This is a genomic window from Nostoc sp. (assembly GCF_036917455.1).
In the GTDB taxonomy this organism is placed as follows: Bacteria; Cyanobacteriota; Cyanobacteriia; order Cyanobacteriales; family Nostocaceae; genus Nostoc.
The window spans coordinates 1-50,984 of record NZ_JBALDK010000148.1; the positions used below are offsets into that span (position 1 = coordinate 1).

The window sequence follows — 50,984 nt, forward strand, 5'->3', positions numbered from 1 at the left end:
TCTTCAATGTGCTTCAGTATGTCACTCATATTTTTGTGTCAAAAACTTATCGCAATCTTCTTTTACCACAGAATATTACTATTTTGGAGATGTCTCTTGGGGAGGTGCCGCAGGCGGTGGGGTTCTTTCTATGCGTCTTCATATAGAAATGGTATAAGGGATTTCCAAGGACAAAAAACGAACCACAGAGACGCAGAGAACACAGAGAGAGGAGAGATTAAGAGGATTTTTGTGTCAGTTTTGGAATATTTTTTTATTTGGAAGTCCTTAAGATTAGCGATCGCACTTACAGTCGCCATTGCATAAAATTTATTCTTTGGAAGTCTCTAACAAGTCTATTCCTGAGAGGATGGCTAAATTGCTGCCGATGTAACCCATTGCCAAAGGAGATTGATCCTTTAACAACAACAGAATCTGATTAAGCATTTGTGGAAGAGTTGCACCATATAACTGCCAGAGCTTTTTCCAAAGTTGAGTTAAAATGCGATCGCCTGCAATATCGTCAGTACCCGGTCGTAGCAACCAATGGGTTCGCAATATCTGAAAATGACGAATATCATGACTCTGCACAACTTGATAAATTTCTTGAGCAGTATGTTCCACTAATTCATCTGTCACCACTTTCATTATTAGGGGTTGCAATGTAAATGAGGGTTCATAATCGCCGATCCATTTTTCTAAAAGCGATCGCCTTTCTAACGCCACAATGCCCTCTAAAACCATCGCTGGGTCAACGGATATCAGCAAATGGGTTTGCAATCGAGAGAATGAGACAGGTTCTTGCCAAATTGCCAACCAGTAGAGAATGTCTTGCTCTAAGCCGGAAAGTTGCTCAAATTGCTGTTTGAGAATTGCACGCAAGCGATCGCCTACAATTAGAGTATGCTGACTCAGAAAAGCAGCAACATTCCCAGCAAATACAGACTGAATCAATGGTGTTACTAGTTTCAGCGCCAAGGGATTACCGCGATAAAGTTGAATTAAAACTGATAACCCCAGTTCTTTGCCTGTCAATCCCCTTGATTGTAATAATTCTACAGCCTCTATTTTTTGCAATCCTTTGAGATTTAAACAGCGAAATGTTTTGGTATTAATTTCACCAGCGTTTATCTGTTCGCGGCTGCTAATCAGAATACAACTTTGATGCCGTTCTCGACTTAATTGTTGGATAAATTGACCATAACTGAGGTCTTCTGGCTGGGAGAAAGTAGCCTTGAATCCATCCAATATCAACAGACAGCGACGTTTTTGTAACTGCTGGATGAGTTGTGCAGTACCTTGTTGAATATTTTGGGCAACGCTTTGCTCAAAGGAGTTTAGTAAGCTATTCAGCAGGGAAATGAGAGATGGGGAAGTTTGTAGAGACTTCCAAATTAAACAATCAAATTTTGACTGAATGCGGTCTACTAAAGCCAGTGCTAAGGCGGTTTTGCCAATACCAGCAATACCGTTAATGGTGACTAATTTACAGTTTTGGCTAGTTATCCATTCTTCTAACTGCACCAATTCCTGATTTCGTCCATAGAAGCTTTCGATATCAGGTGCTTCAGTGCATTCTAGGTAAGGCGTAGTGATATCTGCAAAAAATTCTAAGTCTGCATTAGATGAATCTGCGATCGCTTCCCAGTTTGCAATACCAACAGCTTGACAGATAGCGATGAAGATTTCTCGCTGGATGCGATCGCCTTGCCAAAATCGGCGTAAAGTAGCTTTAGAGGTATGGGCATCTTGCCACCAACGCGCCGTGCTAGTTTTTGTCCAACCTAGACGTTGACGGGATTTGTCTACAATTACTAGTCCTGCTGTTGATGCTTTCAGCGAGTTTGACATAACATCTATGGCTTAGATTCCAACTTCTTAGATAAGTCGGGGATCTGGGAATGATTTTCAAACAATTCTAATAAACCAATTGTACCCACAAAAAAAGTATAAATCAGATATTGGATTGGTTAATAATTTTTCGCAAGTGCATAACAAGCGGCAATTATTCCTCCAACGAAATGAGCCGAGATTTTTCTAATCCTTGAGAGACTGAAGCAAGTGACTAGGACGTGCAACTTTTACACCAATATAAAAATCAGGATAGCGAACAAATATATAATGCTCATACTCATACCAATGCATTTCACCCTTTTGTTGGTTACACATCAGACAAATTACCCAAAAATTCTTGAATTCCATTGATAACCAGGGATATTGCGATCTAGGAAGCTTATGATCTATTGTTTTACCACCCTTTTCAGAATACTTATCCCCACAAATTGGACAGTAGCAGTCTGAATTATCTCTCACCCAAGTTTTACTTTCTTGTGTTGTACCACACTCATAATCACCATTAACATATCGCCAGTAATCGAATTTTCTATAATTTTCAAAATCTTGATGAGTTAGTTTATGATAGCGCTTGCTGCCAACTTTATCTGCAATCTTAAATAGTTCATTCAGTTCTTTTTCTTCAAGGTTCATTGGGCTTTCCTCTAATACTTGACAGTTCTGTATGACTTTTAATTATTTTGCTTCCTATATGTCTTTTTTGTTTTATTGCTAAAATCAATAAATTCTATTTCTGTATCAGGAAATTGCTTATCGATCTCTTCTGCAATTTCATTCACCTCTTTAGCTAATCTGTGATTAGTTTCCTGTATTTCTTGAGCAGTAAAATATTTATTTCCAATTCGGTCTGCTTCTAAAAATAATTCTTCAAGTGTCAAATCATCGAATTGATATTTATCTAAAAAATCCTTTATTTTATGATAAAGTCTGATAACATTATTCCATCCAACATTCTTGTAACCTTCTGTTTTTAGCCAGTGTATATCTTCTTGCTTCAACTTGTTTTTACTTTTTGAGTTAACACGTTGAGTATCGCGGTAGCTCATACCATTGAAAATTGTTTTTTTATTTTTATGCTCAGTCATAGAGTTTTTTTAACCCAGTGTAGATTTGAATAAGTGAATTACTGCTTTCCGAATTTCGCTGTCTTCATACTGGAGAATTTTCTTGGTATTTATAGCTAGTTTCAATCTAATTTCGTCAATTAAATTTTTTAAGGTTTTATTGTCTTTCATTAGTTGCTCATTTACAACTATCAAATCTTTATTTTGAGAGGTTGTAGCTTTGAGCCTATCTTCTACAAGATTACTTTTGCTGTATAAACTTTGAATTTCTGCTTCGCGTTTATCCTTTTCCTCTCTTTGATAATTTATAAGCCGATCAATTTTTGCAGCATATTCCCTTTCTTTCCGCTCAAGCTCGTTTGTTTTCTTTGTTACCAAACCTTTCTGAGCAGCTTGAAGACGCTGACGATTTATTAGTTCAGAACCAGCAAAATGTGAAATAGCTCTACGAATAGTAATTTCGTCAGGATTAATATTAAAGTCAATTTTATCTAATGCACGTTTAGCATCTGCTGTTGTCCATCCTTCACCTTCAAGTAGCTTAATAGCTTGTGACTTATTCACTGTTATAAATTTGTAAGATATGGTTAATGTAATTTAGGTTACATTTTCTTAGTATAAAACACGTATACAGTAACTAGACTGGCAATTTTACCGAAAATCATTATTTACAAGTGAACCGACTACTGAGCAAATAACTGAGCATAAAACTGAGCATATCTCCCAGAAAAACCCGCCTACGCTAGAAACAGCAAACAAAAGTGCCAGGTAAAGATTATGACTCAAACATTAGAACAACAACCCAGTGGCTTATATCTGCAAAACTCCAGCCAACAGATTGCCTTTCCCCTCAAACACACTGAAGTAAAAGCCAAAATCGCTGGTAATATCTCACGGGTGGAAGTTACCCAAAGTTTTGAAAATCCCTTTACCACAACCCTAGAAGCCGTTTATATTTTCCCCTTACCCGATGAAGCCGCCGTTGATGATATGCTGATTCGCATAGGCGATCGCACAATTCAAGGCAGCATCAAAAAACGTCAAGAAGCTTTAGCCATCTACGAACAAGCCAGAAAACAAGGACAGACAGCCGGACTCCTTGAACAAGAACGAGACAATATCTTCACCCAATCTCTGGCAAACATCAAGCCAGGTGAACAAATTGATGTGATTATTCGCTACAGCGACAGCCTAAAATTTGAGGGGGGAAATTACGAATTTGTCTTCCCGATGGTTGTTGGCCCCCGTTACATTCCCGGAATCACCATAGAAGAAAATGCTGTCGGGGGTGGTTCAGCCATTGCACCCATGACTTTAAATCAAGATACCGATTTAGTTTCAGATGCTTCCCGCTTAAACGCTCCCATTTTGCCAGATGGAATGCGATCGCGTCATGATATTAATGTCACTATAGAAATTAATGCTGGCGTTGAGATTCAAGATATTAACTCACCCTCTCACCAAATCCAAATCATCCGTGAAGGACAGTTAATGAATGTCAAACTAGGTGGTGGAGACACAATACCCAACAAAGACCTAATTTTACGCTACCAAGTTAGCAGTAATAACACCCAAACAACTACGCTTACTCAAGCCGATGAACGGGGTGGACATTTCGCCTTATACATGATTCCCGCCGTTGAGTACCATCCTGATGAGATTGTCGCCAAAGATATGGTGTTTCTCATCGACTCCTCCGGTTCTCAAAGTGGCGAACCACTGATGCAATGTCAGGAATTGATGCGCCGTTTTATCAATGGACTCAATCCCGACGATACCTTTAGCATTATTGATTTTTCCGATACTACACAGCAACTCTCACCCGTTCCCCTAGCCAATACTTTCCAAAATCGTTTATTAGCAATCAACTATATCAATCGGTTAAACGCTGGTGGTGGAACGGAGATGTTAGGCGGTATTCGCACCGTCTTAAACTTAAAAGCCACAAATCCGGGACGCTTGCGAAATATTGTTTTACTAACTGATGGCTATATCGGTAACGAAAACCAAATTTTAGCAGAAGTTAAACAGCGTCTCCAACCAGGAACCCGCCTTCATAGCTTTGGTGCAGGTAGTTCGGTGAATCGTTTCTTACTCAATCGCATTGCAGAATTAGGACGGGGTATTGCTCGGATTATTCGCCATGATGAACCTGTAGATGAAGTGGTAGAAAAATTCTTCCGCCAAATCAATAATCCAGTCCTCGCCAATATTCAATTGCAATGGGATGGTGATGGTGAATCCCCAATCATGTATCCATCGACACTACCAGATTTATTTGCAGAGCAACCGTTAGTGTTATTTGGACGCAAACCAGACGCGCATTCTGGAAAGTTGCACGTTACCGGCATTGCTGCTGGTGGTAGGCGTTATCAGCACAGTTTTAATCTGAATTTTCCACAAACAGGTAATCCCGCTATTGCTCAACTTTGGGGACGTTCTCGCATCAAGGATTTAATGAATCAAATGGTGAGTGGTGACACAAAGGGAGGTGTAGAAGCGGTGACAGATACGGCTCTGACTTATCAACTGTTATCGCAATATACGGCTTTTGTTGCCGTCAGTGATGATATCAGAGTCAATCCCAACCAGAATTCTATATCTGTGCAAGTACCTGTGGAAATACCTGAAGCCATCAGCTATGAAGGTATTTTTAATAACGTTTCTTTTGATGCGGCTTCTGGGGGTGGAATGGTAAGCAGTCGCCAGAAAGCAAAGAAACAATCTGCACCATCTCCAATGTCTGTATTACCACCACCATCCCCAATGTCTGCACCAGCAAAACCGATGCAACGCTTTGAAGAGATGGAGTCATTGTCAGAAATTGAAGTTGGATATGCTGATGATTTTAGTAATCTTGACAGCCTGTTACCAGTTCCCGAAAGATCGATGTCACAATTGGAAGATTTAAAAACCTTACGGAAAGAAGAATCTTCTATCCCTCTTTTACAAGTTGTGAGTGTAACGGGATTGAATCAGCAGATGATTTCTTTGCTGACTCAATACTTGCAAGCAATTCAACTCCCTAGAGGTTTTGGTGGTGATTTGGTGTTTGAATTCCAACTGAACCAGGGACGGGTGAGACAGTTGCTGCTGGATGAACAGGCTTCATCCTTGAAGGAACAGACAGTGATTGAATTAATTAAGCGATCGCTTTTCGCTTGGCTACCCTCCCAGACTCTCACTACTACTGTGCTGTTAACACTTCGGATTCAACCGTAATTTTCTTAATATAGTGGAGAGCGATCGCCAACGAGTATACGGCAGGCGATCGCTCTTTTGGTATAGATTTTAAAACGCTTTTTCGTACCGTCTTCTCATCCAAATCATTTCCTGGTAATCAATCCCCTAGATTGTTCTACCAAGCGAATAAATTCATCTCGATAGCCCTCCTGGTCTTCCCCCTTCGCTTGAGTCGCCAATTTCATCACCAAATCATAGTTAGCATTCCCCTTATACTCAGAGTCACGCAGCACCATCCCAAAGGTCGCCACCGCAGCAGCAAATCTCAGGTTTGTGGAGGGTATCTGGTCACTTCTCAAATCATCATCTTGGATGGTTTGGGTAATGAGTTGACTGGTGCTGTCCTGGGGCAATTTATAGCGTAGTTTCACCTGCATCAACTCATTACCGGCAGCATTGGGCGCAGTTTCACCAGAACGCTGATACCGCAACGGGTCTACCTCCGGCAGTTTCACATCGCTTTTCGTGCCAGTAGGAATTATTTCATAAAGCGCTGTCACAGAATGACCAGCCCCAATATCCCCTGCATCTTTCTTATCATCATTGAAATCCTGGTTTTGCAGCAAGCGGTTTTCATAACCAATCAAGCGATATGCCTGAACTTTCGCCGGATTAAATTCCACTTGAATTTTTACATCTTTGGCAATGGTAAACAGAGTTCCCCTCAAATCGTTAACTAAAACCTTTTTGGCTTCCAATAGGGTATCGATGTAAGCATAATTGCCGTTACCCTTATCAGCCAATTGTTCCATTTTCCCGTCCTTATAATTACCAGTGCCAAATCCCAACACCGTCAGGAAAATTCCCTGTTCTCGCTTCTGTTCAATTAATCGCGTCAGTTCGCCATCACTGGAAACCCCGACATTAAAATCTCCATCGGTAGCTAAAATTACTCTATTATTACCAGACTTGAGGAAGTTTTGTTTAGCTATCTTGTAGGCTAGTTCAATGCCTTGACCGCCAGCAGTTGAGCCTCCAGCCTCCAAGCGGTCAATCGCCGCTAGAATTGTTGATTTCTGACTACCAGGAGTAGCAGGTAATACCACTCCAGCATTCCCAGCATAGACTACTAAACTTACCCGATCTTCAGGACGAAGTTTATTCACCAGCAATTTCAATGACTGTTGCACCAAGGGCAATTTGTTGGGGTCATCCATAGAACCGGAGACATCAATCAGAAATACTAGATTACTGGGTGGTAAGGTTTCACTCTCTAGGCGTTTACCTTGCAAACCCACCTGTACCAGCTTGTGCTGAGGATTCCAGGGAGCAGCAGCAACTTCAGTAGTGACAGAAAAGGGGCGATCGCCTTTTGGCTGGGGATAATTGTAGGTAAAATAGTTGATCAGTTCTTCAATTCGCACTGCATCCTTGGGTGGTAATTCCCTTTGAGTAATAAACCGTCGCACGTTACTGTAGGATGCTGTATCTACATCAATGGAAAAGGTGGAAAGAGGGTCATTACCAACGCGATGGAAGGGATTATCCTCAATTCGGTTGTAGTTCTCTGTATTGAATCTGCTATCGGTTTGTGGCTCAGGGGCAATCCTTCCCCTAGTTCCACCAGCTCGGATTTTAGGCGTATATGCACGGTTAACAACTTGATTTTGCACAGATGAACCAGACGGAATACTAAGGGATGGAACCGTAGGTAAGGGTTGAGTCTTTCGGGTAGAATCGGCTTGAGAAAGTTCTCTGGGAGCCTGAGTCGGAGCTTCCAATTCATCTGTCTGACTTGTTAGGGTTGCTAACTCCGGTGCGAATTCGGACTGCAACCGTTGCAGAGTTTTCATATCCGCTTCGGTAACTATCTTGGGGTCAGTCGCTATTAGCTCATTGCTCCGATTCATACAGGCATTCAAGACTGTGGCAAACTCAGTCCGGGTTATCGGAACAGTACCAAAGTTTTGAACGGAGACGACACAACTATACTTTTGTACCAATGCCTGGAGTGCTTTGTAGTCAGGGTGATTGGGTAAAATGGAGGTTGTTGGAGTAGAACTGAGAAGAGTCTGATTGCCTGGAACCGCAACTGTAGCAGACTGACGTAAAACAGCAATTCCTACTGACGGTATTAATAATAGCAGTGTTACAATACTGACTCGTTGCCACCTTTTGGACGGAATCGGGTAAGACATGGCTAAATCCTCACACTAAATTTGTGTATCAGTTCAAAACCTTTTGGTATGTGTGGAAGCCCTGTCTCTTCAGACGGGGTTGCTAACATTTGAAGTTTTCCACTTACTCAGAATAGTCTTGAACAGCCTGGGTTCTCATGACTGTTGCAGTTTTGGTAACTGTAGCGGATACAACACTAAAGACCAACTTAACCAGCCTCCTATAAGGGTTGAAGGAATAGTAAGAATAGTTAAGGCAGCTACATCATTTTCCTTTTCTTTAGCGGGAGTTTTAGGGCTGATAAGTTCTAGAATTATCACCGCAGACAAGGGAATACCAAATAATAGAAAACATATTGCTAAAATCTTTTTAACTAGTTTCATACAATCTTATTCAACTCTTAATAAATAATGTAAAAATAATAACTCTACTATACAGTGTATAATAACGTTCGGGATAAGGAAAGGGACAGGTAGTAAGCTTAAAATAACTTCAAATCCAGCAGATGTCCAGCGATCGCACTTACAGCCGCCATATTTTTCTCAGGCTTTCCAAACAATCCTTTTGTCGCTGCTCAATAACTGCTGGAGTCCATTCAGATTGTTGTAAAACTTGGGTTGTCAGTACAAAAGAAGAAATACCTTTTTTACTAACAAAATACTTTTCTTTCTTTTTATCAAAATCGTAGTTTTGCGCCTCAGCATTCTTGTTTCGAGAGAGTAACGCCAAATTACCTATGCGATGCACATACTGAAGACGTTCTTCATCATCTGGAAACCACTGAAGCCACTTACTTCCTGCGCTTGGGTTCTGAGGAAGTACGTGTTCAACTGTAATAACTGAATAGTCGTAACTCGCTTCCCCTTCGGAAAGTGCAGAGTCAAGGCGCAAAAGAACATATTGCCTAATTCGCTTAATTAAGATATACATCTCCATCAAGGGTTTTAATAATTCGATTTATTTCTTGAGGAGTTAGCTGTAAAGGTGACTCAAATGCATATAAATCGGCATCTTTTTCAATAGCATCAAGAACTTTTGCATACCGTCCGATCCGATCGTTAATATCCGCACGTAAAATAAATAAGCCTGCTGTTAATCGCTCAAGATCAGTAAAAAACTGTTTTAATTTACCAGAACTATGCCGATTTATAGAAAAATATAGAATCGCTGGTGGAATCCAATCAAAGTTATCTATTTGATTCAACCATCGAAGCAAAGAATTAAGCTTGTCTGCATCTTTATCACTTTGGTAATTTGCCGTATTGATAATTTCTAAAGCATCAGAATAAGGCTTTAATATTTCGTCAATAAATTTTTGTGGATCTATCTTAGGTAATATATCCTCACTAAATTCCTTGAGAGCAGTCTTACGCGGTTTAGCCTTACAATTAATCATACGGATATGGGCGAATAATTCTTGAAATTTATCTCGACCTAAATCCTCTTCTTCCGTTTCCCAGATTTTTGTGTATTTATCCTGTTGAGATGAAGGAATTGCTCCAATAACCTCTGATTTAAGAAAATCACTGAGTGAGAGGTCTAAACCACGCGCGTTTAGAATAGAAAATATCCGATAAGCTGAGTCAAGATCGGGTGTTGAAACGAGAACTAAAAAACAACGTGTCATTAAATAATGAGCAAAACTATCTCGCCGTTGTTCAGAAAATTGGCTTAATTCTTTAAGAAAATAACTTGCATTGATTTGAATATTTTTTTGGCTATCTGTTAATTGCGAAGTATCAAGTTTTAAAAGTTCGTCTAATTTAGACTCGTTTTGTATGTAATCGCGGAAGAAATCTTCATCTTTTTTCCGTAATTTAAGGCGATAGCGATTTTTTTTACCTTCGAGTTTTTTACCTTTTTGATAAATATACTCCGTAATTTCCGAAGCACTTTCAGAACTTGCCAAGCTTCTTAGAACAGATAGAAGAATTGTGAGAGTCGTCAAACGTTGCTGACCATCTACTACATCTGCTTCAGAAGCATCTTCACTTTTAATCAGAACTATACTTCCTAAAAAATAAGGATTAGCATCAGTTACAGCTTCTGAACCATCCCCTAAAAAAGACAATAAATCAGTTAATAACTCACTTGCTTGGTCTTTTTTCCACGCATAAGGACGCTGATAAGCTGGTATGGAAAATGCGAAATCGTTACTAAAAACGTTGAACAGTGCTTTTTGGGCGGCGTGAATGGCTACTGGCATAGAATTTCAAGTACTACTTAAGTATAATCTGATGCAATTTTCCCTAATCAAACGCAGTCTAACTCACTATTACTGCGATCGCCAGATTGAATCAACTCAAGTTATATACAATGAATGAACCTACGGTTTTTCGCTTGTTTTTGGGAATTCTAAATCTAATAACCAACAAAAACCGCAGATATATATGACTAAATTTAAGATATGTGACTCAAGACAATAGTAATTTTTACCATTTGTAACAGATTGCACTATTATTCTTTTTACCAGCATTTTGCTATTTTCAGAATCAAATCTGGCAACTGCTAGGCAGTATCCGGTAAATATTGCACAGATGACGCAGATCAACGATGCAACTCGCACTGCGGCTGATGTTGCATATAAACAGGGAAAGGAATTAGACCTCTTGCATAAGTCGAATAATTCAGTCCTTTATAGAGACGGCGATAAATCGCGTCTTTAGGATCGTATTATTTTCAGCTTTTCTTTATTCACTCAATGTTGCATTTTTTTAAACATCTGTTACATTACTTTACAGAGAGTTACAACTGCTACAAAATTTGAACTTTGGAGTTTTACTTATGACAGGTTTTAAGAATCCTGCGCCTATTGTTTCAGAAGATCCTAATGCTGTGCGTTTTGGCTTCACTCCTCAGAGTGAAAATTGGAACGGTCGGCTTGCAATGATTGGTTTTCTATCTGCAATTTTGATTGAAGCTTTTTCTGGTCAAGGGTTACTCCATTTCTGGGGCATCCTCTAAGTTAACGTGAAATAGGTGCTTAGAAACCGCGTCTCCACTAGAATTTACCTGCCAAGGCAGGTTTCAAACAAGGGGATTTTGCCCCTTGTTTATCTGCGTGATATACCCTTGAACGGGATTAACATAGATGTGATTTTGTTTAAAATGCTGTAAGAGGCGATTTGCTTTGTTTATAGTCGCCAGCTTAAATAATGCAATCTACAGATAAACGTCCTCTCAGTTGGTTATTGCAGCAGTTTCAACTCAAGCCAGGTAAACCCGCCATTTTCTCAGGATTGCGTAGCCTTATTATCCTGGGTGTCCCCATTGGAGTTGGCATCATGACTAATCATGCGGCTGAAAGTGCGATCGCTACAATGGCTGCTTGGTTTGTTGGAATGGTAAATGTTGACGGAGCTTATCGCCAGAGAGCGACTGCTATGATAGCAGCTACGATTGGGGTAACTTTGATGTTCCTAATCGCCAGTTTGGTTAGTAATCATCTCTGGTTAGCCATCCCGACAACTTTCTTAGTAATATTTATCTCAGGTTTAGCAAGTCTCTATGGCAATGTGGCTGCATCTGTCAGCTTGATTACATCGATCATGTTTGTCATCTCCCTTGCTAAATTTGCTTCATTTTCTAATTGGTCTACTCTTATCCTGCACTGTGCCTTATGTCTAGCTGGTGGCGCGTGGACAAGTTTGTTGTTATTAGGATTATGGGTAGTGCGTCCTGATGTGCCGGCAATGCAGATAGTTGCTAACTGTTATCTCTCGTTGAGCCAATTTGTAAACTTGGCAAGTCAGAGAGGAGTAAACCCAAATGAGCGTCAGGAGTGGACACGGCAATTTTTACAAGCTCAAGATACCGTCATCCAAGATTTGACATCGGCTCGGAGTGTCTGGACAACTATTTGGACTAGGCAAAGAGGAGCTACCCTGCGGGGAAATCAGTTACTCGTTTTAATTGAGGATGTCAATCAAATTGTCAATTCTGTTGTTGCACTGAGCGAACTGTTAGCGATCGCATCCGAACATCAACTATTTTATCGATTGCAGGAAGAAATTCAGCAAGTGATAGAACAATTAGCAATTGCTCTCCAAATGTTATCAGAAGCGATATCTAACGATAAGCCGCTCCGCGTCTACGCTAGAGGAAAAAACTCAGTTCACTTAGGGGATCTAGATCGGACAGTTGAAGCACTAGAGCATCGATGGGAAGTTCTCCGCGCTCAAGTCTTCAATCAAACAATAAATATTCAGATAGATGAATATCCCGATGTAGTCAACATTAGGAAGATTACAGCCAGTTTGACAAAGTTAGCACAGCAAATTAATACTGATGCTGATGTTGTAACAGATTTAATCCAGGGAAAAAAGAGCAGTATTACCCAGCGAGATATTTCTCCTCCAGCCCAGTCAGAGCCGACTGCAATTATTGATACACTGCGGCAGAACTTCACTTTTGAGTCAGTCCTCTTTCGTCATGCGTTGCGCCTAGCGCTGATCGTAACTTTCGCTGAATTACTTGCCTCAGTATTGCCACTACCTAGAGGTTACTGGATAACGCTAACAGCACTAGTTGCACTCAAGCCAAACTTTGGGGGAACGTCTGAGACGACAGTACAAAGAGTTATTGGGACTATTTTGGGTGGAATTATTGGTATTAGTTTGATTTTACTGCTTAAGAATTCATTAGCGATCGCAGTTTGTTTTTTGTTTCTGGTGTTTATTGCCATGTCAGTGCGATCGTTAAGCTACAGCATATTTATTATCTTGCTGACTCCTGCCATTATTTTACTCCTCAATCTTATTAAGGCAGGTGGCTGGGAAGTTGGAGTATTGCGGATCGTCGATAGCTTAATTGGCGGTGTTTTAGCATTGCTTGGCAGCTATTTGCTTTTTCCCACTTGGGAACGACAGCAACTTCCCGCACAACTAGAAAAGACAATTAGAGCGAATCTTGCATACTTTCAACAGGTTATTGCTAATTATCTGCATCCACAACCGGATGCGTCTATAAATATGCTACGCCATCAAGCGGCACTAGAGAACGTCAACGCTAACGTTTCTGCTCAACGATTGTTTAGCGAACCGCGTCACATTCAGGGAGAAATCGAACCTGTAATGACGCTTATAACATATATTCGTGGCTTTTTCAGTTCGGTTACAACTCTGGCAGAACATAAGCGGGAATTTAGCGGCGAGTACCAATTTACAGAACTTAAACTACTTACCGATAGCATTATCCAAATTTTGGAAAACTTAGCAGATGCCCTTGGGCAAGGACAGCCACCCCAAGCGTTACCAGCGCTGGATGGCTATCTCGAAGTAATTCACAACCAAATTGAACAGTTACACACTACTCGGTTATCAGAGATTGCCACAAATTCCCAGACTTTAACTTCTACATTACAAGCCGTTCGAGAACAAACTCCCTTATCCACAGAACTGGATCGAATTGTTAATGAAATTAAAGTTATGCACTGTGTAATTTCTCGCCTACAAGATTGAAGGAGGCAGGAGGTTCAATTTAGAAGGGGATTCAATACTGTACTTAATTGGGGCCACAAAACAAGAAAATTTGGTGGAGGTCTTGAACCGCAAGTTCGATGATTGTCACGGGCTCCAGAGCAGAAAACAGTGTTCCTCCTGCCTCCTGCCCTCTGCTTTCCTTGATCAAAAAGGTTGATTTAATATGCCCCATACCCAAAAACTCCACCCACTTGCGGGATGGAGTTTTTCATCGTTCTTTTATAACCTGTATCAAAGTTGGCGTTGTTTAGTAGTTTTACTTTAACTTTAGTAAACAAGTTAAGTAAATCATCTTATTTGAGAGCTGCCAAAGTCCGATGTCCAAGTATTCCGTCTGCTCTTAATCCTTTAGATTTCTGAAATTTGATCACTGCTGAACGGGTCTTGTTATCAAAGACACCATTCACATTTGCAGTATAGAATCCTTGTTGTTTTAAAGCATTCTGAGCAGTTTTAACTGCTTCTCCCCTGCTACCTACTGTCAGTACGCTACTATGGTTTGCCATACCTCTACTATGGTTTACCATACTATTAGACTTGTGCATAGCATTAGGCTTTTTCATCATATTGCCTTGCTGAGGATTTTGTGCCACTTGAGTCGCAGCAATCCGATTGTGGGTTTTATTATTGGTTAAAGAGTAAGCAGGTACAGCAGTAGCTAAAGTCAAAACAGGGATCAAAGCAAGTAGTTTCCAATTCATCTTCTTATTCCTTCTAAACTATGATAGATTTTGCAATTTTGATTTGAAGATTCATGCTATGAGGACTTGTACCTAATAGCGATTCTCTTGGCTCGATTCTGGTGTGTGGATTTGCTATGGGGCTAGTCTATTTTTTAACCCAGAGCTTTACTATCACACGGCATATTGACAGAGGCATTACAAAACTGTGACGAAACCATGAATAATTTATACTTCTATGCAAGGTCAGCTTTTTCATGGTCTTATAATCTTAACCGTAGCTTATGGTGTTCTAATAACCCTCTGGCTTAACTTCTGACTTTTCACCCCTGCCCAAACAGTAAGTGGTTGTCCAACCTGTTTATACAGCAAGCTTTCTAAAATTACGCCATTATTGTTGGCGGTGAGAGTTTTGTTCGGCTGATGGAGAGATTCATAAAAGCCGTTGTACCAACCATCTTTAGAGTTAAGGTTTGCTTGGACAAAATTAAATAACTGGCTAGTGTAAGTAGTGTTGTAAAGTACATGCCAGCCGATCGCAGCTTTGGCACTGAGAAATCGCAAATTGTTGTGTTTTTTTCCGGTATCTGCGATCGTTGCCCAAGGTTCTCCGTTCACAAACAAGCTGCTGTAAACGAAGTATGGAGGACGATCTAAGTTATCTTCAGTGACGGCAGTTAATTGTTTGGTCGCTTCATAACGCGCTACTTGAGCAGCTAAAATCCGATCGGCATAGGCTTTAGGTAAAGCTTGAAACCCAGTTTCGATACCATCTAATATATAAGGTTCGCTAAGAACGTAATTATTAGCTCCAGAGTTTTTAAAGTCACGTTTATCGTAAGGAATTCCCTGTCCGTACAGATCAACAAAGGCAGCATGGGACTGATAATCTAATGCTTGTGTAACATCCAAGCCCCAAAGCTTTAAACCGTAGGCAGCATAATTCTCATAGCCTAAGCGACCTTCTTGGTTATATTGTTCTTTGCCTTTAATAACGGCAGTACCGTACATTTGTCCATTTTTGGTCAGACGCAAGACTTGCCAATGTTTCCAAACTGCTTCTGTTTGCGATCGCATTTCTGGATACTTTGCCCCGACAATTTTCAGCCAGATTGCCATCCGCCCTAAATCGATGGCTGACCAACCAATTTCTTCGCGTTTTTCTAGTTGACCATAATTAACGGGTACAAGGGTTTTGGCATTGTAGACCTTGTTGGGTAGTTCACCTTTGTATAAAGGCATTGATACCAGTGTTTTCAATATTTTGCTCATTTTGGCTTCAAATTCAGCCGCAGGCACGATATTGAGTTCTCTAGCACTAACTAAAGCTGCGATCGCTGCTGTCTGATCCCACATACTTACAGAAGCAAAGCCATCAACGGAATTGATCAAACCAGTTTCATCGTTCCAGTTGCGCTGGAAGTATGACCAAGCCTGACGAGCGGTTTTCGTTTCCTCTGGGGTCAGTTTTCCCACTCCCGGAGCAACATAAGGAATTATCGCTACTGTTAGTTGGTTTTTAGGAATGGGTTGACCTGGCAAAACTACAGATTTAGCATCAAGACTGGCAACTATTTCGGCTGCTTTACCACCAGAGACAGGGTTTTGGGGTTTCTCTAGTTGTACCAACTGGCCTGAAGCGATTTCGGATGTTGAGATTTCAGGTTTTTCTATGGAAGCCTTGGAAAGTTGCTTAGACCAAACATTAAAAATTGCGATCGCAATTACAGCCGTAACTACTCCTCCTACAGAAGCTAGTATAGACAAACTCTTAGGTGGTGGTTGAAAATCAGAACTCATACTTAATTAATGCCTTATTTTATAAATCAGCGTTGTTTGCGTAGTTTCACCAAATACATTCTTCCCAACTTTGGAATCTAACTAACACCGAGAAGTCCACCTGACTACTACAATAAAATAGTCACGCACCCGATCTCTGGAGTTCTAGCAGTGGGCTTATTTGATGATTTGAGTCGGTTTTTAGAAAACCGTTTAGAAGAATTCTTGCGTAACAATCCACATTTGGAGTTAGAGGCGCTGCTAGAACAGCTGCGTGAGCAAGAAGAAGACACATTAAAGCTGATCGCAGATTTACAATTACAAGAGAAGCGATCGCAAGAAGAAATTCTCTCCACCGCTCAAGAAATTCAGCGTTGGCATATCCGCGTTCAAAAAGCCAAAAACGCTAATAGAGAAGATTTGGCAAGTGCTGCGGGTGAGCGAGAAGCAGCCCTGTTGCGCGAAGGAAATCAGCGCTGGGGACACATGCAAGGGCTGAAAGAACGCATTAACCAATCTCAGGAACTACTGCACAAAATTCAGCAACGCCGACAGGAGGTGCAAGCCAAAGCCGCCGAAGCACAGACAGCCCGAGAGCAAGCGCAAACTCAGCAGCGTTTTGAAACTAGTGGTTGGTCAAATAAAACTAGCAATTATTCTAGTGGTTTTGATGACTTAGAAGAGAAGTTCCGTAGCTGGGAAACTCAAGATGAGTTAGAACAAATGAAGCGCAATCTAGGGAAATAATCTTACAGGCATACTTATTTTATAGCACTAGCCCTTTCAAGGTAGGTAAAAATCTTACTCGATAAATTCTTCTTTAACCTCTTAAACCCGGTTATTTGTGCCTCTATAGTTCAAAATTTGTTGACCGTAGAGACGCAGAGGGTGCAGAGATAAAAAAGAAATTATACAAGTTACCTTGAAAGGGCTAGTCCTAAATACTATTAATTTGTTGCAACAATTCACAAATCTTTTTCATAAATTGCCCCACTTAATTATACGTTGGCACAAATGTAAGCATTATCAAGTGGGATCAAAGTTCAAAAGCTGTTATTGACCAGAACCGCTTTTAGTAGTATCACTTGTGGTAGAAGAACCACCATTAGATGTACTATTTGACTGGTCTGCTCCTTGAGGTAGAGTAGTTTTAGAGGCATCATTTTTCGTACTTGGGGTGACAGTATTAGTAGAAGTACCGCCCTCATTTTGCAAAGTAGAAGTATTACTCGTTGGACTTTGTGTCGCTTTAGGGGTTGGCTGGGTTACAGAAGGCGCTTTTTCTGCCGCAGGTTGCTGGGGTGGAATAGTAATATTAATATTTGGTTGGCGAGGTGCAGGCGTTATAACCTGCTGTTGTGGTACAGGTACTGGTACAGGTACTGCTACTGGTACTTCCTTAGTTCTTTCAATTATCGTCGTTCGTGGTTGAGGAGATGCAGAGGCGCTGGGGGTTGGACTGCTGCTATTACTCGGTACAGGAACCAAAACCGGTACAGTATTATCAACTGCTGCCTTATTACTCTGGTTGAAGTACCATACCCCACCTATAATCAAACCAAGCAGAGAAGTAACGATAATACCCAACAACAAACCACCACTAGCATTCTTCTCGTCACGCTCGGCTAAATCGGCTTGCTGGGATGTACGCTCACTATTCCGACCTTCTACATAACCGTTTTGGTAAGAATTGGGATTAGCTGTGCTGTTGTTAACCGTTTCACTGCTTCGTGTCAAATGGGTGTGAGTATTACCATTAGTGTCAGTGTAAGATTCTTGCTTGACTTCACTGCTTTTGATTTCGCGTTCGTTTGGAACAGACATAGCTGTTAATTTCACTCCTTAATACGATATTGAGAAACTAAAACTTTGTAAAAAACAAGAGGTTTTAATGAGTTGAAAGATATATGTTGCTGATAAATATTGAGTTTTATTTGCTACCCAACTGTTGGTAATCATCAGAATAACCTCTGAGATCGGCAACCGGCTCTATCTCTAGAGAGTTAATACTCAATCTAAAGAAAGAGTATCCCAAAGATGGATGTTATTACAGTGTTACCTAATGGCTAGTACCGCAAGGCGGAATTCAAAATGACGCTCTCTACGAGACGCTGCACGTAGCTTGCTTCCCCGCAGGGGTACGCTGGACTCACTCTAAGCGGAGCCATACCGTTGGCGTTAGCGCAGCGTGTCGCAGACACGCTGCGCTAACAAAATTCAAAATTAATGCAGCGTAAGCGTTTCGTTGATTTGGAATGGTCTATTTATTTCCGCCGTGTTGTATTAGCCGTAACACACCCTAACTTTTTATTTATTTTATAAATAGGCTCTAATATTTAGGATTAGCCCCTTTAAGTTGTTGTGTAATAGTCCTAATTTATTTATGTACTTGGTTTATCCCTGCTTTTCTCATTTTTGAAGAAAAAAAGAGGCACTGAGGTTTCTCAGAGGATGTTTGAAAAGTCCTCTTGTCGGTATCAAAAGTTCTAGATCCCCCTAAATCCCCTTTAAAAAGGGGGACTTTGATTCCAGTTCCCCCCTTTTTAAGGGGGGTTAGGGGGGATCTAAAAGTGTCTAAAGTCACAGTGAAAAACTTGTTCATTCAACCTCTCAGATTACTGTAAAATATTTTCTAAAAATTCTGTATTACTAATAACAAATTTTGCTAATTATTTAATATTAAAAGTTTTATATATTCATCTTTTTAACGATTACATCTAAGATTTCTCCCAACGACAATGAGCAAAATCTGAAGTCTTACCAAGCTAGATTTGGTAAAGCTTCACAAAGAATTTGTACTACAATCATCAAGAAAGTTAAATCTGGAAATTGTATTTAATTTACTAATCAGGATTTATTTTTCTGATAAAGTTTACTAAAGTCAAGTTTTGCCTCTTCTTTGTATTACTACTCGCATATCGTAATAATACTTAAGTGATTTTGATTAATCGTCAATGGCGAGAAGATATAAAAATCTTGTACTTTTAAACGATAATGTGTAATCTATCACATTTCTCTCTCTACTATTTGGTGTTGTTGCCGCAGTGTTTTCTAAATGTTTTCCATGAGAACTGAGGCAGAAATAATATATGTTTTTAGACATTTTAGCTAGCCTACAACGATTATTTGTGGGTTATATTCCAGCCGCCGTTTTGGGTAGTTTTATCGGATATCTAGTAGGGATGAATAGCATGATTTATCAGCTTTTTCGGCTGATATTTCAGATACCACATAGTATCCCTCCTATAGCTTTGCTACCTATTGCTTTAATAGTGTTTCAAGAAAGCGAATCTGCTGCTACTTCAGTAGTTTTTATCGGAACTCTCTGGACGATGATTATTAATACGGCAATCGGTATGCGACATTTTCATAGGCAGAATAATAACTTTCGAGTAGCTATCTTCCATATATTTCATGCCTTGAAAGTTAGTATTTGGGTAGCCTGGTTTATAGTTATTGCTATAGAAATGTTAACAGGCCCAAAAGGACTTGGCTTTACCCTCTGGGAAGCTTATAAAGCTGGGAATGCTGATTATATCATTCAGGTGATTCTCTATATTGGTATCATTGGCTTTTTGCTGGATCAGTTACTAGATTTCGCAGCTTATATTCTGTCACAAATGGTTTCAGATGGGAAAAAATCTTCCTAAATTTTATCTGGGCTTGCGGATTGCACCTTGCCAGCTAATAGTTTGCTTGGCAGAACGTATTCCCAAAGAACGAGTTGCTACGACTTCAATATCAACGTTGACACCAGGGCGTAAAGCTTCGTCAGGAATTTTGAGTTTACCCAAGGCTAGAGTAAAACGATTGTAGTCACGAGTCACAAGTTCATTGGGAATATCTCCTTCATATTCAGTTTTGTAGCTAGAAGAACCGTACAAGTTATCCTTTGCTAAGAATTTGATGCGAAACTGAGTATTAATCGCATCAGATTTTGCTGCTAAATCAACTATTTTTAAGTTGAGGTTTTGTCCTGCTTCGGCAAACTCTGCTACAGCTAACCGGGTGACATCTTTCTTAGGAATGGCATGGTTAACGGTAAATGTTGTTAAGTTAGACTCATTTTTGGTGTTACCATCAACCCATAAGTCCTCGGAAAAAGTTACTTCTACTTGTTTGTTGTCAGTTAAATTCAGTGTGACAGCTTGATTGCCAAAGCTGGTTATGGGTTGTCTTTCTTGCCAAACTATTTGAAAAGTCTCTTCTAGACGCTGTTCAAACTCTCGATAATCATCTGCGATCGCAGAACCAGGCGCAAGTAGAGAAACTGCTCCAATGCGTTGATTCCACTTATTCTTTGAGAGGTTTACTGGTTTGTTTGTCAGTTCCGAAATTGCTAGCTGCACTGTTGGAGTATCAGCGGCCAAAGCTTCCTTGCTATTTACAATACTTAAAGTTCCCAAGCGCCCTTGGCTACCATCGCTACCATGACTACCATCCCGCCCATCGTTACCGTCGCTACATCGATAAGTCTTATCTGTACACTTATAATCAGGGCTACCAGGCGTTCCTGTACAAGTTTTCACTTCCCAACTTCGCCTGTGACAGTGACAACCTTCTGTACCGTTTCCACCTCTACCACCGCGTCCGCCTTCCCCGCCAGTTGCGCGGACAGAAATGTTTCGTAAGTCTGCCAAATTGCTGTAATAAACGGTGAGGGAACCACCATTTCCCCCATCTCCTCCCTTACCACCGTTACCGCCATTGCCACCATTTGGTGCATTTATATCATGGCTGACGCGTTGGCGTTGATTACCACAGTCAGGGCGATCGCCATGTTCCCCGTCTTCCCCGTCTTCACCATCTTTACCCGACAAATCAAAATTAATCGGTGAACCATTGACAACAATATTTTGGTTTTCACCGCTTCTACCCGATCGCCCATCGGTTCCTATGCGTCCATCTCTGCCATCATTTCTGGCTACTTTATAGTATTCGTCAGAGGCAACGGCTGGACATAGAACTGAATCAGAAGCAGGTAAAAAGCTCGTAAATAAGCAGAATGTCAGCAGTAGTGGCAACTTACTCCTAAAACCATTGTGCATCTAGTTACACCTAAAACTTTAGTTGAATTATCTACTATTGACGCTGAGTTTCAACAATTTGCTCCCTTTTGTCCACAGAATTCTCGGTCAAGGGAAAGTACAAAGACATAGCTTGAAATAGGGAAGAGTTCACTCTTGATGGAAAAAGGTTTTTATGCCCTCCTGATGAACTACTTTCTGTAGATGTCTAGCGTGGGAATTTTAAAAAATAATCGAGCGTGTTAACAGTAAATTATTCAAAAATAGTAAGGCGAATTAATTTAATTAAATACTTTTAGAGGATATTTTGAAAGTGGTTAGCTGTAATTTTAGGCACTTTTAGATCCCCCCAAACCACGCTTGTTCCCCTTAAAAAGGGGGGCAAAGTCTCTAAAAGTCCCCCTTTTTAAGGGGGATTTAAAACGCCACTCGTACAGAATTTATGCTGTTAACGGTAGCAGGGGTTTAGCCCATTCTGACTCCTGACTCGTGAATTCTGGTTTGATAAAATTTAACTGTTCTATCGAATGAAAACATTGTTAATTTCAGAACAGGATGATAATTGATGATACTTATGGCATAAATCTTCTGATAGAGAGACGAGAACAAGATGAAATTGTATTCTGTTAACAATGTCATTTTGAGGAAAAGGCTTGCTTGTAAGAAAAAGTTGTTTTTACAAAGAATTTAAGTTATGAAAATTACTCAATATTATTACCAAGAAAATCAGAATAATTACCAACAAAAACAGAATGGAGTAAAAAGATGAAGTTTAGGCTAAAACGCCGCAGGCTGGGTCAATTAATGTTCGTCAGCACAATAGCGGCTACGACCAGTAATTTTGTGGAAAAAAGTGTGGCACAAACTCCGGTCAAAAAAACCACTCCAATGCTGAAAAGTTCGATACCTGAAACTATGAAGGTGACGCTAAAAGTGAACGGAACAGCACATAGTCTACAGATTGAACCGCGTGTTACTTTACTTGATGCACTTCGGGAATACATAGGATTAACTGGTAGTAAAAAAGGTTGTGATCACGGTCAATGCGGTGCTTGTACCGTGCTGGTTGATGGGCGGCGTGTTAACTCATGCCTGACTTTTGCCATCATGCACACAGATGCTGCCATCACAACTATTGAAGGACTGGAGCAAGGAAATAATTTGCACCCGATGCAAGCTGCGTTTGTTGCCCGCGATGCATTTCAGTGCGGCTATTGCACACCGGGACAAATTTGTTCGGCAGTGGGTTTAGTCAAGGAAGGACACGCTAAATCAGATGCCGACATTCAGGAATTGATGAGCGGGAATATTTGCCGTTGCGGTGCTTATCCAAATATCGTGGCTGCTGTCCGCGATGTCTTAGAAGGAAAAAAAGATGCAGCCGTTTAACTATAAAAAAGCAGGACAAGCTGAGAATGCTGTGGCTTTGGTAGCTCCGGATGCTCAAGCTTCGTACCTTGCTGGTGGTACTAGCTTGATCGATCTGATGAAGCTGAATGTCCAGACTCCAACAGAATTGGTTGACATTAACCCATTAACGCTGACCAAGATAGAAATGCAGGGTAACGGCGTGCGGATTGGCGCAATGGCACGCAATAGTGACGTTGCTTATAATGCGATGATTCAGGAGCGTTACCCTGTGTTATCGGAAGCGTTGCTGTCTGGGGCATCACCACAATTGCGAAATATGGCAAGTGTGGGCGGCAATTTACTGCAACGTACTCGCTGTTACTACTTCCGCGATACTTCAATGCCCTGTAACAAGCGCGTTCCCGGTTCGGGTTGTCCGGCAATCGAGGGTTACAATCGCATCCATGCAATTCTCGGCGGTAGCGATCGCTGTATTGCCACTCATCCTTCCGATATGGCGGTGGCAATGGTGGCACTCGATGCCGTTGTGCAAACGCGCGGACCGAGAGGAGAACGCAGTATTCCGCTCGTCGATTTTCATCTCGTACCAGGTGATACACCAGAAAGAGAGACAGTTTTGCAACACGGAGAGTTAATCGTTGCCGTTGATTTGCCTGCCTCAAACCTTGCTAGGCGATCGCACTATTTAAAAGTCCGCGATCGCGCCTCCTATGCCTTTGCGATGGCATCGGTTGCGGCGGCATTAGATGTTCAAAATGGCATCATTCGCGCTGCCCGCATTGCCTTGGGTGGAGTAGGAACAAAGCCTTGGCGTGCCTACGAAGCGGAAAAAGCGCTTTTGAATAAGCCAGCAAACCAGGCAGCATTTCAAGCAGCAGCAAATGCCGCCGTTGCTGGAGCAAAACCTCAAAAATACAACGCATTTAAGGTCGAACTGACTAGACGCACCATTGTTAAGGCGCTGGCAACGGTAGGAGGAATGGCATGAATACAGGCGATAAAAATACAGTTGTTGGCAAACCCCTCAATCGAGTTGATGGGCATTTGAAGGTGACTGGTGGTGCACGCTATGCGGCTGAGTTTCCAGTAGCAAAAATGACTTATGGCGTGACAATTCAAAGCACGATCGCTAAAGGTAAGATTGCCCAAATCGATACCAAGGCGGCGGAGCAAGTACCGGGTGTGTTAGCGATAATTACCCACCTGAATGCACCAAAAGCTTCTGGAGAAAAGGGCGGCGGTAGCAAGCTGCAAGTGCTGCAAGATAATGTTGTGCTTTATAGCGGTCAGCACATTGGTGTCGTGGTTGCCGATACCTTTGAACGAGCCATGTATGCTGCCTCACTGGTGCAAGTCCGCTATGACGAAGAAAAACCGACCATCAATATGCGGGATAACCTCGCTAAGGCATACTTACCTAAAGGTAAAATCCCTAGAGAAGAATCGCCCGATTCATCTCACGGCAATGTCAACCAGGGACTAGCGAATGCGGCTGTCCGCGTCGAGCAAACCTATACTACACCAATCGAAAATCACAATCCAATGGAGCCTCACGCCACAACAGCAGTTTGGCAAGGCGATCAATTGTTGCTATATGACGCAACTCAGGGAATCTTTTCGGCTCAACAAAAAGTTGCGGGGGTATTAGGAATTGAGCCAGAGAAAGTCCGCGTTATGTCTTACTTTGTTGGCGGTGGCTTTGGTTGCAAAGGGTCGGCTTGGTCGCATGTGCCTCTAGCGGCGATCGCAGCAAGGCAGGTTAATCGCCCAGTAAAATTAGTTCTGGGACGAATCCAAATGTATGGGCCTGTGGGCTTTCGACCAGAGACAATTCAACAAGTTTCTCTAGGTGCAACCCGCGACGGAAAATTGACCGCGCTACGACACACTGGCACTTCCCAGACTTCAACTTTCGATGAATTTATCGAACCTGTTGGCAAAAGCGCCCGCATGATTTACGCTTGCCCGAATATCGAAACTAGCCATCGTCTAGTTCAGATCGATCAGGGAACACCAACCTACATGCGGGCCCCAGGCGAAGCTTCTGGGTCGTTTGCCTTAGAATCGGCAATGGACGAACTAGCTTATGCACTCAATATCGATCCGGTAGAACTGCGTCTGCGTAACCATGCGGATGTCGATCCTACTAAAGGACTGCCTTGGTCGAGCAAGTCACTTATCCAATGCTACAAGCTAGGAGCAGAAAAATTTGGCTGGCAAAAGCGCAATCCTAAGCCCCGTTCGATGCGCGACGGCAATTATTTGATTGGTTGGGGGATGGCTACAGCTACTTATCCTACCAATCGTTCTCCGGCATCAGCGATCGCTCAAATTATGGCGGACGGCACAGCAGTTGTCCAAAGCGGTTCTCAGGATATTGGTACGGGAACTTATACTGTAATGACTCAAGTTGCAGCTGAGGCGCTTGGTCTACCAGTTGAGAAAGTTCGCTTTGAACTAGGCGATACTAAAATGCCAAAAACCCCCGTTTCCGGTGGTTCACAAACCGCCGCTAGTGTAAGTTCAGCTGTGCATTTAGTGGGAAATCAAGCTCGCAGTAAGCTTTTGCAACTAGCACTTGCCGATCAAAAATCACCGCTTTATAGTTCAAAAGCTGAGGATGTAATTGCCGAAAATGGCAGCTTTTTCTTAAAAAATAAATCCTCCGTTAGCGAAACATATCAAGCAATCTTGGCACGACATGGAATGAAAGCGATCGAAGCGCGTGCAGATGCCAAACCTGGAGACGAACAAAAGAAGTTCTCAATGCACTCATTTGGATCGCAATTTGCCGAAGTTCGCGTTAACCCTGATTCTGGCGAAGTGCGAGTAACGCGCTGGGTGGGAAGCTTTGGTGTTGGACGCATACTCAACGCTAAAACAGCTAACAGTCAACTCATCAGTGGGATTGTCTACGGTATCGGTATGGCACTGATGGAACATACGGTAATAGACCCAAACTTCGGACGGGTGGTTAACCATGATTTAGCTGAATATCACGTACCAGTGAATGCAGATATTCCCGATATTCAGGTGTTGTTTGTCGATGAACGCGATCCACATATCAACCCGCTTGGTGTTAAAGGGATTGGTGAAATTGGCATTACTGGTACTGCGGCGGCGATCGCCAACGCTGTCTATCATGCCACAGGTAAACGCGTTCGTGATTTGCCAATCACATTAGATAAACTGCTGTAGATATTGCGATCGCTCGTTTTTAAATTCCATCAAAATTGATTAACTGGCGATCGCTTCTAGCGGACGGTTACGCCGGGAGCAACGCGAAAAAGTGAGATCCTCGTGAAAAGAGCAGGGGGAGTGAAGAGAAAACTTTAGTATTTTTACGACTTTTATAGCTATAAATACACTTATTTCTTTCTCTTCCCCTGCCTCCCCTGCTCCCCCTGCTCCCCCTGCTCACAAAATCGCATTGCTCCCGTTACGCCATCGCAACTGCCTTTTTACGAGAAGGACGCTTGCGGTCTGATTTTTTCTTTAATCCCACTGCTTGAGCTTGATCGCTATCTGACCCATATTGCCCGCGCACAACTTCTTTCATCGCTAATACAGCATTATGAAATTCCCATTCTGCTAATCGGGCAGCATCAGCAGCAGCACGATATAAAGCTAGTTTCTCAGTTTCGGTTTGTTGAGAAATCAACATCGTCTGATAAACTTCTTGTAACTTTGCAGATGAAGCATCAGCACGAGTTGTATTATAGGTGCTGACGGTTTGCAAACCGTGGAATGAGCTAATATCTTGACTAATGGTTTGAAGGCGCAAACGGCGTGTTGTGTCTTGGATAGTCATAGATTTATCCTGTGGTATATGGGTACATTAAATGTACCCATTAAAACTCAAAAAATATCAGTAACCTAAACTTTTAAAATTAATCGAGCTTTAACAATGTCATTGACTTGCATTCATAATGCATTGACTTGCATTCATAATGCATTGACTTGCATTCATAATGCATTGACTTGCATTCATAATGCATTGACTTGCATTCATAACGCATCGACTTGCATTCATAATGCATCGACTTGCATTCATAACGCATCGACTTGCATTCATAACGCATCGACTTGCATTCATAACGCATCGACTTGCATTCACAGTTCAATCAGTTTTAAACTACAAAGAGCATTAAAATTTTTAACACTCCAAAGCTGAAGTATCACTAGTGGGAATACAATCAGAAGATTATCCAGTTTTGTTAATATAGACTGCACTAGAAAATAGCGGAGGTTAAAGCAATGGATGGGCGCGATCGGTACTTACGAATCGCTCTGGTTCTTTTTGGAATAGCTTTTCTACTTATCTATCCGTTAACTCAGGTCTGGGCATCGGGCTGGTTATGGCAACCAGGTCAGCACGAATACGAACAAATGATCGTTGGTGTTTATGCGACGCTTGGTGTCTTTTTGCTGTTGGCTTCAAGGCAACCAGAAGCTTACCTCAGTTTAATCTGGTTTACCGTCTGGTCAAGTTTAGTCCACGGGCTAATTATGGCGGTACATGCAGTAATTGACCCTGTTGAACATGGACACCTGTTTGGTGATATTCCAGCATTATTTTTGGTAGCAATTGTCTTGGGCTTTTTAGCGCCTCGCAAATTGGTGTCAAGTACATAGAACGAGGCATCAAGTTCATAGACAGAAAGAATTTGCACATCCGCTCCAATGACTTGTTCTGCTGCGTCATTAACCAGCTTATCCATCTTTTCGGGCAACGTGAACAGCAGAAAGAAATGAGAGGTATACACTGTCTCCAAAGTTCCTCAGCTTTTCCCGCAATCCTGTAAATAGCAACTCCTTTGCCTTTGGCTCTAGTCTCCTAAAGGTACTTAATAGCTTAAGGTAGTTATCAATGCTGTACGTAACCTCACACACGATTTGCTCAGTCACCAACTCCTTAAAATAACCAGAGTCTAGAATGTCTTGCTCAAACCCTCTCAAAATTTCCGCTTGAGTTTCCGCACCTTCATACCGCGCAAGTGAGGGAACATAAGCTTGATACACTTCCTCGATCGCTTGATAAACTTCGTATTTCGGTTCAGGGGTCAGATTCCATAACAGGATGAGAAACCCGTTGTCGTGTAATGCCGTCGCTGCCTTAGCATACCGAATCTCTGACGGTATCCAGTGAAAAGCATTAGCAGATAGAACGGCATTGAACTGTTTTGCTTTCACTTCCCATTCCTCAAATGAGGTGTTCTGGATTGCAACGTTTGGATAGGTTGCACAGTTGTGTTGTGCCAAATGACAAAAATCCTGGTTTGGCTCAAGACACGTCATTGGAAAACCAAATTGAGCAAAAGCTACCGTTGCATTTCCTGGCCCACAACCGACCTCAAGAATCGATGCATCTGAGTCAAGTTGGGCTAAAACGACAGACCGCTCGATCAGTTGCTTTGGATATTGTGCTCTGGCGTTGTAATAAATATCAGCAACGGGAGAATACCAATTCCTTCGCTGTTCTAAATCTATAGAAGCTCTAGCATTTATTTCTTGTTTAGAGTCTTGCATAAGCTAGTTTTATCAATAAAGCAAGCTTAAACAAAAGGTAAGCATTGTGAATGCATCTTACGGGGTAAGTTTCAAAACACACCTTAGTTAGATTCTCTGTGCCATATAGCCGTGATACTATTCGGCTCATTCCTGTTGTTGCTTGTAGGAGACAATTATGGAAATCAGTAGACGCAGCTTGTTAAAAACTGCTTCCGCTTCGGGATTAGTCGCAGCAGGACTTGCAGTTTCGGAAGGATTTTTGCAGCCGCTTCTGGCCCAAACAGAACCAGTTGATGAAAAGACTCAACTGTTAACTCAAAATTCAGCCACTCCAACTCGACGCGGCGAAATGTTGTATCGCAACCTTGGACGCACCGGAGAACAAGTATCTGTAATTGGTTTGGGTGGGTATCACATTGGAAGTATTAAAGAGGAGCAAGAAAGTATCAAACTGATCCGCAGCGCCATCGATCGCGGCATCAACTTTATGGATAACTCTTGGGATTATCACAACGGACGTAGCCATCGGTGGATGGGAAATGCTCTTAAAAATGGTTATCGCGACAAAGTTTTTCTAATGACAAAAATTGATGGTCGCAGTAAAAGCGCTGCCAAAATGCAGATTGATGAATCGCTCAAAGATTTGCAAGTCGATCGCATTGATTTAATGCAGCATCATGAAATACTACGCTTTGAAGACCCCGATCGCGTCTTTGCTCCTGGCGGCTCAATGGAAGCAGTTGTTGAGGCACAGAAGGCGGGCAAAATTCGTTATATAGGCTTTACAGGACACAAAAATCCCCTGATTCATCTTCAGATGTTAGAAACTGCCACACAAAATGGTTTTCGCTTTGACACTGTACAGATGCCTTTAAATGTAATGGATGCCCATTTTAGAAGTTTTGAACACCAGGTTTTACCTGTGTTAGTCAAAAATAATATTGGCGTGCTGGGAATGAAATCGATCGGAGAGTCTTACATTCTCAGAAGTAATACCGTTAGTGCGATCGAGTGCCTACATTATGCAATGAATTTGCCAACGTCAGTTGTAATTACGGGCATCGATAGCATGGAAATTTTAGACCAGGCGTTTGAGGCAGTTCGCACGTTTGAGCCAATGGATCGCGCCCGAGTTACAGCACTGTTAGCGCGTACCCGTGAGGCAGCAGCGAAAGGGCAGTATGAACGATATAAGACCACAAACCAAAATGATAGTACAGCAACGAATCCAGCTTATCTTGGGTAAATATTAATACTATATTTAAGCGTTTGTTTATGCAAACAGCGATGTCTACCGCGGGCTAAGACTACGCAATTTTGTAGGTGTGAATTATATCAAGTTTCTGGCTTTATGCATATCCTCTGAAAATCAATTCTTATGTAAGTTAATTTGATGCATTTTTACAAAAAGCCAGGGAATTCATTACTATCTCTGTCTTTATTGCTGCTGAGTCTATCGATTGGAAGATGTATTTATCCTCAAAACTTCGATGATGTGAAGGGGGGTACAAATAGATTGACTTCGATCCACTTTGTGTCTGCTAAAAGGATTGCTATTTCCTTCAAGTAAGACACCATCTAAAAGATCATTAAATTATTCAATGAAACTTGGAAACGATCGTGTCCGATCGCCACGGTTCTGATAAAAAAATACAGCTTTATCTAAGGAGAGCATTGATTATGTCCAACTTCAAAATATTCTCTACTGGTTTAGTAGTGATCGCCTTATCTGCGGCGACTGGTTGCACACCAACTACCCCCCATGACCAAAATACATCGCAAGTTCCACCTGCTAACTCTGTGCAAGCGACTGAGAGTCCATCACCAACTACATCGGGACAAAATACCCTTAGTTCTTCAGACAGAAAGTTCATGACTGAAGCAGCTGTTGGTGGTTTAGCAGAAGTCCAACTAGGACAACTGGCATCACAACGGGGAACTAGCAATACAGTCAAACAGTATGGACAGCGTATGGTTCAAGATCATACCCAAGTCAACAATCAACTCAAACAGTTAGCGACTCAGAAAGGTGTCACGCTACCAACTACTATCGACAGCAAAAATCAGCAAGTGAGGCAACGCTTGTCCAAGCTTTCTGGTACTAACTTCGATCGCCAATATCTGAATCAAATGCTTCAAGATCATCAAAAGGATGTCGCTGCATTTCAAAGTCAAGCTCAACAAGGACAAGATCCAGACGTGAAAGCATTTGCAGCTCAAGCGCTACCAACCCTCCAAGAACACCTGCAACAAGTTAGTTCCATTGTTAATCCTGGTGCAACTTCAACTAGTAGCCCAACTCCAACCAGTAGCCCAACTTCAACTAGTAGCCCAACTTCAACTAGTAGCCCAACTTCAACTAGCACCCCAACTCCAACCAGCACTCCGTAAGTCCAAAATTTCATCATTAAGGAACCAGAATGTCTGAATTGTTTAAAGGAGAATTTTCTCGTCGTCAGATTCTAACAACTGCTGGATTAGGAGCTATTTCAGCCGCAGCACTAGGTAGTATGGGCGAAGAAGTTGCTGCCCAACAACCAACTGGGCAAGCTACCCCACGCGGAGGTTCTTTGCCACCTCAGATTAAGTTTGCGCCGATCTCGGAAAAGACTGAAGTAGATACAGGCGGTCCTCCGACTGCATTGCCACTAGAGCGACGCTTAGGATTTGCGATCGTTGGACTGGGCAGACTAGCATTGGAAGAAATCATGCCTGCGTTTGCAGAATGTAAACTAGCAAAGCCAACTGCATTAGTTAGTGGTGATGCTGCCAAAGCAAATCTTGTTGCCCAGCAGTATGGCATTAAACCGCAGAATGTTTACAACTATCAGAATTACGACAATCTCCGCAACAATTCAGACGTTGATGTAATTTATATTGTACTGCCCAACAGTATGCACCGAGAATATACGGTGCGTGGTGCTAAAGCCGGGAAGCATATCTTATGTGAAAAGCCAATGGCAACCACAGTTGAAGATGCTCAACAGATGATCGACGCGTGTAAACAAGCCGATCGCAAGTTGATGATTGCTTATCGCTGCCAATACGAGCCGCACCATCGCGCCATGATTCAGATGATTCGCAGCAAAGAATTGGGAACTGTGAAGGTGATTCAGGCAGATAACGGACAAAATCAGGGCGGGGACTTAAATCAGTGGCGATTAAAACGCGCTTTAGCTGGAGGTGGATCTTTACCAGATGTGGGAATCTACTGCTTGAATGCAACTCGCTATTTGACCGGAGAAGAACCGATCGCAATTAGCGCCCAAGTCTTCAGCACTCCTGGCGATCCGCGCTTCAAAGAAGTGGAAGAAAACGTTACTTTTCAACTGCGGTTTCCCAGTGGAGTGCTGGGAATTTGCTCAACTAGCTACGGCTTTCATGAAGCGCGGCGGTTTCGCGTCTTCGGCTCTGATGCTTGGGGACAACTCGATCCGGGGTTCTCTTACAACGGTTTGCGGATGATGATTTCGCGCAAATCACCAACCAACAGCATGGCAGAAAACATCAGTGAAGTGCGGATAGGTGAAAAAAACCAGTTTGCCTTAGAAATCGATCACATGGCAGATTGCGTGATTCAGAATAAACAACCCCATACACCTGGGGAAGAAGGTTTGCAAGACCAAAAACTAGTAGCCTTGATTTACGAAGCCGCACAAACAGGCAAAACGATCGCTCTACCTCGTGTGTCAGGATTGGATGTCACTCGTGGCCCCGCTCCTAGAGCGCTTCAATAAATACGTGCATACCGCGAGCGATTGGGCCAGCGATCGCAGGTTTTATTTTGGTAGCAACAAATCTTTATTACATGATTTATAGTCATCAATCTCAATAAGCACGAGCTGAGAAAAGACCTCCGATGAATTGCGATCGTTCTATCGTTAATGTCCTACTATAAATAGAAAAATAAGCAGTCAAATGAACGAATTACAAGCAATCTTAGAAGGCTTTGAGTCCAGTCAAAAAAGTGGTGAAATTACTTTTCTTGCTACTGTAGTTAAAACTCAAGGTTCAACCTATCGCCGACCGGGTGCCAAAATGTTGATGACAAATACAGGTCTGATTATTGGCACAATCAGCGCTGGTTGCTTGGAGAACGACGTACTTGAGTATACAAAACAACGAATGTCGGACGGTAAACCAATTGTTGTTACTTACAATAGCACTGCCTCTGAAGATATTCTTTGGGGCTTTGGTTTGGGGTGTAATGGGATAGTGCAAGTTCTTATCGAACGGCTGGAGACAGAAAGTACACTCAATGCGATCGCTTTTACACAAGAGTGCTTTGATCAAAAACATTTGGGTGTTATTGCTACAGTCTTTGCTTTTGAAGGCGGGGTAGATGTGAAACTTGGGTCGCGCTTACTGCTGTATCCAAATGGTAAAATTATCACTGATATTAAAGATCCAAATTTAATTAAATCTCTAAGTGCAGATACTCAAGTAGCCCTTGCTAATCAAAAGTCAAGTGTAAAAAACTATCAATTACCTTTAGGCAGTGCAGAAGTTTTTATCGAAGTCATCCAACCGCCTACACCATTAGTAATATTTGGTGCTGGTTATGATGCTGTACCCGTAGCCCAGTTTGCTCAAGCATTAGGTTGGGAAGTTACTGTCGTCGATTGTCGAGCTAATGAGGCAACTAAAATACGATTCTCTTCGCCTTGCAATGTGATTCTTAGCAATCGAGATATTGTACATAAACAAGTTTTAATAAACGAGCGCACAGTGGCTGTAGTGATGACTCATAATTATCTTGACGATCTAGAAATTTTAAAGATAATGCTACCATCTCCTGCACGCTACATTGGGATTTTAGGGCCAAAGCATCGCACAGAAAGATTGCTTCAAGATTTATCGACAGAAAAAATAGTTACTACTAACGAACAATTAAATAGATTGTATAGTCCTATTGGTATTGATATCGGCGCAGATACACCCGAAGAAATTGCGATCGCCATCATTGCGGAAATTCAAGCAGTGCTAACAAACCGTCAAAGTAATTTTTTAAAAAATCGTAATCAACCAATTCATCAAAATTATCAAAGTAACTTAAATCTCTTATTAGCGACATAGTATTTATCTATGGTATCGACCACTGAGCAAAAAGAAACTGAAACATCAAGTATAGCTATTATTATTCTTGCGGCGGGTGCATCTACCCGTATGGGCACACCAAAACAACTCTTGCTTTATCAGGGACGGAGTTTTGTACATCACATCACAGAAATTGCGATCGCTTCAGTTTGTCAACCTGTGGTAGTAGTACTTGGAGCAAATGCAGAACAGATTTGTGCCCAAATTAAACAACTTCCCATTAAAGTAGTTAAAAACCTGGATTGGGCTTGTGGAATGAGTGCTTCCATCAAAAGCGGTATTGAATTGCTAAATAATCTACCGCAAAAAATAGAGGGAGTAGTTATTACACTTTGCGACCAACTATTTATTTCTCCTCAACTTATCGATCAACTTGTTGATACATATTATTCGAGTAACAAAGCAATTATTGCTTGCGAATATGGGGAGACATTAGGTGTACCTGCTCTATTTAGTCAGAGATTTTTTTCAGAACTAGCTACTTTGAAAGAGACTTCAGGAGCAAAAAAAGTTATTAATAATAACCTGGATGAAGTGTTTTCTATTCCGTTTCCTCTAGGGAGTATCGATATTGATACACCAAAAGATTATGAACAATTGCTATTAATGACCAGAGCGGCTGATGAAGTTCAGGTCAACAGAAAGTCCCTAAGTTAAGGAAATCTCCCATCCAAAGTAAAGTTAATATATGCTATGCCTAAAGATACACGCTTTTTGGTAGTAATTTATGTGAATCTCAATTGGGGAAAGTCGTTATCTTTGAATCAGGGATTATGCCACAATACTTTGGACAACTGCACACAACAGAAGCGCCTTGGTCAATTCTTGGGGCAGTACAAGCAATACAACAAAATGAGCGCCATATCCTCTTCCAGTGCGGTGGCCCCTGTCTAACAGTTAGCGTGCTAGCAGCTAACTTAATTCGGGTACGGATGACCCCAAGTGGTGAATTTCTCTCCAGGCGATCGTGGGCAGTAACACAAGCTGATGAAGAATGGCCTGCTGTGCCCTTTGAAGTGCGCGAAAAAGCAGAGACTATAGAAATTGAAACTGAGCAATTGTGTATTGTCGTGTCCCGCAATCCTTGTCGGCTCCAGTTCTTTGACTCAGCAGGACAGCCCTTTGCTCACGATACAGACTTAGGCATGGGGTGGCGGACAGGGGAGGTTGCTGGCTGGAAACGGATTGAATCTGACGAACATTTCTATGGTTTTGGTGAACCTACTGGTTTACTAGATCAGCGTTCAAAAGTCAAAACCAACTGGGCATCAGATGCGATCGATTACGGCATCATGACAGACAGTATGTATCAGGCGATTCCCTTTTTCATCGCCTTGCGTCCTGGGTTGGGGTATGGGCTTTTTTTTAATACTACTTATTGGAGCCGATTTGATCTGGGCGCACAACAGCCTGGAGTCTGGCAAATGGAGACTGAGGGGAATGAATTAGATTACTACATTATTTATGGGCCTGAACCTGCAAAAATTATCCAAACCTACACCCAACTAACCGGAAGGATGCCTTTGCCACCTCGATGGTCATTGGGTTATCACCAATGTCGCTGGAGTTACGAGTCACAAGATATAGTACGCAAACTAGCTGATGAATTTCGTCAGCGTCGCATTCCCTGTGATGTTATTCATTTAGATATTGACTATATGAATAGCTATAGGGTTTTTACCTGGAGTCCCAAGCGATTTGCTGACCCTCAAAAATTAATCCAAAATCTCAAACAAGATGGATTTAAAGTAGTAACAATCGTCGATCCGGGAGTCAAATACGAGCCAGAAGCAGATTACAAAGTCTTTGACGAAGGATTAAAAAATAATTATTTTATCAGAAAAACTAATGGTCAGTTATTTCACGGCTATGTTTGGCCAGACAAAGCTGTTTTTCCTGATTACCTACGGACTGAAGTTAGAGATTGGTGGGGAAATTGGCAAAGCAGTCTAACTGATATTGGTGTTGCCGGCATCTGGAATGATATGAATGAACCCGCACTTGATGACCGTCCATTCGGCGATCCTGGTAACAAAATTTCCTTTCCTCTTGATGCACCGCAGGGTCCAACTGACGAGATAACCACCCACAAGGAAACCCACAATCTCTATGGGCTAATGATGGCACAGGCATCTTATCAAGGAGCTAAAATATCTCGTCCGACTGAACGCTCTTTTGTATTAACACGCTCTGGATATGCCGGCATTCAACGCTGGTCAGCTATATGGACAGGAGACAATCAATCTCTGTGGGAACACTTAGAAATGTCCATACCAATGCTTTGTAACCTGGGTTTATCGGGTGTTGCCTTTGTCGGTAGTGATATTGGAGGGTTTGCTGGGAATGCTACGGCTGAACTATTTGCTCGTTGGATGCAACTAGGAATGCTTTACCCCTTGATGCGTGGACATTCAGCATTAACTACTGCACAGCATGAGCCTTGGATATTTGGCGATCGCATCGAAAAAATCTGCCGCGATTACATTGAACTTCGTTATCAACTACTACCTTACATTTACACTCTTTTTTGGTTAGCTGCAACTACTGGCGCACCGATTCTTCGCCCACTTCTCTATCATTTTCCCAACGATCCAAAGACCTTTTCTCTAGCCGATCAAGTAATGCTAGGCCCCTCCTTACTAGCAGCACCAATTTACCGTCCAGGTGTAGAACATCGTGCCGTCTATTTGCCGGAAGGTTGTTGGTACGATTGGTGGAGTGGGGAGGAATTTACAGGGCCAGCTCACATTCTTGCTTATGCACCATTGGAGAAAATGCCGTTATATGTTCGTGCTGGCTCGATTATTGCGATCGCACCAGTAATGCAACATGTAGATGAACATCCCATAGACCAAATGAGGCTGCGAATCTGGAAAGGCGTTGGTGAGTTTACCCTTTATGAAGATGATGGTCATACTTTTGAGTACCAAACAGGAGCCTTTTCCACCACAACTTACCGCGTTTATTCCGAACAGCAAAGAACCATTGTTGAGATTGCAGCCAGAGAAGGCGAGTTTTCACCTATAACGCGTGAGACCATTGTGGAACTAGTCGGCGTTAGTGAACAGAGTTTTCTAGATGATGGTACTGCCCATCGGTTGGAATTTTCTACTTATGCAGATCCATGATGTAGTAATTGTATAGTTATGTCCCCAGCTTGCGATCGTGGCATTCATGATATAAAAAGATAAAGCAACTTTTGTCAATCAGTAAAAATACTCAAAAAAATCATCATAAAATCAGATGAGAGCAAGAAGCAATAATTGTCTTTTCCTCACATCTAATTCTCTTGACTTTCTTTTACTTTTGGCTCAATCCGATTTAGTTAACCATTTTTCTCTTCTCTCTGAGTCGCGCCAGTTGCTTCTCCTGTCGGAGACGCTGCGCGAACAAGTCGGGAAACCGCAAGGGCGCACTGGCAACTTTTTGCCTCTGCGGTTTAACAAAAAGTTTTAACTTTAACTGAACCGTATTGACTTTTAGCTGACGACAAAATTTACCAACTTTCCAGGCACTACAATTACCTTTTTAATCTCTTTACCTTCGATGTAACGCTGGGCAATTTCTGATTCACGGGCATATTTCTCCAACGCTGCTTTATCTGCTTGTGCTGGTACTTGAATCGCACCACGAGTTTTACCCATAACTTGAATCACTAAAGTGATTTCATCAGCTACCAAAGCATCAGGGTCAAATGATGGCCAAGTTTGAGTGTGAACTGAATCACTTTCACCCAACAAATGCCACAATTCATCAGCAATGTGTGGTGCAAAGGGTGCTAGTAACATCACCAAAGTGCGAATCCCTTCTGCGTAAATTGGTGAATTTTTCCCATCGGCATCAGTTAAGGCATTACTCAACTTCATCAATTCTGAAATAGCTGTGTTGAATTGATATTCGTCTTCTACATCTTCTGTCACCGCTTGAATAGCCGTGTGAATTGCCCGTCGCAATTCCTTTTCTGTCTTAGTTAAATCAGATAGTTGAGCTTTTTTGCGGGATACCCCAGCAGTAATATAATCTGTCACCAAACGCCAAACCCGATTTAAAAAGCGGAATTGTCCTTCCACATCGGCTTCATCCCATTCCAGGTCTTTTTCTGGCGGCGCTTTGAACAAGATGAACATCCGCGCTGTGTCTACACCGTATTTAGAAATTACATCTTCTGGTGCTACACCGTTGCCCTTTGATTTAGACATCGTGGCATAAACAAGTTGCAGTGCTTCACCTGTTTTAGGATCTCGTGGATCGGCTGGATCTACAAGATTAAAGGGAACCCACTTATCTTTACCACCCTTATTGGGATTTGTGTAAGTTAAACCCTGCACCATACCTTGAGTTAACAGGCGTTGGAAGGGTTCATCAAAGTTCAGTAACCCTCTGTCCCGCAGAACCTTAGTGACGAATCGCGAATACAACAAATGTAAAATTGCGTGTTCAATCCCACCCACATACTGATTTACTGGCATCCAGTCGTTAACTTTACTGGAATCAAAAACCTGTTGTTCATTTTTAGCGTCAGGGAAGCGCAAGAAATACCACGAAGAATCAATAAAAGTGTCCATCGTGTCAGTTTCCCGCTTCGCTGGAGTGCTGCAAGTTGGACAAGGCACATTTACCCAGCTTTCTAACTGAGTTAAAGGTGAACCGCCGCGTCCAGTAAATTCCACCTCTTCTGGCAACTGGACTGGCAAATCTTTGTCAGGTACTGGCACTATTCCACAGTTGGGACAGTGAATTACAGGTATTGGTGCGCCCCAATAACGCTGTCGTGAAATTAGCCAATCCCGTAAGCGATATTGCACCCGCACTTTACCAAAACCTTGTTTTTCGGCGTGTTCAATAATTGCTTGTTTAGCATCGACAGAAGCCATACCAGTAAAAGCCCCAGAATTAATTAAAATTCCTGGTTCAGTGTATGCCTTGTTATAGTCAATTTGGATGACTTGTGAGACTTCATCAGTGTTTGATGTTGGAGTTAAGTCAAAATCTGCAACATCATCTGGGGAAGCAATAACAAAATCAACTGGTAAATTGTAATTTTTCGCAAACTTAAAATCGCGGACATCGTGTGCTGGTACACCCATCACGGCTCCAGTACCATACTCATACAATACATAGTCAGCAATCCAAATCGGCACTTCTTCCCCTGTAAATGGGTTAATTGCCTTACCACCTGTGGGGATACCCCGCTTAGGTTTGTCTTCAGAAGTACGTTCCAACTCACTTTGATTGGAAACCTCTTTAATAAAGACTTCTACCTCCGCTTGCTGTTCTTTTGTGGTTACACGTTTTGTTAAGGGATGTTCTGGTGCTAACACCAGGTAGCTGACACCATAAACGGTATCTGGGCGCGTAGTATACACGGCGAGCTTTTCATCTATCCCAATGATAGGAAATTCTAAATAAGCCCCTGTAGATTTACCAATCCAGTTTGCCTGCATCGATTTGACGCGTTCCGGCCAACCTGTCAACTTATCCAAGTCATTAAGTAATTCGTCAGCGTAGTTGGTAATTTTAAAAAACCACTGCCGCAACAACTTGCGTTCAACTATTGCGCCACTGCGCCAAGAACGTCCTTCGTTATCAACTTGTTCATTTGCCAATACAGTTTGGTCAATAGGATCCCAGTTTACGGCTGCTTCTTTTTGGTAAGCTAACCCTGCTTGCAAAAACTGTAAGAAAATCCATTGCGTCCACTTATAATAATCTGGCGAACAGGTAGCAAGCTCACACTCCCAATCAATAGATAAACCAAGACGCTGCAATTGCTGCCGCATCTGGGCAATATTTTGATAAGTCCACTTTGCTGGCGGTACACCACGGTCAATGGCGGCGTTTTCTGCTGGCAAGCCAAAGGCATCCCAACCCATTGGGTGTATTACCCGATACCCTTGCATTCGCTTGAGACGGGCAATCACGTCGCTAATCGTATAATTACGGACGTGACCCATATGTAGGCTGCCCGATGGATAAGGGAACATGGATAAAGCGTAGAATTTTGGCTTATTGCCAGCTGAAGATATCTTATCTAAGCCAAGTTCTACCCATGTTTTCTGCCATTTTTCCTCAATTGCTGCTGGGTTATATCGGGAATCCACCAAAAATTCTCCTACTGGGTCTATCTATCTTCACATAGCAAGTTAACCTATATTGTAGGTCAACTACTCATAGATAGATTTATATAATTGAGCATCAGCCTGATTATGCCCAAACTGTTAGTGTTTCAGTTATAGCAATAGTCATTTGATGAAGGTTTAGATGGTTGAATCAAATATAAAATTTTCTGATGGGGTGCGGGTTTTTGTCTACGGCACACTCAAACCAGGTGAAGCTAACTATAAAAAATACTGTGCTGACAAAGTAGTTGATGTCAAGAAAGCTTTTGTAGAAGGTAAATTGTTTGCTCTGCCAATGGGCTACCCAGCAATGACGCTAGGGGATAGCAAAGTTTATGGATACTTACTTTCTTTTTCTAACCCAATAATTTTAAATCAGCTAGATGTGCTAGAAAATTACCAGCCCACTAGACAAGCGCCAGAAAACCTCTATAACCGACAAATTATCGAGGTTTATGAGCTACAATCGCTCTCTCTGGGTTGGGCTTGGGTTTATTTAATGACTCTAGAGGAAATTGACCAATTCGGGGGCTTCCTCCAACCTGAAGGCTGGTGGAGTGGCTGTGGTTTAACCGCAAAGTCCAGTTATGAACTGTGACTTATGAATGCGATTAGTTTATGTCCTGTTTGGAGTCGTGCCGTTGCAGCTGTACCGGATAAATTGGATTTTCTGGAGAAGCTACAGCTGCTTTCGGAATTTCAATTACCGGATTATTTAGTCCCACCATCAGAGGGGAGGGTGGAATTATAGACGCTGCTGAGGAAGTTTGGATCGGTTCTTTTTCTGGTCGTTGCGCCAGTTGCGGCAGACTCGAACCACCAGATACTAAGCTAAATACTGCACCGATTACACAAGCAGCAGCGGCTGCGCTTCCCGCTAACCAGTTGAACCGGGAGCGGCGGCGCAAGCGTGTCAATACTTGCCCAAGTGTTGCTTCTGTTGACTCTTGGGCTGTGGGGACTGGGAGAGTCCGCAAGCCTTGGCGCAGCTTTAACAGTCGCGCATACAAGCATTGAACTGAGGCATCATTTGCCAGCCATTCTTCTACTTGCCTGCGTTCAGAGGCTGTGACTTCACCATCAAGGTAAGCACTCAATAACTCGAAGCGATCGCGCTTCACTATATCCATAAGACCCGTTGATTCATTGGTATGCTTGGCCATCCCATCTGACAAATCTTGAGGAAGTTGCAAAGGAGAACGGTCGTAAAACTGAGAATCAGTTGTCATCTTAACATTATTAACAATTCAGACACGGGTAAAATAGGCAGCAATTTCGGGAAAATTAGCCATTTTTCCTTCTCAAGGCAGAATCGATCTGCGTCTTTCTGGTAATTCTTAATCTATGCTTAAATTCTGCCATTCGGCAGAGGCAATATACTGTAAATTAGGAGTCTAAATAATTCTGCAAGTGAGCTTGCAGTCTTGATCTAGCTCTGGCTATTCTTGACTTCACAGTTCCTAAAGAAACCCCAGTGATTTCAGCAATTTCTTCATAAGCCATGCCTTCGATTTCTCTTAGGACAATGGTAGTACGAAAAACTTCTGGTAAATCCGCGATCGCTTCCCGCAATTGCTCGTAAAATTCTCTAGTTGTCAGTTCTTCTTCAGGCCCGGGAGTATCGCCGGCGATTTCCCAATCCATCTCACCGTCCTCTACCGAGCGGGGAGCATCCAGTGACAAAGGACTAACAACCCGCTTGCGTTTCCGCAACTCATCGTAAAACAAGTTGGTGGCAATGCGGCTTAACCAGCCCCGAAATTTAGCAGGCTCTTGTAATCGGTTAATATTCCGATACACGCGAATCCAAACTTCTTGAGCTAAATCGGCTCTGTCAGCCCAATCTGGAGCTAGGTGGTATAGAACTCTATCAACTTGACTTTGATAGCGGCGTAATAGCTCTGAAAACGCAACACGATCTGGTCGCAGTCCTGCTTGACAGCGCAAAATTAAATCGTGGTTAGGGAGTTTGTCAACTTGCACTGATGCTTCTGGACACTTTGCATCAACCGTTGACCAGGATACAGTAATCGACTGACTCATAGATCGTACTGGCTCTAAATCATCCCTATCTATTAGACATGCTAATGGGATAGAAGTTCCATACTAAGGTGACGGATTTATTACTGGAACACGGAGCCAGACAATTTTGGATACATTTATAGCAATAAAGTGAGCCACTTTTTCCTTATACTGCTGGCATAGTTGCCCAAGACTTATCAGCTAACAAAGGGGCAGGATGATGCACATTTCAGGACTTTTAGCAACTGGGTATATACGCTTGATAAAAATAATTAAATCTGGTTATTAAGGATGAAGAGAAAAATTTTGTAATTCTAACTTCTTGATACCTTTGAAATTCGGGTAATAATTGCTGGGAGTTGGGTTGCTGCGGTTATTATAATGGTGATTTATTTCTTTGATTTTATCACCACAATAGTTGCCGATTGTTCTATTTGTGACCCGTAGATAGCACCAGTATTATGTTGCTCTGGTACGCGGACTTGAAAAAATAAATTAAGGGAAAATGTAATTGTGACTGCTAAAAATAGTTTTTCAAACATGGTTTTTCTGCCACCTACACCACTAATCATTGATTGCTATATCGCAAAAGTTCCAGCAGAAAGTCGGAGTAAAGGCTTACAACACCTTTGGAGTTTTGCTGCTTGGGCAATTTCTATAGTCTTAGTTTGCCCAAAGGTGTTGGCAGATTTATAGCGGAAATGATAAGTATTGATAAATTTTTGATAATCGGATGATGAACCCATCCAATTGGTCGGCTGGATATGTCAGGGATAAACAATAGGCGATGGCAATGGTAAGAAACGAATCTGTAGGGCGGATGGTAATGTTGCTTTGTTTTGGCACAGCATTTTTATCTTTAGCTGTCCATTGGCGCATTACTACGGCGGTACGGCAGTCTGAGAAGTCTGCATCTACTTCGATGCGGCGAGATTCTACCCTAACCAATCCTAAGGGAAGCCGCTCAGAGGGAGTCTACAAGAATCTGTCACAGGTTAGTTTAGGGGAACTTGCCCTGGGTGCATCTGTGCCACCTGATGAAGTTGCCCAAGGCTCAACTGTCCAGAGGGCGGTTAAACCAAAATCCTCTGCTATTAAGCCTGGAACTAAGTCGAAAATAATTAAGAAAAATGTAGTGAAAGTAGCTGATAGACGCAGAATAGTTCGGAGGACACCTCCACTCAGGTCTTCTGTTATTAAGCCTCAAACTCAGCCTCAAATCATTAAGAAGAATGTAGTAGCTACAACTGAACTACCAACTCAGACAAGACTGGTGGCGCAAGCAGAAAGACAAAACCCAGTAGCGGATAGCTGGCCAAAAGGTCTATGGTCTCAGGCTTCAGCCCAACAAATCCCATCTGACAGGTTAGCAAATGCCACGACGCAAGTGGTAGTTGATTTAAGCGATCGCCGCACTTATGTATACGCAGGAGATGAAGTGATAGCCAGCTACCCAATCGCTGTAGGTAAGAAAGGTTGGGAAACGCCCACAGGTTCTTTTCAGGTGATCCACATGCGGCATTATCCAATCTGGCGTCACCCGATCACGGGCAAGGTATTTCAGGCTGGTACGGATAGCCCCTTGGGAGACAGATGGATTGGTTTCTGGTCAGATGGACGGAATGAAATTGGCTTTCATGGTACACCGGATATTGACCTAGTAGGAACAGCTGTATCCCACGGCTGCTTAAGAATGCGTAATTCTGATGTCCGAATGTTGTATGAGCAAGTGAGTATAGGGACAACAGTGTTAGTACGTAATTAAGAGTCATTAGTCATTAGTAATTGGTCTAAGACTAATGACTGATGACCAATGACTATATAAAATTATAGTTTTTGCTCAAAATTAGGTGCGTATGTTTGGAGTAAGGCACTAACTTGGCGTACAACCTCATTGCCAGTGTTTTTGCCTAAAGCTTGCCGTTCTGGGAAGAAATTGGGTCGATCCAGATAACGGTTAATCGCCTCACTTACTTGCTGAGAAATTAAGTCTTGTAGTTGTGCCAGGGCAGTTTGGCGCTGAAAGCTAGCACCTTCTTCTGTAGTAGCATACAAAGGTGGTAGCCGATTGAGGGCGTAAGCAGCAATATCACCGACATCTAGAGAACTTTCGCTGGTGGCTTCAATTTCTGCAACTCGCGCGATCGCTTCTGTCAGTACCAATTCTTCCATAACGTTAATAAATTGTTTACGAGGTACCGCCACTACCTCACCAGTCAATAGCGCCCCCATGAGCCGATCCAGCGCCATATACTCTTCAATTGAGAGTTCCGAGGCGTTGTCACAGATTCTACCAACTTCTGCTTCCATTGCTGGTGTCAAATAACCATCCTGGAGAGCTTGTTCTACAATTTTTTCGATACTCATAACGCTTATCATCATTTATGTTGGTCAAGCAAGGTAGGGACGGTATCAATCCAATTTATTTTGCCTAATTATCAGCCAAAAAACAAAAATTATGCACAGACGAGATCAATTCCGCCTCTACTAATTAACAACCTTAGTTCGCCAAGGTGTTGGATCGACTGATTGTCCGTTAACATAGAGACCCCAGTGTAAATGTGGCCCCGTCGCAGCACCTGTTGAACCGACTGCGCCAATCAGTTGACCAGCTTTCACAAAATCACCTTCTTTAACGTTAATACGACTCAGGTGCATGAAAATACTGGTTACTCCTTGACCGTGGTCAATGCCAACTACGTTACCGTGTATCCGAAACCCTTGGGATACCCTACCCACCAAAGCAACTTGTCCAGAGGCTGGGGCAATTACGGCTGAACCGGCAGCACCAGCGTAGTCAAGGCCACGATGATAGTAGTCCTTTGCAAATGTACCATTATAGTAGCGACGTACACCATAGTTTGTACTCATCCGCCCTGCATTTGGCTTCAGAAATACTCCATTCCAATACTTTTCTGGTGTTTGTAGTGCCTTGAAAGCTGCCACACGCTTAAGTTCATAAGCTGTAGCATCCACTCCGGCTTTGCCAGGTGGCAAAGTAATGCGTTGTATGGGGAACTGGCGATTAAGCACATTCACAGCCAAGTTTTGTACTTGACCATCTCCCGCAACCCGAAATGTTCTAGTTCCAGGTTTTTCTAGCGGAGTTGTGGGAACTAAGGCCCGGTACTGATTGGGGGCAATTTTAAAGGCTGGGTATGTATTCTTGCCATTCGCAACTGTCGGATTTGTAGCATTCTCTGGATTATCTAGATTAATCTCTACCGAGAGTGTATCCCCTAATTTAGGATTAGTTGGAGTCACCTTTACTTGTAAAGCATCTACAGGCAATGTCAAGGCGATCGGGAGAACAGCAAATATTCCCTTTAATACATTTATTGAATGGCGATTGGCTGTCAAACTTTTGATATCAAAACCGAGTAACTTCTGGTTTGAACTACTAGCGCTATTATCAATAATCATAGAGCTACAAAAATCCCTTGCTTGTGTTGGAAAATAGACTAGCTTATTTCTAGTAGTGTTTCCTGTTTTAAGTAGATGTTGCTGAAAAGGATAAGTGTTGAGAAGCGCTCCAAAGACTTATGGATAGCAGAGGGGAATGGGTAGGAAATAAAGCAGAATCATTTTTAACTGTAATTTAGTGAATTGGTATTAACTTTAATAATCAAGGTGTCTTACATTGGCAATTATCTTAAAATTTAATTAGATTGATGGCAAAGACGCTTTTGTGGCTTGCCAGAGGGATCATTTGTTAAGCAACAAAAGAAACTCGTTTGGATTATAGCCATTACATAATAATACTTGAAGAAAATCTTGGAATCAACTGGACACTTGTTCAACTGGACACTCATGCTACACTGTTAATTTAAAATTGGTGTAAGTAAATCACGCAAACCAGACTATGAGGGCTGATTACTCAGTGCTTAAAAAGCTAAATACTAATTTGCATAAGCCCGCAGATAGGATACAAAGAGCCAGAATAAAGAAAGATCCCTCCACATTCTCTCAATTCAATCCTAGTTCTTCTTTCAATGCCTCCGGCACATTAACAGCTGTCTCTAACCCGCGCACACCTTCCCATTGCTGCTTTTTACCCCATGTCATTTTTTCCATATTGGCATCGCTGAGGTCTGCACCACCAAGAATGGCATAGTTGAGGTTGCTGTTGCTGAGATTCGCACCATTGAGGATGGCACCACTGAGATTACTGCCACTGAGGTTAGCACTGTTAAGGTTGGCATAGCTGAAGTCTGTACCAAAAAGGATAGCGTCGGTGAGGTCTGCACCACTGAGGTCGGCTTCGCTGAGAATAACCCCACTGAGGTCGGCTTCGTTGAGAGTTACCCGACTTAGGTCTACGCCGGTGAGGTCTGCACCTAAAAACATTGCGCCGTTAAGTCTGGCATTGTTAAGTTTAGCACCGTTAAGTTTGGCATAGCTGAGATCGGCGGCGATGAGGATGGCATTACTAAGGTTGGTACTGAAAAGAATTGTGTCACTGAGGTTAGTACCGTTGAGGATAGCGTGACTCAAATCAGCGCCACTGAGGTCAGCGCGGCAGAGGTCAGCATGGTTAAGGTTGACACTACTGAGGTTGGCTTCGCTGAGATTCGCGCCGAAAAGGATGGCATTACTGAGGTCAGCATGGCTAAGGTTAGTGCTGCTGAAGTCGGCGCGGTTGAGGTCGGCGCGGTTGAGGTTAGCGCGGCTGAGGTTGGTGCTGCTAAGGTCGGCGCGATTTAGGTCGGCGCGGCTGAGGTTGGTGCTGCTAAGGTTGGCACCACTAAGGTTAGTGCTACTGAGGTCAGCACCACTGAGGTTAGCACCACTGAGGTTAGCACCACTGAGGTTAGCATCGCCGAGGTTGGCACCGCTAAGGTTAGCACCTATGAAGTTGACCCCAGTTAAGTTGGCATCGCCGAGATAAGCAAGGCTTAGGTCAGCACCGCTAAAGTCTGCTCCGGTGAGGTTGGCATCGCCTAAGTAAGCACTGCGAAAGTTACCGCCTTTGAGAAATTGCCCGACTATACTGCTAAAATTGCCAATTTCTAGGGCATCACTATAGTTTATGACCCGTAGCAGTTGGGATGTGAAAAAATTGTCTGTATCGGGTTGAGCAGATGGATAGAAGGTGATTTTTTGTTTGAGTTCATCTTGCCCTTGGGCATAGCGGTGTAACTCTAACAATAAAATCAATACGTTCAGCCCTGTATATATGTCTACCTGTCTCAACCCAAGAGCAATATTTTGTGCCGCTAGTTTTGCTCTTGTCTTTTGAGGTAGGTTATCATCCGGTGTACCATCGATAAATTCTCCCTGACACCAGCGACGATAAAAATCTTCTAGCTGCAAGAAAAGTATTTCTGGACTAATTTTTTGATTAGCCACAATAAATTGGATTATTTGATTGACTATTTCTGGTTTCAGCGCTCCATTGCCCAGTAAATCATAAATCTCTTCATGCGTCTGGCGATGTCTACAACGGGATACGCTTACGCCCACTCTCAAGCAAAAATCCGATGGTAGCGTGTCCGATGTCCGATCGCCTATCTTAGAAGTCAAACCGCTGCTTAGTATTGTCCATTTTTCTAAACTTTCTTGCAGTCTTTGAGACCATAAATCTTCCTGCAAATTATCTTGAGTAAATTTAACGCTTTTGTCTAGTTCTTTAATACTTTTTCCTAGAGGTAAAACTATTTCAGTTTCCACAGATGTCTTCTTTGGCATCTCTTGTAAACTTATATCCCTCACATAATTTCTCAGCAGTTGCCAGACTTGAGATAAATATGTTGACATTTCTGTGTCCGTTGTTACATTTAATTTACTGTTTTGATAATCTGGAACTAAAAATTTTTCTGTGCTAGTTTGCTTCTCATTGACAAAAATAAATAGTATCAATAAATACTACACGAAAAATATCATGCGTTGTCGATATCTACGATGGGCTACACTGACAGCGTTTCTGGAGGATAGCTTCTCGCTACCCTTGAGTCACCTCAAGCTTCTTCTCCTGATACAAATAAAGTGTCATCATAAAAATTACTTTAAAAATCAAATATTTTTCCGAGTTTCATTAATTTGTTATACTTTTTTCCCCAGATATTTACTACTCTGATGTAAAAATCAGAAAAAAGCAGGCTAAATAGCTTGGAAAAAGTTAAAAATTACGGGATAGTTATCAGGGAATTGATGCGATGAAAAACAGATTAACTTTTTATATAATTTTGTTACATAGTTTATTTTTAGGAATCGCAACGGCTAGCGCCAAGTCACCGTCTTTGAATGGAGTTGATACAGAGTTGTTAGCGAACCATAAGGCTGTGCAAGTTATAGAATCTGTAGTTACAGCCAATAGTCAGTTAACGACAGAAACTGATTCAACTAAAATCTCAGCTTTATCACTCAAGAATATCAATATTCCTCAGAAACAGAGGCTACCATCAGGGCAAGTTTGGGTGGTTAATCAAAATAAACACGCACAAGATCAACCGTTTGTTTGGGTAGTAAAAGATACTCAAAAATTAGCCCAGCAACCATTTTTACAAGTTGCCAAACCTCCAGAAAAGCCTAAACCTGGCAAAACACCAACAGCAAAGGATGAGTTAGAGGTATTTGATGAGGTAGTGAAAAACACCCAAAAGTCAGGGGGGCTATTTACCCTTTATCGCAATAAAGAAAAGAATAAAGTTTATCTAGAAATTAAGCCAGAGCAACTCAACAAAAATTACCTAGCTACCGCAACCCTGGAATCGGGCATTGGCGAACGAGGTATTTATAGTGGTATGCCTCTACAAGATTTTTTATTTTATTTCCAACGGGTGGATGATAAATTAAACTTTGTCATTCGCAATGTCAATTTTCGCACTCGTGAGGGAGATCCTCAAGTGCGATCGCTAGCTCGGTCTTTTAGTGATTCTGTTCTCTACAGCATTGCGATTAAAAGCATTCATCCACAACGCAAAACTATTCTCATCGACTTGGGCGATTTATTACTGACAGATTTAGGTGGATTATCTGTAAGTTTAGGAGTCCCAGGAACCACTGACCAGTCCTATTTTGGTACTGCTAAAGCTTTTCCTCAAAACTTAGAAATTGAGTCCATTTTAAATTTCTCTGGTGGTCCTGGTCATGAGAGTGAAGTACCAGGCTTCGCATCGCTACCTGACAACCGTGGCTTTACCCTGCGCGTCCACTATAGTCTCTCCCAACTACCTGATAAAGATTATCGACCGCGCCTTGCTGACGATCGCATCGGTTATTTCATCACTGCCTATCAAGATTTATCCAAAGACGATCGCGGCGATTCTTTTGTCCGCTATATAAATCGTTGGGATTTAGAAAAACAAGACCCAAAAGCAGTAATTTCTCGCCCTAAAAAACCGATTGTCTTTTGGATTGATAACGCTGTGCCCTTAGAGTACCGCGATGCGATGAAAGAAGGCATCTTAATGTGGAACAAGGCTTTTCTGAAAGCTGGATTCAAGGATGCAATTGAAGTCCGCCAAATGCCCGATGATGCAACATGGGATCCTGCCGATATTCGTTACAACACAGTTCGCTGGATCAACACAGTCGATGGTTATTTTGCAATGGGGCCATCCCGCGTTAATCCTTTGACTGGGGAAATTTTGGATGCAGACATTCTCGTAGATGCCAGCTTTATCCGGGCACTCAAAAATGAGTATCGCAAAATCGTCCAACCCAACCAAGCACAAAACCAGACTACTCTATCAGCTTTGATGCAAAATCGGCTACTTTGCGCCAATGGGTTAGATGCAAAAAACAATGGTGTACCCCAGCAGATAGAAGGGCAACAGGGGTTGTTAAATCGTTTATCTAAAATGGCAGGCGAGTACGATTTATGCTATGGGATGGAAGCTGCTAATCAATTTGCCCTTGGTTCACTGGCGATGTCACTATTGCCAGATACGATGGCCACTCCAGACCAGGTGAAAGAATATATCAATCAATATTTACGTTTAATCATCGCTCATGAAGTTGGACATACCCTTGGTTTACGTCATAACTTCCGTGGTAGTACCCTGTTAGCACCACAGGAGATGAATAATACAGAAATTACTAAAAATAAAGGTCTGACAACTTCCGTAATGGATTACATTCCCCCAAATATCGCTCCTCAAGGGACAAAACAGGGAGATTATTTTCCTAGTATGGTGGGACCTTATGATGAATGGGCGATTAAGTACGGCTACATACCAATTAAGACATCAACTCCCATAGCAGAGAAGCCCATTTTGGAAGAAATTGCTGCACAATCCTATAAGCCAGAGTTGAGTTATTCTACAGATGAAGATGTATATGACCTTGACCCAACTGCTGATGCTTGGGATAATAGCAGTAATGTGCTGCTTTATTCTCAGTGGCAGTTAAATAATTCGCGGGTGATGTGGGAACGTCTTGATAAGCGTTATCCATTAGCTGGTGATAGTTACAGTGATGTAAGCGAACGTTTTAGCACAGTATTGGGCAACTATTTTCAGCAAATATACTATACTACAAAATACATTGGGGGACAGTCTTTCTATCGGATTCACCCTAGCGAAATCCCCTCTGGAGTTAGCCAACACCGATTACCATTTGAACCAGTACCAGTTGAAGAACAACGGCAAGCTTTAGAGACGCTGCAAAAGTATGTGTTTGCAGAAGATGCCCTGAGCTTTTCACCAGAACTACTGAATAAATTAGCACCTTCCCGTTGGCGACATTGGGGTAGTTCTGTGCGAGTTGGGCGTTTAGATTTTCCTATTCATGACTTGGTGCTACTCATGCAGGGTTCTGTGCTGCGGGATTTACTCTCAGGCGATCGCCTCTCTCGCCTCAAAGATATTGAACTCAAAACGAAACCAGAAAATGCATTGACTCTACCGGAACTATTTGACACCTTGCAATCAGGGATTTGGACAGAAGTAATCAAACCAAAAGGGAAACCAATGAAGATTTCTAGTTTGCGGCGAGGCTTGCAGCGCCAATATCTAGACATTTTGACGGCTATGGTGTTACGTAAAGAATCTGTCCCTGAAGATGCTCGGACTTTAGCTTGGTATAAACTAAAACAACTAGACGAGCAACTGAAAAGAGTGAATTCCGAGGATGAATACACCAAAGCGCACTTACTAGAAACGCGCGATCGCATCGAGAAAGTCTTAAACGCACCCTTGCAAGGAAATTAAAAAAGTTAGAGACGCGATTAATTAGCTTTTTCTTAGGAATGCAAACTTAATAACCTGACGGGGTGACAAGGAGGCTACAGGGCAGATTGAATAAGGGTCATAACACGTAAAACTATTATCATTTGATAGGTCTTGTTGAGAATACCTGACCTATCTTTTTTTACCCCAAAACGGTTACACTCTTCTATCTCCTTAGTTTCAGCCGCTTTGTCATCCCTTCAGTGCATCGACTTGCACCTTTGATGTATCGAAGAGCGAATCCAGTTGCATCAGACAGAAGACAAAAGTCTGATTATGATTTTTCGGATTTTGCAGGGAAATTGGTCTGGGAGGGAAATGCACTAGCAATGCAAAGGGTTTTACGGGATAAGTGGTAGTCGCTACTTGGTGGATAGAAATGCGATCGCATTTCTTAAGTAATACAATATTTGTTAAAAATTCTGTAAAATTATGATGATTTTTCAGTGAAATTACTGTGATAACTTTTT

41 protein-coding genes are annotated in these 50,984 nt (G+C 42.2%); 20 read left to right on the forward strand and 21 right to left on the reverse strand.

Annotation, left to right across the window (positions count from 1 at the left end):
• Nucleotides 1-309: 309 nt before the first annotated feature.
• From V7K42_RS15785 to V7K42_RS15800, 4 genes are all read right to left on the reverse strand, one after another.
• Entirely contained in the window at nucleotides 310-1,830 is a 1,521-nt protein-coding gene (locus tag V7K42_RS15785; protein WP_334917626.1) for an NB-ARC domain-containing protein, read from the reverse strand.
• 186 nt (nucleotides 1,831-2,016) lie between these two features.
• Entirely contained in the window at nucleotides 2,017-2,466 is a 450-nt protein-coding gene (locus V7K42_RS15790) for an HNH endonuclease (protein WP_334917628.1), read from the reverse strand.
• A 38-nt stretch (nucleotides 2,467-2,504) separates the two neighbouring features.
• On the reverse strand, nucleotides 2,505-2,918 hold the full coding sequence (locus V7K42_RS15795; RefSeq protein ID WP_334917630.1) for a hypothetical protein: 414 nt from the start codon (nucleotides 2,916-2,918) through the stop codon (nucleotides 2,505-2,507).
• 9 nt (nucleotides 2,919-2,927) lie between these two features.
• Entirely contained in the window at nucleotides 2,928-3,461 is a 534-nt protein-coding gene (locus V7K42_RS15800) for a hypothetical protein (RefSeq protein ID WP_334917632.1), read from the reverse strand.
• A gap of 213 nt (nucleotides 3,462-3,674) precedes the next feature.
• Between V7K42_RS15800 and V7K42_RS15805 the strand changes: the two genes are divergently transcribed.
• Entirely contained in the window at nucleotides 3,675-6,119 is a 2,445-nt protein-coding gene (locus tag V7K42_RS15805; RefSeq protein ID WP_334917634.1) for a VIT domain-containing protein, read from the forward strand.
• Between the two features lie 104 nt (nucleotides 6,120-6,223).
• Here the strand turns inward: V7K42_RS15805 and V7K42_RS15810 are convergent, their stop codons facing one another.
• The 4 genes from V7K42_RS15810 to V7K42_RS15825 form a co-directional block, all read right to left on the reverse strand.
• Nucleotides 6,224-8,278 (reverse strand): YfbK domain-containing protein, encoded by a 2,055-nt coding sequence (locus V7K42_RS15810; RefSeq protein ID WP_334917636.1) that lies wholly within the window; start codon nucleotides 8,276-8,278, stop codon nucleotides 6,224-6,226.
• A 135-nt stretch (nucleotides 8,279-8,413) separates the two neighbouring features.
• Entirely contained in the window at nucleotides 8,414-8,641 is a 228-nt protein-coding gene (locus V7K42_RS15815) for a hypothetical protein (protein ID WP_334917638.1), read from the reverse strand.
• A gap of 139 nt (nucleotides 8,642-8,780) precedes the next feature.
• On the reverse strand, nucleotides 8,781-9,149 hold the full coding sequence (locus V7K42_RS15820; RefSeq protein WP_334917639.1) for an HNH endonuclease family protein: 369 nt from the start codon (nucleotides 9,147-9,149) through the stop codon (nucleotides 8,781-8,783).
• A 22-nt stretch (nucleotides 9,150-9,171) separates the two neighbouring features.
• Nucleotides 9,172-10,464 carry a DUF262 domain-containing protein gene (locus V7K42_RS15825; RefSeq protein WP_334917641.1) on the reverse strand — a complete coding sequence of 431 codons (1,293 nt, stop codon included), beginning with the start codon at nucleotides 10,462-10,464 and terminating at the stop codon, nucleotides 9,172-9,174.
• A 331-nt stretch (nucleotides 10,465-10,795) separates the two neighbouring features.
• Between V7K42_RS15825 and V7K42_RS15830 the strand changes: the two genes are divergently transcribed.
• The 3 genes from V7K42_RS15830 (at nucleotide 10,796) to V7K42_RS15840 (ending at nucleotide 13,717) form a co-directional block, all read left to right on the forward strand.
• Nucleotides 10,796-10,924, forward strand: coding sequence for a hypothetical protein (locus V7K42_RS15830; protein ID WP_334917643.1), 129 nt, complete (start codon nucleotides 10,796-10,798; stop codon nucleotides 10,922-10,924).
• A gap of 118 nt (nucleotides 10,925-11,042) precedes the next feature.
• On the forward strand, nucleotides 11,043-11,222 hold the full coding sequence (locus tag V7K42_RS15835; RefSeq protein ID WP_012407782.1) for a chlorophyll a/b-binding protein: 180 nt from the start codon (nucleotides 11,043-11,045) through the stop codon (nucleotides 11,220-11,222).
• A 191-nt stretch (nucleotides 11,223-11,413) separates the two neighbouring features.
• A complete protein-coding gene (locus tag V7K42_RS15840) occupies nucleotides 11,414-13,717 on the forward strand; it encodes an FUSC family protein (RefSeq protein WP_334917645.1) in 2,304 nt (767 codons plus the stop codon).
• A 314-nt stretch (nucleotides 13,718-14,031) separates the two neighbouring features.
• Here the strand turns inward: V7K42_RS15840 and V7K42_RS15845 are convergent, their stop codons facing one another.
• Complete coding sequence (locus V7K42_RS15845; protein WP_334917647.1) at nucleotides 14,032-14,439, reverse strand: peptidoglycan-binding domain-containing protein; 408 nt, start codon at nucleotides 14,437-14,439, stop codon at nucleotides 14,032-14,034.
• 261 nt (nucleotides 14,440-14,700) lie between these two features.
• A complete protein-coding gene (locus V7K42_RS15850) occupies nucleotides 14,701-16,218 on the reverse strand; it encodes a DUF3131 domain-containing protein (protein ID WP_334917649.1) in 1,518 nt (505 codons plus the stop codon).
• A gap of 150 nt (nucleotides 16,219-16,368) precedes the next feature.
• Between V7K42_RS15850 and V7K42_RS15855 the strand changes: the two genes are divergently transcribed.
• A complete protein-coding gene (locus tag V7K42_RS15855; RefSeq protein WP_334917651.1) occupies nucleotides 16,369-16,944 on the forward strand; it encodes a TIGR04376 family protein in 576 nt (191 codons plus the stop codon).
• Between the two features lie 306 nt (nucleotides 16,945-17,250).
• Here the strand turns inward: V7K42_RS15855 and V7K42_RS15860 are convergent, their stop codons facing one another.
• The gene (locus V7K42_RS15860) at nucleotides 17,251-18,021 is read right to left on the reverse strand and encodes a hypothetical protein (RefSeq protein WP_334917653.1); all 771 of its coding nucleotides are present in this window, start codon (nucleotides 18,019-18,021) and stop codon (nucleotides 17,251-17,253) included.
• Nucleotides 18,022-19,286: 1,265 nt separating this feature from the next.
• Here V7K42_RS15860 and V7K42_RS15865 point away from each other — a divergent pair.
• Nucleotides 19,287-19,847 (forward strand): nitrate transporter, encoded by a 561-nt coding sequence (locus V7K42_RS15865; RefSeq protein ID WP_334917655.1) that lies wholly within the window; start codon nucleotides 19,287-19,289, stop codon nucleotides 19,845-19,847.
• Between the two features lie 3 nt (nucleotides 19,848-19,850).
• On the opposite strand, the gene V7K42_RS15870 is transcribed toward V7K42_RS15865, so the two are convergent.
• Nucleotides 19,851-21,245, reverse strand: a complete 1,395-nt coding sequence (locus V7K42_RS15870; RefSeq protein ID WP_334917657.1) for a collagen-like protein — start codon at nucleotides 21,243-21,245, stop codon at nucleotides 19,851-19,853.
• A 744-nt stretch (nucleotides 21,246-21,989) separates the two neighbouring features.
• Here V7K42_RS15870 and V7K42_RS15875 point away from each other — a divergent pair.
• Genes V7K42_RS15875 through V7K42_RS15885 form a run of 3 tightly spaced genes read left to right on the forward strand, consistent with a single transcriptional unit; the run spans nucleotide 21,990 to nucleotide 25,793 of the window.
• Nucleotides 21,990-22,613 carry a (2Fe-2S)-binding protein gene (locus V7K42_RS15875; RefSeq protein ID WP_334917659.1) on the forward strand — a complete coding sequence of 208 codons (624 nt, stop codon included), beginning with the start codon at nucleotides 21,990-21,992 and terminating at the stop codon, nucleotides 22,611-22,613.
• Nucleotides 22,600-23,583: an FAD binding domain-containing protein gene (locus tag V7K42_RS15880; RefSeq protein ID WP_334917661.1), complete on the forward strand. Its 984-nt coding sequence runs from the start codon at nucleotides 22,600-22,602 to the stop codon at nucleotides 23,581-23,583. The genes V7K42_RS15875 and V7K42_RS15880 overlap by 14 nt, the downstream gene beginning before the upstream one ends.
• The gene (locus V7K42_RS15885) at nucleotides 23,580-25,793 is read left to right on the forward strand and encodes a xanthine dehydrogenase family protein molybdopterin-binding subunit (RefSeq protein ID WP_334917663.1); all 2,214 of its coding nucleotides are present in this window, start codon (nucleotides 23,580-23,582) and stop codon (nucleotides 25,791-25,793) included. The genes V7K42_RS15880 and V7K42_RS15885 overlap by 4 nt, the downstream gene beginning before the upstream one ends.
• Nucleotides 25,794-26,034: 241 nt before the next feature.
• Here the strand turns inward: V7K42_RS15885 and V7K42_RS15890 are convergent, their stop codons facing one another.
• Entirely contained in the window at nucleotides 26,035-26,406 is a 372-nt protein-coding gene (locus tag V7K42_RS15890) for a hypothetical protein (RefSeq protein ID WP_334917665.1), read from the reverse strand.
• A gap of 446 nt (nucleotides 26,407-26,852) precedes the next feature.
• Here V7K42_RS15890 and V7K42_RS15895 point away from each other — a divergent pair, with 446 nt between their 5' ends.
• A complete protein-coding gene (locus V7K42_RS15895; RefSeq protein ID WP_334917667.1) occupies nucleotides 26,853-27,230 on the forward strand; it encodes a DUF6632 domain-containing protein in 378 nt (125 codons plus the stop codon).
• A 78-nt stretch (nucleotides 27,231-27,308) separates the two neighbouring features.
• Here V7K42_RS15895 and V7K42_RS15900 read toward each other — a convergent pair whose 3' ends face one another.
• Entirely contained in the window at nucleotides 27,309-28,124 is an 816-nt protein-coding gene (locus V7K42_RS15900) for a class I SAM-dependent methyltransferase (RefSeq protein WP_334886566.1), read from the reverse strand.
• 157 nt (nucleotides 28,125-28,281) lie between these two features.
• On the opposite strand from V7K42_RS15900, the gene V7K42_RS15905 reads away from it, so the two are divergent.
• From V7K42_RS15905 to V7K42_RS15930, 6 genes are all read left to right on the forward strand, one after another.
• Complete coding sequence (locus tag V7K42_RS15905) at nucleotides 28,282-29,352, forward strand: aldo/keto reductase (RefSeq protein ID WP_094345227.1); 1,071 nt, start codon at nucleotides 28,282-28,284, stop codon at nucleotides 29,350-29,352.
• Between the two features lie 434 nt (nucleotides 29,353-29,786).
• On the forward strand, nucleotides 29,787-30,497 hold the full coding sequence (locus V7K42_RS15910; protein ID WP_334917669.1) for a DUF4142 domain-containing protein: 711 nt from the start codon (nucleotides 29,787-29,789) through the stop codon (nucleotides 30,495-30,497).
• 29 nt (nucleotides 30,498-30,526) lie between these two features.
• Complete coding sequence (locus V7K42_RS15915) at nucleotides 30,527-31,843, forward strand: Gfo/Idh/MocA family protein (protein WP_334917671.1); 1,317 nt, start codon at nucleotides 30,527-30,529, stop codon at nucleotides 31,841-31,843.
• Between the two features lie 181 nt (nucleotides 31,844-32,024).
• On the forward strand, nucleotides 32,025-33,182 hold the full coding sequence (locus V7K42_RS15920) for an XdhC family protein (protein WP_334917673.1): 1,158 nt from the start codon (nucleotides 32,025-32,027) through the stop codon (nucleotides 33,180-33,182).
• A gap of 9 nt (nucleotides 33,183-33,191) precedes the next feature.
• Nucleotides 33,192-33,860: a nucleotidyltransferase family protein gene (locus tag V7K42_RS15925; RefSeq protein WP_334917675.1), complete on the forward strand. Its 669-nt coding sequence runs from the start codon at nucleotides 33,192-33,194 to the stop codon at nucleotides 33,858-33,860.
• A gap of 116 nt (nucleotides 33,861-33,976) precedes the next feature.
• The gene (locus V7K42_RS15930) at nucleotides 33,977-36,331 is read left to right on the forward strand and encodes a glycoside hydrolase family 31 protein (RefSeq protein WP_334917676.1); all 2,355 of its coding nucleotides are present in this window, start codon (nucleotides 33,977-33,979) and stop codon (nucleotides 36,329-36,331) included.
• 351 nt (nucleotides 36,332-36,682) lie between these two features.
• Here V7K42_RS15930 and leuS read toward each other — a convergent pair whose 3' ends face one another.
• Entirely contained in the window at nucleotides 36,683-39,304 is a 2,622-nt protein-coding gene (leuS, locus tag V7K42_RS15935; RefSeq protein WP_334917678.1) for a leucine--tRNA ligase, read from the reverse strand.
• Nucleotides 39,305-39,464: 160 nt separating this feature from the next.
• On the opposite strand from leuS, the gene V7K42_RS15940 reads away from it, so the two are divergent.
• Complete coding sequence (locus tag V7K42_RS15940) at nucleotides 39,465-39,920, forward strand: gamma-glutamylcyclotransferase family protein (protein ID WP_334917679.1); 456 nt, start codon at nucleotides 39,465-39,467, stop codon at nucleotides 39,918-39,920.
• Between the two features lie 13 nt (nucleotides 39,921-39,933).
• Here V7K42_RS15940 and V7K42_RS15945 read toward each other — a convergent pair whose 3' ends face one another.
• Both V7K42_RS15945 and V7K42_RS15950 read right to left on the reverse strand, forming a co-directional pair.
• Entirely contained in the window at nucleotides 39,934-40,551 is a 618-nt protein-coding gene (locus tag V7K42_RS15945; protein WP_334917680.1) for an anti-sigma factor family protein, read from the reverse strand.
• Nucleotides 40,552-40,708: 157 nt separating this feature from the next.
• The gene (locus V7K42_RS15950) at nucleotides 40,709-41,365 is read right to left on the reverse strand and encodes a sigma-70 family RNA polymerase sigma factor (protein ID WP_334886553.1); all 657 of its coding nucleotides are present in this window, start codon (nucleotides 41,363-41,365) and stop codon (nucleotides 40,709-40,711) included.
• Nucleotides 41,366-41,857: 492 nt separating this feature from the next.
• Here V7K42_RS15950 and V7K42_RS15955 point away from each other — a divergent pair, with 492 nt between their 5' ends.
• Both V7K42_RS15955 and V7K42_RS15960 read left to right on the forward strand, forming a co-directional pair.
• Entirely contained in the window at nucleotides 41,858-42,040 is a 183-nt protein-coding gene (locus V7K42_RS15955; RefSeq protein WP_334917682.1) for a hypothetical protein, read from the forward strand.
• A 91-nt stretch (nucleotides 42,041-42,131) separates the two neighbouring features.
• Nucleotides 42,132-43,109, forward strand: coding sequence for a L,D-transpeptidase (locus tag V7K42_RS15960; RefSeq protein WP_334917684.1), 978 nt, complete (start codon nucleotides 42,132-42,134; stop codon nucleotides 43,107-43,109).
• Between the two features lie 62 nt (nucleotides 43,110-43,171).
• Here the strand turns inward: V7K42_RS15960 and V7K42_RS15965 are convergent, their stop codons facing one another.
• The 3 genes from V7K42_RS15965 to V7K42_RS15975 form a co-directional block, all read right to left on the reverse strand.
• Nucleotides 43,172-43,711, reverse strand: a complete 540-nt coding sequence (locus V7K42_RS15965) for a late competence development ComFB family protein (protein WP_094331309.1) — start codon at nucleotides 43,709-43,711, stop codon at nucleotides 43,172-43,174.
• A 120-nt stretch (nucleotides 43,712-43,831) separates the two neighbouring features.
• Nucleotides 43,832-44,767 (reverse strand): M23 family metallopeptidase, encoded by a 936-nt coding sequence (locus V7K42_RS15970; RefSeq protein WP_334917686.1) that lies wholly within the window; start codon nucleotides 44,765-44,767, stop codon nucleotides 43,832-43,834.
• A 543-nt stretch (nucleotides 44,768-45,310) separates the two neighbouring features.
• A complete protein-coding gene (locus V7K42_RS15975) occupies nucleotides 45,311-47,101 on the reverse strand; it encodes a pentapeptide repeat-containing protein (RefSeq protein WP_334917688.1) in 1,791 nt (596 codons plus the stop codon).
• 398 nt (nucleotides 47,102-47,499) lie between these two features.
• Here V7K42_RS15975 and V7K42_RS15980 point away from each other — a divergent pair, with 398 nt between their 5' ends.
• Nucleotides 47,500-50,496 (forward strand): zinc-dependent metalloprotease, encoded by a 2,997-nt coding sequence (locus V7K42_RS15980; protein ID WP_334917690.1) that lies wholly within the window; start codon nucleotides 47,500-47,502, stop codon nucleotides 50,494-50,496.
• Between the two features lie 210 nt (nucleotides 50,497-50,706).
• On the opposite strand, the gene V7K42_RS15985 is transcribed toward V7K42_RS15980, so the two are convergent.
• The coding region (locus V7K42_RS15985; protein ID WP_334917692.1) for a hypothetical protein at nucleotides 50,707-50,984 on the reverse strand (278 nt) is incomplete at its 5' end.

Coding starts and splice junctions, on each gene's coding strand:
- V7K42_RS15785 (WP_334917626.1), bottom strand. CDS start 1,830: ATGTCAAACTCGCTGAAAGCATCAACAGCAGGACTAGTAATTGTAGAC.
- V7K42_RS15790 (WP_334917628.1), bottom strand. CDS start 2,466: ATGAACCTTGAAGAAAAAGAACTGAATGAACTATTTAAGATTGCAGAT.
- V7K42_RS15795 (WP_334917630.1), bottom strand. CDS start 2,918: ATGACTGAGCATAAAAATAAAAAAACAATTTTCAATGGTATGAGCTAC.
- V7K42_RS15805 (WP_334917634.1), top strand. CDS start 3,675: ATGACTCAAACATTAGAACAACAACCCAGTGGCTTATATCTGCAAAAC.
- V7K42_RS15810 (WP_334917636.1), bottom strand. CDS start 8,278: ATGTCTTACCCGATTCCGTCCAAAAGGTGGCAACGAGTCAGTATTGTA.
- V7K42_RS15815 (WP_334917638.1), bottom strand. CDS start 8,641: ATGAAACTAGTTAAAAAGATTTTAGCAATATGTTTTCTATTATTTGGT.
- V7K42_RS15825 (WP_334917641.1), bottom strand. CDS start 10,464: ATGCCAGTAGCCATTCACGCCGCCCAAAAAGCACTGTTCAACGTTTTT.
- V7K42_RS15830 (WP_334917643.1), top strand. CDS start 10,796: ATGACGCAGATCAACGATGCAACTCGCACTGCGGCTGATGTTGCATAT.
- V7K42_RS15835 (WP_012407782.1), top strand. CDS start 11,043: ATGACAGGTTTTAAGAATCCTGCGCCTATTGTTTCAGAAGATCCTAAT.
- V7K42_RS15840 (WP_334917645.1), top strand. CDS start 11,414: ATGCAATCTACAGATAAACGTCCTCTCAGTTGGTTATTGCAGCAGTTT.
- V7K42_RS15845 (WP_334917647.1), bottom strand. CDS start 14,439: ATGAATTGGAAACTACTTGCTTTGATCCCTGTTTTGACTTTAGCTACT.
- V7K42_RS15850 (WP_334917649.1), bottom strand. CDS start 16,218: ATGAGTTCTGATTTTCAACCACCACCTAAGAGTTTGTCTATACTAGCT.
- V7K42_RS15860 (WP_334917653.1), bottom strand. CDS start 18,021: ATGTCTGTTCCAAACGAACGCGAAATCAAAAGCAGTGAAGTCAAGCAA.
- V7K42_RS15865 (WP_334917655.1), top strand. CDS start 19,287: ATGTTTTTAGACATTTTAGCTAGCCTACAACGATTATTTGTGGGTTAT.
- V7K42_RS15870 (WP_334917657.1), bottom strand. CDS start 21,245: ATGCACAATGGTTTTAGGAGTAAGTTGCCACTACTGCTGACATTCTGC.
- V7K42_RS15875 (WP_334917659.1), top strand. CDS start 21,990: ATGAAGTTTAGGCTAAAACGCCGCAGGCTGGGTCAATTAATGTTCGTC.
- V7K42_RS15880 (WP_334917661.1), top strand. CDS start 22,600: ATGCAGCCGTTTAACTATAAAAAAGCAGGACAAGCTGAGAATGCTGTG.
- V7K42_RS15885 (WP_334917663.1), top strand. CDS start 23,580: ATGAATACAGGCGATAAAAATACAGTTGTTGGCAAACCCCTCAATCGA.
- V7K42_RS15890 (WP_334917665.1), bottom strand. CDS start 26,406: ATGACTATCCAAGACACAACACGCCGTTTGCGCCTTCAAACCATTAGT.
- V7K42_RS15895 (WP_334917667.1), top strand. CDS start 26,853: ATGGATGGGCGCGATCGGTACTTACGAATCGCTCTGGTTCTTTTTGGA.
- V7K42_RS15900 (WP_334886566.1), bottom strand. CDS start 28,124: ATGCAAGACTCTAAACAAGAAATAAATGCTAGAGCTTCTATAGATTTA.
- V7K42_RS15905 (WP_094345227.1), top strand. CDS start 28,282: ATGGAAATCAGTAGACGCAGCTTGTTAAAAACTGCTTCCGCTTCGGGA.
- V7K42_RS15910 (WP_334917669.1), top strand. CDS start 29,787: ATGTCCAACTTCAAAATATTCTCTACTGGTTTAGTAGTGATCGCCTTA.
- V7K42_RS15915 (WP_334917671.1), top strand. CDS start 30,527: ATGTCTGAATTGTTTAAAGGAGAATTTTCTCGTCGTCAGATTCTAACA.
- V7K42_RS15920 (WP_334917673.1), top strand. CDS start 32,025: ATGAACGAATTACAAGCAATCTTAGAAGGCTTTGAGTCCAGTCAAAAA.
- V7K42_RS15925 (WP_334917675.1), top strand. CDS start 33,192: ATGGTATCGACCACTGAGCAAAAAGAAACTGAAACATCAAGTATAGCT.
- V7K42_RS15930 (WP_334917676.1), top strand. CDS start 33,977: ATGCCACAATACTTTGGACAACTGCACACAACAGAAGCGCCTTGGTCA.
- V7K42_RS15940 (WP_334917679.1), top strand. CDS start 39,465: ATGGTTGAATCAAATATAAAATTTTCTGATGGGGTGCGGGTTTTTGTC.
- V7K42_RS15945 (WP_334917680.1), bottom strand. CDS start 40,551: ATGACAACTGATTCTCAGTTTTACGACCGTTCTCCTTTGCAACTTCCT.
- V7K42_RS15950 (WP_334886553.1), bottom strand. CDS start 41,365: ATGAGTCAGTCGATTACTGTATCCTGGTCAACGGTTGATGCAAAGTGT.
- V7K42_RS15960 (WP_334917684.1), top strand. CDS start 42,132: ATGGCAATGGTAAGAAACGAATCTGTAGGGCGGATGGTAATGTTGCTT.
- V7K42_RS15965 (WP_094331309.1), bottom strand. CDS start 43,711: ATGAGTATCGAAAAAATTGTAGAACAAGCTCTCCAGGATGGTTATTTG.
- V7K42_RS15970 (WP_334917686.1), bottom strand. CDS start 44,767: ATGATTATTGATAATAGCGCTAGTAGTTCAAACCAGAAGTTACTCGGT.
- V7K42_RS15975 (WP_334917688.1), bottom strand. CDS start 47,101: ATGTCAACATATTTATCTCAAGTCTGGCAACTGCTGAGAAATTATGTG.
- V7K42_RS15980 (WP_334917690.1), top strand. CDS start 47,500: ATGAAAAACAGATTAACTTTTTATATAATTTTGTTACATAGTTTATTT.